This window comes from Bradyrhizobium sp. AZCC 1610 (assembly GCF_036924515.1).
Lineage (GTDB): Bacteria > Pseudomonadota > Alphaproteobacteria > Rhizobiales > Xanthobacteraceae > Bradyrhizobium.
The window spans coordinates 284,011-340,610 of record NZ_JAZHRR010000001.1 but is presented as its reverse complement, the minus strand read 5'-3'; the positions used below and the strand labels follow the sequence as shown (position 1 = coordinate 340,610).

Genomic DNA, 56,600 nt, shown 5'->3' with positions numbered 1-56,600 from the left:
TGAAGCCGCTGCCCCAAGCGCAATGATCGATCAACCTTCAACAGATCAACCTTCAAAATATGGGAGTTGAGAAATGGGTGCTCCGTCCCCCGAACTTTGCAATCTCTGGCTGGCACGCGCGTTCAATGCGCAGGACGTTGACGCCGCGGCGGCGATGTACCATCCCGACGCCTCGATCGTTCAGGTCGACGAAGTCCATGGCGGCAGCAGCATTGCGCGCGGCGCCGACGGCATCCGCCAGACGATGGCGGCCTATGTCGGATTGAAGCCGCACATGGATGTCGTGACCCATCACACGACGGTCTCCGGCGAGTTCGCAATGACGCGGTCGCAATGGCTGATCAAGGGCACCGGCGAAGACGGCAAGCCGACCGAGGTGCATCACCACGGCATGGAGGTTCACCGCCGGTTGCCCGACGGCACCTGGGTGTTTTTCATGGATCATCCCTTCGGTGCCGATCCGGAATGGGCGGTCAAAGCTCCGCCGCACACAGAATAGTCGGGCCTGTTATACTCAAGCCTGTGCAAGCCAGCCGGAGGATTCGACAATGCAAGAACTTGCAACGCTCGCCAGCATCGTCGCCGCGCTCAGCGTTGGGGTGATCAGCCCCGGGCCCAGCTTCGTGATGGTGGCCCGTGTGGCTGTCGCATCAAGCCGAATCCGGGCGCTTGCCACAGCGCTGGGTATGGGCGCTGGGGGCGCCATCTTCGGCGCGGCGGCACTCCTCGGGCTGCAGAGCGTCCTGCTGGCGGTGCCGGCGCTCTATGCAGGGCTCAGGGTTCTGGGAGGTCTGTATCTTTGCTACCTCGGTTTTCTCATATTTAGGTCTGCGCAGCGGCCTGTCGCTGTCGTCGCTGATGGCGGCAGGGGCAGCAGCGGGCCGCTGCGCGCATTCTGGCTGGGCCTCACAACACAGGTGAGCAATCCGAAGACTGCCATCGTCTATGCAAGCGTGTTCGCCGCTTTTCTCCCCGCGTCCTTCTCGCCGGGGTTCGCTGCGGCGCTGCTTGCCGCCGTGTTTCTCGTCGAGTCTGCCTGGTACGCATTGGTCGCCCTCCTCTTCTCGTCGTCAGGCCCGCAACGGGCCTATCTGTCGTACAAGTCCTGGATTGACCGAGCGGCCGGTGCGGTCATGTTCGCTCTCGGCCTGAAGCTCGTGACGAGCGCGACTAGGCCGTAGATGCCAGTGTGGCTGCTCATCACGATGGATTGACCGCGAATATCAGGCACCGGCGGGGCGAGGAACCGAGGCTTTTTCTCGGGGCACGGCGCCGAACCCGCGTTCCCTTTGCTGGATAAGGCCCGGAACGCTCTTCACAATCCCGTCACGCTGCCTGTAGTATGCAAGGCGCATGCTGCTTCGCAGCTAACATGGGGGTCAGGAGCGTTACTTGAACGCACACGTCTCGCAGGGCGGTTGGCCGGTACTGGTGCTGAACGCGGATTTCCGGCCGCTGAGTTATTACCCGCTGTCTCTCTGGTCGTGGCAGGACGCGATCAAGGCGGTGTTTCTCGATCGCGTCAACATCGTCGCGCATTACGACCGCGCGGTGCACAGCCCGAGCTTCGAGATCCAGCTTCCGAGCGTGGTCTCGCTGAAGTCGTTCGTCAAGCCGACCACGCATCCCGCCTTCACCCGGTTCAACGTCTTCCTGCGCGACCGCTTCGTCTGCCAGTACTGCCACGCGCATGACGACCTCACCTTCGATCACATCATCCCGCGCAGCAAGGGCGGCCAGACCACCTGGGAGAACGTGGTCGCGGCCTGCTCGCCGTGCAATCTGCGCAAGGGCAATCTGACACCGCAACAGGCGCGGATGTTTCCGAGACAACACCCGTTCGCGCCGACGGTGCATCAACTGCATCGGAACGGCCGATTGTTTCCGCCGAACTATCTGCACGATAGCTGGCTGGATTATTTATACTGGGACACCGAGCTCGATCCGTAGGATTCGCGCCACGGATTTATCGCGCCATCCATCGGTTGGCCTTCGGTTCAAGCCGGCAACGACGTCAACACAGATGCGTTCCGTCCCCGAAGGCACACGCGCCATAGTGAAATTGAATCTCCGGTGATTGGCGCGCCACTGCGGGCCCGCCAGTCACCTTGCGGTTTATTTAGATTTGATAGTCCATGTCGGCCATGCTCGCGCCCGGTGCTGTCGGCGGGGCCTTCTGCTTCTTCGGGAGTTCAGCAACCATTGCCTCCGTGGTAACCAGCAGGCCCGCCACCGAAGCGGCGTCCTCGAGGGCCGTGCGCACCACCTTGGTAGGATCAATAATGCCCTTTGACATGAGGTTACAGAACTCACCCGTCTGGGCATCAAATCCGAAGGCGTATGTATCCTTGTCCAGGATCTGCCCGACCACGAGCGAGCCATCCTCGCCCGCGTTGATCGCGATCTGGCGCGTCGGCCACGACAGCGCTTTCTTCACGATCTCGACGCCGTAGCGCTCATCCTCGTTGGCTGCTTTAAGCCTATCGAGGGCCTTGACGGCACGCAGCAGGGGAACGCCGCCGCCGGGCAAAATGCCTTCCTTGACTGCAGCGCGGGTGGCATGCAGCGCGTCGTCGACGCGATCCTTGCGCTCCCTCACCTCGACTTCGGTGGCCCCGCCGACGCGGATCACCGCGACACCGCCGGCGAGCTTGGCGAGCCGCTCCTGGAGCTCCTCACGATCATAGTCGGAGGTGGTCTCTTTGATCTCGGCCTTGATCTGGGCAATGCGAGCCTCGATATCGGTCTTCTTGCCGCCGCCGTTGACGATCGTGGTATTCTCCTTTTCGATCCTCACCCTCCTGGCGTGGCCCAGCATATTGGTGGTCACGCTCTCCAGCTTGATGCCGAGATCCTCCGAGATCATGGTGCCGCCGGTCAGGATGGCGATATCCTGAAGCATCGCCTTGCGGCGATCCCCGAAGCCGGGCGCTTTTACCGCCGCGACTTTCAGTCCGCCCCGCAGCCTGTTCACGACAAGGGTGGCAAGCGCCTCGCCCTCCACATCCTCGGCAATGACGAGCAGCGGCTTGCCTGACTGCACGATCGATTCGAGTAGCGGCAGCAACGGCTGCAGTCCCGACAGTTTCTTCTCATGGATCAGGATGTAGGGGTCTTCGAGTTCGACCCGCATCTTCTCGGCGTTGGTGACGAAGTAGGGCGAGATGTAGCCACGGTCGAACTGCATGCCCTCGACCACTTCGAGCTCGGTCTGCAGCGACTTGGCCTCCTCGACGGTGATGACGCCGTCGTTACCTACCTTCTTCATGGCGTCGGCCAGGAAGCGGCCGATCTCGGCATCGCCATTGGCCGAAATGGTTGCCACCTGAGCGATCTCGTCGTTCGACGTCACTTTCTTCGAGTTTTTCTCGATATCATCGATCAGCGTATCGATAGCACGGTCGACACCGCGCTTGAGGTCCATCGGATTCACGCCTGCGGCGACGGCCTTCGCACCCTCTTTCACGATCGCCTGGGCGAGCACGCTGGCAGTCGTGGTGCCGTCGCCAACGCGATCCGATGTCTTCGACGCCACCTCGCGCACCATCTGCGCGCCCATGTTCTCGAACTTGTCGTCGAGCTCGATCTCTTTCGCGACGGTCACGCCATCCTTGGTGATGCGTGGCGCACCGAACGACTTTTCGATGACGACGTTTCGTCCTTTCGGACCAAGCGTGACTTTCACCGTATTGGCGAGAATGTCGACGCCGCGCAGCATCTTCTCGCGGGCATCGACCGAAAACTTGACTTCCTTGGCAGCCATGGTCTTGCTCCCTACGATACTATTCCTCGGTTGCTCATTACATCGGGGGGCTTTCAAGCGGCCTTGCGACTTGCGCCGGACCACCCAGCACGCCCATGATGTCGTTTTCTTTCATGATCAAATATTCGGTGCCGTCGATCTTGACCTCGGTGCCCGACCATTGCCGAACAGCACGCGATCGCCCACCTGAAGATCGATCGGAACCTACAGCATGCGACTTAGGTGGGGCAGAGTTGCGCTGCAAGGGGCTTGCAAAAAATGACCGGCAGCTTCGGGCGACCGGCCGTTCCAGGAACAAACGGCTCCACGCGCCTGTTATGTTATTGCCTGCCGCACAGGACCGCCGCGCCATTGCGGGGCGCGCCTCCTGAGCAGGCTTGAAAGCAACCGACGGTTCGTGGAGGCGCAGCCGTGCTTACCGCGCCTGTACATCAATTGCGCCCGTCGCCGCACGTCGTCGTGGTCGGAAACGAGAAGGGCGGTTCGGGTAAAACCACAATCGCGATGCACGTCGCCGTTGCGCTGCTGAAGGCCGGCCAGCGCGTCGCAACCATCGATCTCGATGGCCGGCAACGGTCCCTCACCCACTGTATCGAGAACCGGCGCGGCTGGGCGCGGCGGAGCCAAGCCGATCTGGAGCTGCCGACGCATTTCTGCATCGCACGCGTCGAAGGCCCCATGGTGGAGGAAAACGAGGCTGCCGAATTCTCCGATTTCCAGCGAGCCGTTGCCGCTGCGCAGGATCGCCACGACTTTGTCGTGATCGATACGCCTCCGCATGACAGCTACCTGATGCGGCTCGCCCATTCGATCACAGACACCCTGGTGACGCCGCTGAACGACAGTTTTCTCGACCTCGACGTGCTGGCGACACTCGATCCGGTTACGTTGACGGTCACCGGGGTCGGCCATTACGGCGAGCTGGTGCGCGAGATACGCCGCCATCGCCGGCCGGTTGACGGCGCCCTCATCGATTGGGTCGTCGTGCGCAACCGCATTTCGGCGCAACGATCATCTACCGCCCCGGTTCTTTGCGGCTGCTTGCAGGAACTGGCCCTCAATGCAGGTTTCCGGGCCGCGACTGGCTTTCAGGAGCGCGCGATTTATCGCGATCTTTTTCCACGTGGGCTCACCGCGCTGGACCAGCTATGGGAGACAATGCCCGACACCGACGGGGAGGAGCCATCTCGTCTCCTAGCGCGCGGCGAGGTCCAGGGCCTGCTCGAGGCGTTGAAGCTGCCAATCAACGATGGTGGTCGCCGCCGCGCAGCGCTTCGCGCCGAATGGTTTGCTTCTCACGATAGCCCGCTGGACACCGATATCCTGGCCGGTCCGTAAACTGCGAAACTATCACGGTGGAACTTGCGGTCAAAAACCTCGTGAGCGCCGGGAACGACCGCGCGCGGTGTGGGTTCGGTTGTTCGGCTGCAAGCCGTAACAAGTGAAGGAGATTGCGGAACATGACAACGAGATCGCGCATTTGCTCGACGGCCGGCCTGGCGATCGCCGGTTTGTTGGCCTTCGGCGTCACCGGTGCATCGGCACAGGCAATCTATGTCGATAGATATGCCGACTATGTCGATAGATATGCCGACCCCTATCCGGTAGCAGTGGCTCCGAGGAGCGCTTACGTCGCACCCGCGCCAGTTATCGGGGCACCGCCGATTGTGCGGCCAAGCACCGTTGTGGTGAGCCGTCGGGCCTATGTGCCGGCCCCCGCATTTGGCGCGCCGGTGCCCATCGACTACGCACCCTACGGCAACATTGTCGTTTCTGACTGGTGAGCCGATCGCGTAGACGCCCGCGCAGGAAGGCCCCGCCGAGGCGGGGCCTTTTCTTTTCGCGGTCTGCCTCGCAGCGCGCTGATCCCTTGCGGTCGAACATCGCGCTGCTGTGCGTCGGAAATGGCAACCGCAGGAGCGGTGGGCCGAATTCGATCAGCGGACCACCAACGATCCATGTTCGGGCAAATGCGCTCCGACCCAGCACGCATGCTCCGGCCTCTCTTCACTCCGCCATCCAATTCTGTCACGATACTTCTGAGGCACTCGCCTCATCAGAACCACAAGAGCGGCATCAACGCCCCCAACGGAAACGCCCTATGCTCATTCCCATCGCCGACGTGCCACGCTGGTATGCCGAACGGAAACCGAAGGACACCATCGCGGTCAGTCACGGCGCCGATGCCATCACCTGGGAGCAGCTCGAGCGCAACGCCAACCGACGCGCACGTGCGTTCGCCGCCAAGGGCGTCAAGCCCGGCGATTTCGTCGCCATCGGGCTGCCCAACAGCAATGTGTTTTTCGAGACCACCTTTGCGGTGTGGAAATGCGGCGCGACGCCGACGTCGCTGACCTGGCGGCTGCCGCGCGGCGAGGCCGCCGCCGTGCTCGACATTCTCAAGCCGTCCTTGGTGGTCGGCGGCCAGCCGGACTGGAACGCGCCGAATTCGCTGCCGGCCGATTTCGTGCCGGACGGCTTTTCCGACGAACCAGTCGACAACCCGGTGGCGCGCTACTGGAAGGCGATGACCAGCGGCGGCTCGACCGGTCGGCCGAAAGTGATCCTCGATCACAAGCCTGCCGTGATCGATACCGCCGGACCGGCGGCGCTCGGCATGGCACTCGGCGCTTCCCTGCTCAACCCCGGCCCGCTCTACCACAACGCCCCCTTCATCGTTTCGCACACCGCGCTGTTCAACGGCGGACGCGTCACCGGCCTCGTCAAATTCGACGCCGAGGAATGCTTGCGCCTGATCGAGGCCAGCCGGGTACAGTGGGTCAATTTCGTGCCCACCATGATGCACCGGATCTGGGCGCTGCCCGACCAGGTGCGCAACCGTTACGACCTGTCGAGCCTGCAGATCGTGTTTCACATGGCCGCGCCGATGCCGCCATGGCTGAAGGAAAAATGGATCGAGTGGCTGGGGCCCGAACGCATCTACGAACTCTATGGCGGCACCGAAGCACAGGGCGCCACGATCATATCGGGCGTTGAATGGCTCGAACACCGCGGCTCGGTCGGTAAGATCGGCGAGACCGCGCGCCTGCGCATCATTGGCGAAGACGGCAACGAGGTCGCCACCGGCGAGACCGGCGAAATTTATTTCCTGCCCAATGACGGCGCCGGCTCCACCTATCACTATCTCGGCGCCGAGCCGAAGCGCCGCGCGGATGGTTGGGAATCGCTCGGCGATATCGGCCGGCTCGATGCGGAAGGCTATCTCTATCTCGGCGACCGCCTCGCCGACATGATCCTGCGCGGCGGCGCGAACATCTATCCGGCGGAAGTCGAGGCCGCGGTGACGGAACATCCCGAAGTGCGCTCCTGCGTCGTCGTCGGCCTGCCCGATCCGGAATTCGGGCAGCGCGTGCACGCCATCCTCGAACTCGACGGCAGCACGGACGCGCAGGCCGTGGCCGACGGCATGGCCGCGTTCCTGGCCGACCGCCTTAGCCGCTACAAGCATCCGGAAAGTTTCGAGGCCGTCACCGTCGGCCTGCGTGACGATTCCGGCAAGGTCCGCCGTACCTTGCTGCGCGACGAACGCGCTGGCTGGCTGAAGGACAACCGCGATTTCCGGGTCATGCCGTCGGGGGCAAGGGCGAAGGTGGGTTGACCCTCAATTGCCGCGGAACATTTGTGAATCTGCCCTCTTATGAGTCGCGTGACGGCCCATTTTAGGGGACACTTTCAAGACGGCCGTTTGCAGCATAGATTGTCATGAATTTCCCGCGCTTTCGCCTTGCCCCGAAGCGCGCCGGTTCGCCAGGAGACCATCCATGCCCTCTTTGACCGAATGGAGAGTGCCGCCCGCAAACCAGCCGCGCCCGGGCGACTACGCTTTCGACCTCGACAAAACCCTGTCGTCGGTGGTCGGGCTGCATTCGATCATCCCGTCTGACGCCTTCAGCGCGGAGACGCTCGGCACCGAACGCGCCGGCAATGGCGTAGTGATCGATAACGGGCTGGTGCTGACGATCGGGTATCTTATCACCGAGGCCGACGCGGTGTGGCTGCATCGGAGCGACGGCCGCGTGGTGGAAGGCCATGCGCTCGGCTTCGATTTCGAGTCCGGCTTTGGCCTGGTGCAGGCGCTCGGCGACCTCGATCTCGAGCCGCTGCCGCTCGGTTCTTCCGCCGCCGCCCAGATCGGCGATCGCGTGGTGGTCGGCGGCGCCGGCGGGCGCACCCGCTCGGTCGCCAGCCAGATCGCGGCCAAGCAGGAATTCGCCGGCTATTGGGAATACCTGCTGGATGAGGCGATCTTCACCCATCCCGCGCACCCCAATTGGGGCGGCACCGGGCTGATCTCGGGTCGCGGCGAACTGATCGGCATCGGCTCGCTGCAGCTCGAACGCGAGCGCGAGGGCAAGGCCGAGCACGTTAACATGATCGTGCCGATCGACCTGTTGAAACCGGTGCTCGACGACATCAGGAAATTCGGCCGCGTCAACAAGCCGGCGCGGCCGTGGCTCGGCATGTACACCACCGAAATCGACAACCGCGTCGTGGTGGTCGGCATCGCCAGCAAGGGACCGGCAGCGCGCGCCGAGCTCAAGACGGGCGACGTCATCCTCGCGGTCAACGGCGACAAGATCACCAGCCAGACCGGCTTCTACCGGAAGCTTTGGTCGCTCGGCGCCGCCGGCGTCGACGTGCCGCTCACGGTCTACCACGAGGGCGTCACCTTCGACGTGGTGCTGAGCTCGACCGATCGCGCCAAGCTGTTGAAGGCGCCGCAGCTGCATTAGGACAGGGAATGCGTAATGAGTGAGGCCGTGGTGGACGACATCGTGGCCGTGCTGCCGCCGCTGTTGCAATCGCTGGAAGCCCTGGGCTTCGTCGCGCGCTACCTCAATCCGCCGGACTTCGACCGCGTGATGGAAACGGCCGGCAAGCCGGACGTCGCGCTGCGCGCGATCCGGCCGCGGCTCGAGCAATGGCCCGCGGGTTTCGCTGACATCAAGACGCCGCTCGAAACAGCAAGCGATGCGGCGCTCGCTGCGTTCGAAGCCTTGCGCGTCGTGCAAAGCGGCCATGGCGATTTCGTCAGCCTGTTTCGCGCGCTGCGTTACGTCCCGCGCGCGCAGGAAGCGCTCTACGCGCTGTCGGCAAGATTGCCGCCGGTGAACCAGTTCTTTGTCGATCCTGCACTGCGCGACGACACCGATCTCGCGGCGCGGCTGGCGGCGCCGGCCAACCCAAACACCGGCGTCTTCCACAACCAGAACGAGCCCGGCAGCCGCGGCGGCTTCTCGCTCTACGTGCCGGAATATTACACGCCCGACCGCGCATGGCCGCTGGTGATGGCGCTGCACGGCGGCAGCGGCACTGGCCGCGGCTTCCTCTGGAGCTGGCTGCGTGACGCCCGCAGCCGCGGCGCGATCCTGGTCGCACCGACCGCCACCGGCAGCACCTGGGCATTGATGGGCGACGATACCGATACGCCGAACCTCATGCGCATCCTGGAAGCCGTGCGGGCGCGCTGGAACATTGATTCAGAGAGAATGCTGCTGACCGGGATGAGCGACGGCGGCACGTTCTGCTACGTGACGGGGTTCGATGGCGCCTCGCCTTTCACCCATCTCGCGCCGGTGTCGGCGACATTTCATCCGCTGATGGCGGAAATGGCCGATGCCGACAGGTTGCGCGGCCTGCCCGTTCATATCGTGCACGGCCGGCTCGATTGGATGTTCCCGGTGCAGGTGGCGCGGCAGACCAGCCAGGCGCTGTCGGCCGCGGGTGCCAAGGTCACCTATCGCGAGCTCGACGATCTCAGCCATACCTATCCGCGCGAGATGAACGCGGAAATCCTGCAGTGGCTGGGCGGCGAAGGCTAACCGCCTGAAGGCGCTGCCGACACAATCTCGTCGGAATTTCTCTCTATTCGTTGAAACACTCAGCAACAGCGTGGGGGCGTTGATCAGAACGGTTCATTGAACCGCGACAGGATACGTCATGCCCACGAACACCGGCCTCACCGCTCCGGCGGCCACGGCGCGAGCCTCCAATTCGCTGCTTCTCTCGAAGGGCGTCGCGCGCCTCGAAATCACGCTGAAACTGACCACCGCGATCCTGGCGCTTGCGGCTGGGGTCTACACCTATCTCGGTGTCCGCGAGCTGCTCAACGGCAGCCCGACCACGGTGTTCTTCGCCGCCGTGATCTATTCGGTGGCGGTCTCGGTCGGCATCTACGCCTTCTGGATTTTCCTCATGCAGTTCATGCCGCATGTAGTGGATCGTACCGGGCGCGCGCTGATGTTCGGCTGCATGCTGCTCGGGTCATTGATGATCGTGGCGATGTCGTCCTGGCTCAACGCCTCGGCGCTCGCGGGCGCGGCCGCGATCCAGCAGCATCTCGCCATCACGGTCCAGAACTACACCCGCGACCTCGATACCGCCAACAGCAACGCCATCGCGGCGCAAGGCTTGCTGCCAGATATCCAGTTGGCCTCATCGCGGTTTTCCAGGCTAGCCGACGCCGAGCGCGCCGGCTCGCTCACGGGCACCGCGGGCTCCGGCACTGTCGTGCAGCTTCTGACGCAAATGTCCGGGCAACTCGACAGTCTCGGTCAGGAGGTCCAGGCGTCAGGCAAACGCGTCTCGGCATTGTTCGAACAGGGCGGCAAGCATCTGACGAAGATGCGCGAACTGATTTCCGACCGCGGTCCGATTTCGACGCGCAGCGACGCTTTCGCCACCGAGTCGCTGGCGCTCAGCGGCGTGATCACCAACCTGCAGCAGACCTCGGTGGCACCCGCCGTCAAGCGTGCGGCGACGTCCCTGTCATCCGGCTTCATCGCGCCAGCCGCCGGCGGCCGTACCACCGACCTCGCGGACCGGCAGACCGCCGTGGTCGGCAAGGTCGAGAGCTCGATCGCCGCGCAGGCGACATCACTCGCTGAGGCAGCCGACAAGATACTGGCATTGCCGCGCGTCGAGCCGGTTCGGTTCCAGACCATGTCGCCCGCCGAAGCCGTGCTTCGCTACGCCGGCGATTTCATTCCGAGCTGGGCGGGCGCGATCTCGATCGACCTGATGCCGGCCGTGCTGGTGCTGATCCTGTGCGTCGTGCACGCCGCGATCCGGCGCGAGGGGTTGCCGGCCTTCAGTGCCTCCGGCATGACGGCGGGCGAACTGGTCGCGGCGTTGCAGATGGCGCGCCAGGTCGAGGAAGCGCGGCGCGTGGCGCAGCCCGATGTTGTTGAATCCGCTGGCGACGAGCCTGCGCCTGATGCTGCGACGGCAGCCGAGGAAAACGTCACCCCGCTATCGTCGGCACGGCATACCAAATAGGTGTCGTCATGCAGCCATCCGCGACGTTTCAACAGCGCATTCATGCTTTCCTTGCAGCCAATCCCGACGAGGCGATCCTGCGCTTTATCTTTCGCAGCGTCGTCACCGTCACGATTCTCGTGCTCGCGGCCGATCTTGCCGGCATGAACGGTTGGATCGGCACGCCCGATTCGGCCGCCGAGGTAAGCCACGATACGCCCTCGCCTGGCCTCCCCGACATCGTGCCGTCAATCCTGGCGCCGCTCACGCCCGACGGCGGCAAACGCCTGACGCCGCGGCCGCAGGCAGATGGCGTGATGGCCAAGCCGATGACGTTCGAATTGGCGGGCGGCGGCAAGCTGATGGCGACCGGCACCATCACGCCGGGGATTTCCGAAGCATTCGCCGCCGAAGTCTCCAGGCGTGGCGACTACATCAAGACCGTGGTGCTGAACTCGCCGGGCGGCTCGGTCGCCGACGCACTGGCGATGGGGCGGCTCATTCGCGACAAAAATTTCGCGACCGAGATCGAGCCCGGGAAATACTGCGCGTCATCCTGCCCGCTGGTGTTCGCGGGCGGCGTGGAGCGCCGCGTCGGCGACAAGGCGATCATCGGCGTGCATCAGGTGGCGGCGATCGGTTCAGCAGGCGGTCTGCCACGCGACGAGATGAACGTGGCGCAGAATATTTCCGCGCGCTGCCAGCGCTATCTCGGCGACATGGGCGTCAACTTGCAGGTCTGGGTGCACGCGATGGAAACGCCGCATGACAAGCTCTTCGTGTTCAAGCCGGATGAATTGAAGTCGCTCAATCTGGCGACGGCAGCGGCGGCGGTCCCTTCCGCCACCGCCCCCCGTCCCGCGCCTGCCAAGGTGCGTTCGTAGGCCGCGGAACCTTCCTCCGGGCACTGCGTTATCAGCCGGTCACGGAGGAATTGCCATGCGGACGTTTGTCGGGATGATTTTGGGTGCGCTGCTGCTGGTTCTCGGCGTCTATGTCTACGATTCCATGCGGACATCGAGCGTCGCCAGCGGCCAGGTCGCGCAGGCCAACCGCACCCTCGTCAACTGGGATGTCGCAGCAGAGGACTGGAAGGCGCTGAAAACGCGCGCCCATGAGGACTGGGTCAAGATTTCGTCGCGATAGTTTCCTGCGGGATCATCACAACATTCAAACGCCGTCGTCTCGGGCGACGGCGTTTTGATGCGCGCTAGTTGCTCTTCTTCGCCTTGCGCGCGTCGGCAATCACCATCTCGAATTCCGCCATGTTCAGGATGCCCGGCACGCGGAACTTGCCGACGATAAAGGACGGCGTTCCCTTGAATCCGAAGGCCACCGCCTGATCGTGGTTGCGGGCGAGGATGGTGTCGATCGCCTTGGCGTTGGTGGTGGCGTCGCGGTTGAGCCGATCCATGTCGATGCCGGCGCCGGCCAGCAACTCGCGGATGCGCGGTTCGGTCAGCCGCGAACTGACGCCGATCATCGCCTCGTGCGCGGCCATGTACTTGCCCTGATACTTCGCCGCCAGCGCCATCCGCGCCCCGAACTTCGAGACCTCGCCAAGGATCGGCCAATCTTTCAGCACCAGGCGAACCTTGCCGTCGTCCTGCACCACCTGCTGGATTTCGGGCGCGATCTTGCGGCAATACGGGCAATTGTAGTCGAACCATTCGACGATGTTGATGTCGCCGTCGGGATTGCCGGCCGCGGGCACATCGGGGTCGCGCAGCACCAGCGCTTCCGTCAGCACGTCGTCGCCGCCTTGCGCGAACGCCGATCGCGACGCCGCGCCGGCGCCGAGCAGCGCAGCACCGCCGCCAAGCAGGCCGAGCGCCTTACGACGTGTGCATCCCGGGTTGGCCCCGGCCGGATTGTTCGATCGCTTCATATGGGTCTCGCGAAGGGCTGCCATTTCCCGTCTACGGCTGAGATAGGGATATGTTACGCGCCAGCATATAGAGCGCCACCGCAATAATGACCACGGCGAACACGATATTGAGCGCGCCGCGGCGCTCGGCGAGGTGCCGCGCCGCACGCGTGCCGGCCAATCCGCCGGCGATGCCGCCCGCCACGAACAGTCCTGCCAGTGCCCACGAGACCAGGCCCGACCAGGCATAGCTGGCGGCCGTGGTCAGGCCGAACGCGGTGACCGCGACCAGCGAGGAGGAGACCGCGTTCATGATCGGCATGCCGGTCGCCAGCATCAGGGCCGGCACGATCAGGAAGCCGCCGCCGATGCCGAAGAATCCCGATATCGTCCCGGTCGCGAGGCCCAGGCCGACGATGGCCGGCATGTTCGACATCGAGACCTTGACGTCAGGCAGGCCGATCCGCGAACGCGTCTTCAGCATCAACAGCGCGATCACGATCATGACCAGCGCGAACAGCGCCAGCAGCTTCTGGCCGTCGACCATCTTGCCAAGGATCGACCCGCCGAAGGCGCCGGCCATGCCGGCCACGGCGAAGATCAGCGCGCAGGACCAGATCACGGTGCCGCCGCGCGCATGGTTGGACAGGTTAATCGCGGCGTTCGCAGCCACCGCGATCGCGCTGGTGCCGATCGCGACATGGGGCTCCGCCACGCCGACCACATAGACCATCAGCGGCACGGCGAGGATCGAGCCGCCGCCGCCGACCAGGCCGAGCGAGAATCCGACCAGCATCCCCGACGCCAGTCCCAGCACGCCTTGCGCGGCAGAGATGATCAAGTTGACAGACTCAATTGCACGGCGGGACCATAGAAGGATTTTTCACGCCCCGCCATGCCGATAGCATAAATATGCACCGCAGCAGGGTCAGGCCGGCATGTGCGCCCTGTCCGTCGCGGCGTCCTCACGGGGAGCCAGTGCCATCAGCGTGCCGCTCATGGTCGCGATCAAGGTCTCGGCCCCGTCATGCGCCGCATAGGCGCGGGCCTCGCACACCGTCAGCGTGCGGCCGGGCTTGACGACGGTGGCGCGGAAGGCGAACCGCTCGCCGCGCGCGGGCGCCAGCAGGTTGGTCTTGAATTCCACCGTGAGAATTCCCGCGCCCGCCGGCATCAGCGTAAACGCCGCGATGCCGCAGGCATTGTCGAGACCTGCGGTGATGATCCCGGCATGGATGAAGCCGTGCTGCTGGGTGAGGTCGGACCGATAATCCATCGCGAGATCGACCTCTCCTGGCTCCACTCGGGTAATCGAAATGCCGAGCGTCTTCATCGCCCGCTGCTGCTCGAACGTGTGAAACGCGATCGCGCGGTAATCCGGGTTCTTCGGCTGGAAGCGCGACATGCGGTTCACGCCATCGCCGGTTCGAGATGCTTTTCAGCCGCGTTACGGATCGCGGGCGCGAAGGGCGTCGACTTCCGCGCCTGCCGGTCCATGTGGACGCCGTCCGTCTCCATCGTTCGCTCCCGCCTTTTAATATTGATACGGTAGCGTATCAGACCTCGTCCGGGTTAGCAATACGGTACCGTATCAACAGTCGGTGAGGCCGGACCATGAGCGACGCCAAGGGAGAAGCGCGAACCGGAGAGGCGCGAACCGGCGAGGTGCGCAGCGAGAGCTGGATCGAGGCCGGTTTCGAGGAAATCGCCAGGTCCGGCGTCGAGGGGGTGCGGGTCGAGGTGCTGGCCAAGAAACTCGGCGTCACCAAGGGCGGCTTCTACCGCCGCTTCCGCGACCGCGCGGCCCTGCTCGAGGCCATGCTGCAGCACTGGAGCGCGGGCCGCATCGCCGCGATCGAAAAGCAGACCAGCCTCGACGGCGCAACCGCGCGCGAGCGGCTGAAGGCGCTGATCGCGCTCTATTCCGAGCGCATGAATACCGAAGGCATGGCGGTTGAGCTCGCGATCCGGCAATGGGCCCGGTCCGACGAGCTTGCCGCCAACGCGGCGGCAAGCGTCGATGCCGCGCGGCTGAAGAATGTCGGGCATCTCTATCGCGCCACCGGCCTGCCGGCGGAGGAAGCCGACGCGCAGGCGTTCCTGTTCTATTGCTTCGTGTTCGGCCAGAGCCTGCTGTTTCTCGAACGGGGCCCGCGCAAGCGCGCGCAACTGGTGGCGAAATCGGCCGAAACATTGCTCCGCGAATGGTAGGCGCGGCCGAAATTTCCGGCCGCGCCCGCTTCCGTTGCTGGCTAGGCCGCGCCCTTCAGCTTCTTGGTGCATTCGCTGTAGTAGCCGCCGCCCTTCTGGATCCACTTCATGCCGCCATTGGCGTTGGTGGCCTTGTTGGCATTGTACTGATCCACGCAGGTGTGCATGCGGGCCTTGCCGGCGGTCTCCTTGGAATATTTCGGATCGACGGCGCTCGGATAGACCGCAGGTCCTGCCGGAGCAGCAGGCGCCGCAGCTTGCTTTGCAGCTTCCTTGGCTTCCTTCCTGGATTCTTTCTTGGCGGCTTCCTTGGGCTCGGCGGCGGGGGCCGCGACCGCCGGTGCGGCCGTAGCGTCGGCGCCGCACTGGGCTTTCCGGAAGTCGTTCCACTTCTGGCCGCCGAGCGTGCCGGCTGATTTGGCGGCCTGGTATTTGGCGCTGCATTCCTGCGCGGTCAGGGCACTCGCCTGCGACGTCATCGCCAGCGCAGCCAAACCCGACATCGCAATCGCGCCCAGTATTCTTGCTTGAATAGTCATCCCTGGTCTCCTTGGAGAAGTCATCTGCGAGCGCCATCCTAGCGCAACCTCAGCTTGCGGCAACGTGCAGAACGATCCTCCGGTAAAATTTTTGTGGCGACCCGTTCAGCTTCATTCACCTGTGGTTCAGTATCGCAGCGCGACGGTTGCGCCCTGGTTTTCAATCCGAGGTGCCCCATGACGAAGATCTCCTCCCTTGCCGCCGCGACCGCCGTGGCTTCCCTTCTGTTGATGGGCGCCGCGTCCGCACAGACCACGGCTCCGGCCAAGACCGAGACGACCAAGACCGAGGCGACCAAGACCGAAACCAAGGCGCCGGCGGAAAAGAAGGCCGGGAAGCCGCGCACTGCCGCCTCGCTCGAATGTTCGAAGGAAGCCGATGCCAAGGGGCTTCACGGCAAGGAACGCAGGAAATTCCGCTCCGAGTGCAAGAAGGCCGCCGCCGAAAAGGCGAAGTAACCGCCCGCCCTCCTGCGTGAGGACCGTAGCGGGACCTTCCGCATTTTTTATGACGCCGACGGGCCATCGCCGCCGCCGCCGCGCATTGCTGCAATCGCGTGGCGCATTTGTACGTCGATGGCGGATTTGCCATAAGGCGGCGTGAGCCTGATCCCCGCTTCGTTTTCCTCCGCCGTTGCCGACCGCGCCAAAATTTTCGGCACGCTCGAGACGCTCGTCATCGGCGCCGCCGGCGGCCTGCTGTTTCAGTGGCTTAACCTGCCGGGCGGGCTGATCTCCGGCGCGATGGCCGCCGTCGGCATCGCCGCACTGGCGGGGCGACCGGTCACCATGCCGCCGATCCTGACGCAGACCGTGCTGGTGCTGCTCGGCATCACGCTGGGCTCGCTGGTGTCGCGGCAACTGATCCAGCACATGAGCGCCTATCCGCTGACCATCGGCCTCTTGGCGCTGGCGACATTCTGCTCGACCTTCGGCTCGAGCTTCTATCTGCAGCGCGTGCACGGCTGGGACCAGACCTCGGCGCTGCTCGCCGGCAGCCCCGGCGCGCTGTCGCAGATCACCATGCTCGCCGCCGAGAAGGGCGCCGATGTCGCCGCGATCGCCGTGGTGCAGACCATGCGCGTGATCATCCTGACCGCCGCGCTGCCGCTGGTGCTGGCGTTTACCGGGATTGCGCCGACGGCGCCGGTAGAGGTGGCCAGCCTTATCGCCTCGCCGCTCGAACTCGCTGTGCTGGCCGCCGCGGCCATCGCCGTCGCGCTGCTGCTGCGGCTGGCCAAATTTCCGGCGAGCTGGATGTTCGGCGCGATGATCGCCTCCGCCGTGCTGCACGGCACCGGCCTGATCGAGGGCGGCCTGCCGCCCTGGATGCGCGGCGTGGCGCTGGTCGGCATCGGCGCCGTGATCGGCACGCGGTTCGCGCGGATCAGCAAGTCGACGCTGCTCAGCCACATCAATGCCGGGCTCGGCTCGTTCGCCGTCGCGATTCTCATCTCCGCCATTTTCGTCACCGTGATTCTGCTGGCCACCAACGTGCGCTTCGCCGACGTCGTGGTCGCCTTTGCACCGGGCGCGATGGACGCCATGCTGGCTCTGGCGCTCACGCTGCATATCGATCCGATTTTCGTCGGCGCCCATCATCTGTCGCGCTTCGTGTTCGTCTCGATTACCACGCCGGGGATCATTCATCTGTTCGGCCGTCCGCAGGAGGATGTGGACGATTAGGGTGGCCGGCATTGCAAGCGGATTTCGTAGGATATGACTTCGCGATCTCGCGGCGCGTTGCGCCCGAGGTTTGCTATCAACTTCCCGCCCTCTTGATCAGAGGGCGCAGGGAAGACCGGGTGCTTGCTGCACCCGCGGTCCCGTGTGCGATTTGCGCAAACAAAAGTGCACACGAGCATACAGGGCAGCGGGAGCATTCCGGCCTTCCCTGCGCAATGGCTTTACGGCTTACTTCGTGCTCTTCCCGGAGAACGGCTCTTTTGCCTCCGTCGCCGGCGGGACACTTCCCGCCAACTTAGCGCCAGCACCGCGGCGCCCGAACCACACGACTTCGCCGTACGCTTAAGGCGCGTACGTCTAGCGCGCCATCTGCGTCCACCGCATCTCACCGCACGTTCGTGACGATCGCGAAGCGCCCCTCATCTGCCGTGAGACGGGCGGAGTTATGCCGATGATTTGGGTGAGAACGAAAGCGGAATATTTTTGTGCGAGGGGCTGGACAGGTTTTGACTGATTTGCCTGTCGTGCCAGTTTGTCGCAGCCACCGTCTCAACATCGTCATTGCGAGCGCAGCGAAGCAATCCATAGCGCAACTTGCGGAGACGTGGATTGCTTCGCTGCGCTCGCAATGACGGCTGGAAGCGCCCGGCCTACGCGGCCCGCTTGGCCGACACGATGCCCCACACGGCGATCGCCGCCATCGCCAGCGAGATCAGCGCGTTGTAGCCGGCAAGCGAGAGGCCGAGGAAGCGCCATTGCACCTCGTCGCAGCGGATCACCTTGACGCTGTCGAGCCGCTGCAGCAGCGTGCCGGCGCTGCCGAGATCGGCGATGGGGCCGGAGCAATCGGTCGGGCCCTGCCAGAACTGCCACTCGACGCCGGCGTGATAGCCGCCGAGCCAGGCATTGGCTAACGCTGCGAGCAACAGCACCGCAAACCCGGCCAGCAGCATCGGCCGCGGCGCCCCGCGCGAAGCGGCAAACGCCACCACCAGGGCGAGCGGCAGGGCCAGATAATAGGCGTAGCGCTGTTCGAGGCAGAGCGGACAGGGACGGATATCCAGCACGAGCTCGAAGAACCAGGCGCCCGCCAGCGTCGCGGCCGCGACAGCCGCAATCGCCAGCGCCGCGACGGCCGCCGGATCGGCGGCATGGCGCACTGGCCGGGATTGGGCGGCTTCAGATGTCACGGACGTTCTCCGGAGCATAGGTCCATGCTCAAATTAGGCATCAGCCTCCTATCCCGCCACCGCCGAGGTGTCGAGACGCACCACAATCACTTCAGCGCGGGTTGACCCGGAAGCGCCGCCCGCTATATTCCGCCGGCTTCGCCGCACCGGCCTCCCGGCCCGCGACCGAAGGCCCCTGTGGCGGAACTGGTAGACGCGCTCGACTCAAAATCGAGTTCCGCAAGGAGTGCTGGTTCGATTCCGGCCAGGGGCACCAACAAGGCTGTTCAAGCCCGTTCTAAAGCGTCCGCAACCGTTCGCGCAGTGCTCGGAAACCCTTGAAAAATAGGCACTTCCGCGTACATCGGTGTTCGTCACCGTTTGTTCTCATGCGATCCCAGCCGTCCGATTTGTTGGCATTTTTGTTGGTATCGTGTTGGTATCGGGAGAACAAACGTTCACGGCGACTTTCGCTATTCCGAACGAAGGAATTGAGCAGATGGCCCGCAAGAACGACGGCGCGTGCGCCAACCCCAAGCAGATCAGGACTGACGTCGACTGCCGCGCCGCCCGACCGAAATTCGACAACGGCGCGTGGAGCCCCACCAAGATTTCGGATGTGACTGGCGGCGGTCTCTATCTCTTCGTCACGCCGGACAAGAGCAGACCAGGTAACGCGGCCTCCAAGCTGTGGCGGATGAGCTACCGCTTCCATAGCCGTCAGAAAACCTACTCCATCGGCCCTTACGGCAACGGCAAGGATGGCACATTCTCGCTCGCCGACGCGCGGCGCGACCGCGACAAGGCGAAAGACCTGCTCAAGGAAGGCAAAGACCCGAGCACCGAGAAGCAGCTCGACAAGCACAGGCAGGCGGCAGCCCGGCCTTTCGAGCAATGGGCCGACGAGTGGCTCGCGAAGAAGAAAGTGGAGAAAGTCAAACGCGGCAGGATCGTCGCGGTGCGCGACCCCAAGACCATCGAGGTGCTCGAGCTGCGCGTCGGCTACGTCAAGGCTCGTTTCGGCAAGCTGTGCAGGCAGGACATCAAGCGTCCGGACGTGCTCGCGTTCATGCGTTCATACGAAGCCGAGGGAAAGCTGGAAACCCGCGACCGCGTGCGCAGCATCGGTGAGCAAATCTGCGACTATGCCGATGTCGAAGGCGACGGCTACAATCCATTCCGCAACCTGAATGGGCAGATGATTGCCAACATTTCGACGCCGCGTCCCGGCGTCACCGAACCACGCGACGTGACGCGCGTGTTCAAGCTCATCAGCGCACCGTGGACGAGAGCGAGGTTTAGTGACGTTGTTGGCCTTGCCTTGCGCTTCGATGCGCTGACCATTCCCCGCCCCGGCATGGTCAATGAAATGGAGTGGAGCGAGGTCGATTGGGATGCCGAACGCTGGACTATTCCAGCCGCCAAAATGAAAACCGGTTGGGACCATGTCGTGCCTTTGTCACGGCAGGCAGTAGCAATCCTGCGCAGCGTTCAGAATCTGACCGGGCATCGCCGGTACGCGTTTTCCTGCTCGAAGGACGCGCCGCTATCAAACAACACGCTCAACAAACGCTTGCGGCTGCTTGGCATTGACACCAAGACTGACCATTGTGCCCACGGATTCCGGACCACGTTCTCGACCCTGTCTCACCACGAAGAGATCAAGGACGCTAAGGCATGGGATGGCGATGTCATCGAGCTGCAGCTCGCGCATCTCGATAACTCTACTGTGGAAGGTCTCTACAAGAAGCACGGACCGCTCGCGCTGATCGGCTCGCGCACGAAGCTGATGCAGCATTGGGCTGATCGAATCGACCACTGGCTCGATCCCAAGAAGGTGATGCCGATCAAGGGAAGAGCGGAGGCTTGAGTCGCCTATCATCAGGCTGGTGGTGCGGATGTGCTTGGGGCCGAGGCGCCTGCAGGCCTTCTGGAAAGCAAAGGATTTGTAGCACGAGCCGTTATCGGTCATGACGCGCTCGACCGTCAGGCCCGAGCTTCGCGCCGAAGGCGCCCGCCTGTAGCATACGCGTCGACCTCATCCGTGTTGCGCGGAGCTGGGTCGTCGCCGCGCCCGTGGGGTATCAGCTCCGCCATCAGCGAACGGCCGTCTAGGAGACTTTGGTCGCTGCAATTTTTTGAAAACACGCTCAATAGCTTACTGAAATAGCGTCAGTGCGGTTGTCCATTCACAGCCTTGCTACTCATCACAAGTACTTGGGGCCGTCGATTGCCTCGTTCGTCGGCAGAAGGCGACCTTGCGCATTTATTGAGCGCGACTTTACAGCGCGTAAAACGCGCACCGAACGCTCAAACGAAATGCTTCTCAACGGCGAGACAGGTCTATGAGCTGCAATCCAATCCTTGCCTTCGCGGCGGCCTTCAGGAAAATGACCGGCGAGACCCCGAGCGATTGGCGGCGCCGCATGCGCTAGCGGCAGTAAGCGAAATGTCTCTCGGAAATGTCTCTCAATGCGAGGACAGGTCCATGAGTTACAAGCCAGTGACGCGCGATCTTCCGCAGAAGAATGAGCCGGACATTTCCGAGACGCCCCAGCGCGGCCTGACGATCACCGAGCGAGGTCCTGCCGATGCGGAGATGACCAGGGTGCTCAAGACGAGACCCTTAAGCATGGCGTCGGACTCGTCCAGCGGCGCGATCACCTTCTGGAGGCATGATCCCCTGCACGACGTCGTCCGGCCGATGGCCGATCACGTCATCATGGCTTTCCCTGCCGAGCCGGTGCGGTTCGAGCGCCGCGACGGGAAAACGTTTGTGAATGGAATGACGCGTCCCGCAACCGTGACGGTCATTCCGGCCGGCTCAAGCTCACGATGGGACATTTACCAACCCTTGAGTGTCGTTCAGCTTTACCTTCCGCTGACAACGCTCAAGCGCATTGCCCACGAAGCTGGCACAAGCACTCCCGGCGATCTTGTGGAGCGAACGGCGCATCCCGACCCCATTACATCCCGATTGCTGCTGAGCGCGGCCGACGCCCTCGAAGGCAGCGCGGCGTTGGACGCGCTGTTCAGGCACCAACTGACGGATCTTCTGGCCACGCGCCTCCTCGCGGCGCACACCGGCTCACCTGCAACGTTCCGGCCGATCATGGGCGGGCTATCGCCCAGAGTGCTGGGCCGCGCCATCGAACGGCTGCGTTCGGACAGCGATGCGGACGTCTCACTCGCGGCGCTGGCGTCCGATGCCGGTCTGTCGCGCTTCCACTTCTGCCGTGCATTCAAGGAAAGCACCGGGCTCTCACCGCATGCCTGGCTGCGCCAGCACCGGCTCGAGCAGGCCATGAACATGCTGCGCGACACCGATGTGTCAGTCGTCTCGGTCGCAACCGCGCTTGGCTATTCCTCCCAGACCGCTTTTGCCGCGGCGTTCCGAAAGCTGACCGGTGAAACCCCGAGCGATTGGCGAAGACGCATGCGGTGAACATCTTCTTCGCCCGTGGCGAGAAGCGATGTTTCCCGGCAACGGGCGGATGATTTCGGCAAAGATGCCATAACCGATCTCAAGTGCAGCATCGAAAGGAAACAGGAGATGAAGACATTTCTCAGCATCGGAACGGGCCCGGGGATCGGTTTCGCGACCGCCGAACGCTTTGCCAAGGAAGGTTTCCAGGTGGTTTTGGCCGCTCGGAGCATCGCCAAGACGCAAGAGCTGGCTGAAAAGATGGTAAAAAAGGGCTACAGGGCAAACGCTCGCAAAGTGGACTCGATCGATCCGAAGGGCGTCGCGGAACTGGTCGCGGAAGTTCAGAAGCAGCACGGCTCAATCGACGTGTTGCACTACAACGCCGCATCCGCGCGCAAGGCGACCCTCTCTGAGCAGCCGCGCGACAGCTTCAATGATGATCTCGCCGTGAACATCGGAGGGGCGCTTGTCGCCGCTCAGGCTGTCGCTCCGAAGATGGAAGAGCAAAAGTCCGGTGCGATCCTGCTGACGGGAGGTGGCTTCGCACTGGCACCCAGCCCGGACTATCTTTCGATCAGCATCGGCAAGGCGGGTATTCGCGCTTTGGCTCACGGACTTTTCGAGCCGTTCCGGGAAAAGGGAATTCACGTCGCAACAGTGACTGTCTGCACCTTTGTTTCCCCGGAATCGAAGGAGGCCTCATCAGTGGCCGAACACTTCTGGTGTCTGTACAGCCAACCGAAGGATTCCTGGACCGCCGAAACGAACTACGCCCCCGCGAGCGCATGACACCAGAGAAGCGATGAACGTGCTACCGACGAATCCATCGTTTCGATTGCGGCCGCGCTTGGCCATTCGTCGCAGACCGCTTTCGCTGCGGCGCTCGGAAAGCTGACCGGGCAAAGCGAGCGATTGGCGGAGCGCAGGCGTTAACAGCAATCGCTCTACAGGTACGGCAATCGCTCTGGCGCAGCCGCAGCTCCTATCCGCTAGATCATCACAGTTCCCACATCCAACCGGATGGAGAAAAAGATGATCTGGAAAAGCATCGTCAGCCCCTCTGCGATCGCGCCGGCCTCTGCGCGCTGGTCCGCGATGTCTGGTTTTGCCAGCAAGACGGCCGAGACAGTCTCCGACTTCGCCGGCGTCGTTCACAACCTGGTTATGGATATACGCGACAGCTACCGGCCCGAACTGCACTACATGCGTGGCCCCGGTCCGAAATGGCGCGCCAAGCATCAGCCTTGGCCAAGATTCGATTCTGCCCCAAGCGATTGGCGTGAGCGCATGCGTTAGCAGCAATAGCTCGCTAGGTACGGCAATCGCTCTGGCGCAGTTGCAGGCCTGATCGGCTAGATCATTACCATGTCACACCAGCAATCGACGGAGACAGACAATGGCCTGGGACAACTTCGTCAACCGAGATGCAATCATATTACGACGGAAATGCCTCGCGACCGCCCTCGTCTACGGACTTTCGTTGGCGGTTCGCTTCACTTCAGCCGCAGGCGAGGAAGTGGAAATTCCACAACCCGCGCAAAGGGCTCATTCCGTGATTTCCATCATGGCCGGGAACGGCGCCCAGCTCCCCTACCAGGACTGGCGACTGAGCTCTGCCCGGCCGATTGTTTTTCGCCACGGCTGGCCGCCGGGTTCGTCAACGCCCGGCTGCACCGCTCCGTAAGAGCTGGCGCTTTCGTTTCACGTAATCGCGTCGTCGACCGCACGAGGCTTGCCGCGACTTGAGCAGCGGCGGCGGTGACGCGCCTGTGCCCGAGAAGATCAAACCAGAGGAGAAAATCACATGCGACTAGTCATCATCGGCGCCGGCTTCGCCGGCATGTACGCCGCCCTTTCCGCTGCGCGCCTGCGCGACATCCAGGGCGCATTGCCCGAGGAGTTCGAGATCGCGCTGGTTGCACCAGAGCCGACGCTGGTGGTCCGTCCGCGGCTTTACGAACCGAACCCCGAAACCCTCACCGCGCCGCTGCTCGATGTCCTCAAGGCCATCGACGTCGTCTACGTGCAAGGCAGCGCCGAGACGATCGACACCAAGTCGCGCATGGTGCAGATCGCAACGGCGAAGGGCACGCGAAAGACGCTCTCCTACGACCGCCTCGTGGTGGCCACCGGCAGCCGGCTGTTCCGTCCGAACATCCCCGGCCTTGCCGAACACGGTTTTAGCGTCGACAACTTCGATGACGCAGTTGCGCTCGACAAACACCTGCAACGCCTGGCCGATCGGCCGGCAATGAACGGACGCGACACGGTCGTCGTTGCCGGCGGCGGTTTCACCGGCATTGAAGCGGCCACCGAAATGCCGACGCGGCTTCGCGAGATCCTCGGCAAGAATGCCAAGCCGCGCGTCATCATCGTCGAACGCAACCCGGCGATCGCCCCCGATATGGGCGAAGGCCCCCGCCCCGTCATCGAGGAAGCCCTGCAGAAGGTGGGCGTGGAAACCCGGCTCGGCGCCGGCGTCGCCTCGCTGGACAAGTCCGGCGTCACGCTTTCAAACGGCGAGCACATCGAGACGGAGACCGTGATCTGGGCGGCCGGCATTCGCGCTGCCCCGTTGACCCAGCAAATCCCGGCCGAACGTGACAATTTCGGCCGCCTGCTGGTCGATCGCTGTTTGCGCGTGCCGGGCGTCCAGGGCGTCTTCGCCACCGGCGATGCGGCCCGTGCCGCCTGCGACGACGACGGCAACTATGCGCTGATGTCGTGCCAGCACGCCACGCGGATGGGCGCCTTTGCCGGCAACAACGCCGCAGCCGAGCTCCTCGGCGTTCCGACCCGGCCCTACCACCAGAAGACCTACGTCACCTGTCTCGATCTCGGCGAAGCCGGCGCGCTATTCACGCGGGGCTGGGAGCGAAAGGTGGAGTTGGTGGGCGACGTCGCCAAGAAGACCAAGCAGGAGATCAACACCGTCTGGATCTATCCGCCGAAAGCCGAGCGCGCCGCTGCGCTCGCCTCGGCCGATCCGGAGCGGGTCACCGATCTCTGAATACCACACTAAGCATCGGCTGCGCTTCCCACGCGTGAAGCGCGACCCACCCAGAAATCCAGCACCAAGATCGAACGTCACATAGAGCACAGGAGTCCTAAAATGAATCAGATGATCCGGAACACTCAGCAGGAGAGAAACATGAGCCTGGATAACATCGCACACACCGGTAGACCGGTGCCCAACGAGCTGGTTCCGTCGCGCTATGCGCTGCGGGTCGGTGAGATTGACGTGCTGGTGATCAGCGATGGGGTGCTCACTCCGCCATCCGAGTCCATGGCGACCAACGCCGACCCGGCCGTCCGGGGGGCCTGGCTGGACAACATGTTCCTGTCGCGGGACGCGTTCGATTGGGCGCTGAACGAGGTCGTGGTGCGTAGTGGCGGCCAGACCATCCTCATCGACAGCGGGCTAGGGGCGGAGTACCCGGACTTTCCGCGGGCGGGGCAGTTGGGCCTGCGACTGGAGGCCGCCGGCATCGATCTTGGGTCGGTGACCGACGTGGTGCTGACCCACATGCACTTTGACCACGTTGGAGGACTGCTCGTCGACGGGGTGAAGGACCGGCTTCGGCCGGATCTGCGGATCCACGTGTCTGCCGCGGAGGTCAAGTTCTGGGCGTCACCCGATTTCTCCCGCACCGCCATGCCGCCGGCGCTTGCGGACGTGGCTCGGTCGGCCGCCACGCGGTTCTTGAACGAGTACCGCAGCCAGTTGCGGCCGTTCGAGGAGGAGTACGAGGTGGCGCCGGGCGTTGTCGTCAGTCGCACAGGCGGCCACACCCCCGGGCACAGCGTGGTCCGCCTGGCGTCCGGCGGCGACCGGCTGATGTTCGCTGGCGACGCCTTATTCCCGGTCTCGTTCGACCACCCCGACTGGCACAACGGCTTCGAACACGACCCCGAGGAGGCGATCCGCGTCCGACTCCGTCTTTTGCGGGAGCTGGCGGCGACCGGCGGGCTACTGGCGGCGACTCACATGCCGTTCCCATCCATCGGCCGGGTGGCGGCCGCCGGCGACGTCTTTCGTTGGGTACCGGCCTGGTGGGACTACTGACCGCTTGTAAGGTCGGGGCCGCAAGCGTGGCCCCGCTCCCATCAAAAACGATCAGGAGTTACGCCAATGAAACACGAGACTTGCGTGCGCGAGCGCGTTCGCCATGCCGCTGACGAATCCAGCTTTCCCGTCTGGGCCATATCGGTTCTTCAACCGCGAATACTGTCGATGCGGAGATCCCGCTTCAGGATGCGCTCATCCGGCAGGCGGAGGCCCAGAAGCGTTCGAGCGTGGGCAGCCGCGCCAGCAGACTTCGTCGGGTTCGCCGCGGCGGCTTCGGCGCCGGCCGCGGCAGGGGTTTTCGAGCGAACATCTCAACGGTGTTTTGCATACGAGCCTCCCTTCGGCTTCTTGATCGGATGACGGACTGGTGGCTTTACCTCGCGAGTTGGCTCGTTCGGTCGAGCGCGGCGCCGAAACCGTTCAACGACACGTTGAAGGTGACGGCGTCCCCGCTGGACAGATTGAGAGATGCGACGACGAGCTTTCCTGCCTTGCGAATCGCGTCAGTCGCCACGGTCGGGAAGCTCACGGGCAGCAGGCAACCCTGGGGTACGCAAGTCGAGAAACGCAGCCCTTTGCCGAGGTCCCTGTCGTCGAGCTTGAGGATCGCGCCGCTGTCGAGATTGAGCCCGAACGGCATCAGGATCGTGCCTTCGGTCTTGCCGTCCGCAGGCGGATGCAGCTCGATCGCGAAGATGCGCTGGCCGGATTGATTGTTGCCCTGGGCTTGCGACAGAAGACATTGCTTCTGGCCGTCGGCGATCCGGCAATCGACCGTCCAGTCGCCGTAAGTCTCGTTGATCGAAGATGCGCCGTTCGGCAGCGTCGCAGCGGGCGCAGCCGGCTGTTGCACGGTCGGGGCCTGGCCTCGGCCGAGACGCGGTGTGGGTGTCGCCTGCTGCGCCAAGGCCGCGTTTATCACCACGGTTAGCACGACGGCGACAAGGGAGAGAGCCGTCAACGAGATGGGTTTGCGGGACATTATCGGTTGAACCTGATCGGAACGGCGAGCGTGACGGAGCCGCCGCCGACATTGGGCGGTGGCGCGGGCACCGGGCTCGCGCGGCGCGGCAGCGCGACGGCTTCGGCATCGAGGGCGGCATCGCCGGAGCCGCGAACGAGGCGCGCGCTGAGCACACGGCCCGAACGGTCGATCATGAAGGCGACAGTGACGGTGCCGGTGCCGGCGGCGCCCGGCGGGAAGCGCTTGTGACGGTTGAGATGCGCCATCAGGGAGCCACGCCAGGACGCCGGCGACATCGAGGGATCGAGCGAGGCATTGGCGTTGGGCGCGGCCGCGCGATCGGCGCGCTGGGCCTGCGAGGTCGGCGGCGCCGTGGTCTGCGGTGCGCGCGTCTTCTTCGGGTCGATCGGCTTTTTCTTCTCGACCGCCTTGGGCGGTGGCTTCTTGACCGGATCGGGTTGCGGCGGCTGCGGTGTAGGGCTGAGCACCGCGTCCGCATTGGGTTTCTCAGGCAGCTTCTCGATCGGCTTCTCGAGCTCTTGTACGACGGCGTCCGGCTTCTCCTCGGGGTCTTCGACTGGTTTCTTCGGTTCCTCGGGCTTGAGCTCGGTTTGCGCCTCCGTCATCTGCGGACCGGGTGCGACGTCCTGCGGCGGCGCTTCCGGCGCGACGGCCAGCGGAGCAAGCTCGATCATCACGGCGGGTGGCGGCTCTCCTGCCGCCTCCGCCGGTTTCCAATTCAGCGCCATCCACGCCGCCCCGCCGTGCACGGCAAGCACAAGCGTCGCAGCCGTGGTCCAGCGCAGCACGGAGAGCGCCGTGATCTTCCGCTCGGGCCGCCCATCGGGATCACGCCAGTCGATCATGGCTGCGGCGGCCCTGCCGCTCGAGAGGGCGCCGCGGGCAGCGTGCCGGGCCCGATCACCTGCCCGACATCTTCGAGACCGACCAATGCGATCTTCAAGTACCCCGCCTGTCTCAACAAATTCATGACGTTCATGAGCTCGCGATAGGCTACGGCACCGTCAGAGCGGACGAAGATGCGCTGCTCGCGGTCGTTGTTGGTCTGCTGGTCGAGTGTGGCCCGCAACCCACTACGCGGGATGTCCTCATTGCCGAGCGCCAGCGTCAGGTCGGACTTGACCGTCAGGAACACCGGCTTGTCCGGCCGCGGCTGCTGCTGGGCGTTGGAGACGGGTAAATCCACGGCGACATCGACCGTGGACAGCGGCGCGGCGACCATAAAGATGATGAGCAGGACGAGCATCACGTCGATGAACGGTGTGACATTGATGTCGCTGACCTCGGTGAGGTCGCCGTCCTGCGGGTCCTTGAGCGTGACGGCCATAGCTTACTCCCCCGAACGGCGCGCCGTCGCAGCGCGGGGCAGCTGATCGACAGGAACCGCGCGCTCATCGACGGAAGGACGCGAATGCGTCGCTGCGGCATGACCTGCAGCGTCGACCCTGGCGTGCCTTTCCAGATCGCGCGAGAGGTGCTGCAGGACTTCGCCCGAGGCATCGGACAGAAGCGCGCGGTAGCCAGCGATAGCGCGTGCGAACACGTTGTAGATGATGACGGCTGGGATCGCGGCGACGAGGCCGATTGCGGTCGCCAGCAATGCCTCGGCAATGCCAGGCGCGACGACCGCGAGGTTTGTGGTCTTGCTCAAGCTGATGCCGATGAACGAGTTCATGATGCCCCAGACCGTCCCAAACAGGCCGACGAACGGTGCCGTCGCACCGATCGTCGCCAGCAGGCCCGTGCCGCGCGTCATGCTGCGGCCAGCGCTCGCCTCGATCCGTGACAAGGCGATCGCAAGCCGCTCTTTCACGCCCTCGGCCGACAGGTCGGGCGAGCGCTTCAACTCGCGGGCAGCCGCATGAACAAGATCGGCCACAGGTCCCGACCGGGTCCAGCCCGCATCGATCTCGCGCGTCGCCTCGGTGAGACTATCGGCGCGTTGCAGCTTGCGGGTTGCACTCCTTGCCTTGCGCTTGGCACCGGCCAGTTCGAGGCCTTTGCCGAGCCAGACCGTCCAGGTCACGAGCGAGGCGAAGGCGAGCCCCACCATCACCGCCTTCACGACGATGTCGGCCTGCATGAACATGCCCCACGGCGACAGGTCGTGCGGCAGTGTTGCGCGGCGCCGTCGTCGCCGGCGGTGTGGCGGCCGGCGGTTCTGTCAACGGATCGGCCGCAGACACTCCAGCGAGAGGTCCGCCCGGTGCGGCCGATGCAGGCGGAGCGGGTGCTGGATCAGCGGTCGGCGCAGGTGGCGCAGATACCGCCGGTGGCTGAGGCGCCGCAGCCGGTTGCTGTTGCGGTTGTTGCTCCTGCGCGCGCAGGGGGCCGGACACGCTTGCAAACATAAGCAGCGACGCGAGCACGACGCGCGCAATCTTTCGGATCGGCATTCTTCCTAATGCTGCTTCAGAGGCACGCTTCATTCCTGGCTCTTTCTGTTGGGGAAGCATCCGCTGGCTGGCTTGCTCTGGAGGTCCGGAGCTGGCTGGCTTGCGGCGCACCTCCCGGTCGGGAAGCTTGTTGACATGCCTTTTCAGTTTCGGCGCGCAGGCCCTGGCTGTGGGCCCGTGCATGGTCATTCCGCCGGGATCACGGCAGCCTCTTGCGACACCGTGCGGCCATTGGCCTTGCGGATGGACCAGATGCTGTCGGCGGGACCGCTCCTGATCCGGCGTGTGGTGGCGATCGCCATCCGGGCGAAGCAGAACGCGCCGATAACAGCGACAACATCGACGCCAATGGTTGCCGCACTGCTATGCGCCCACATGCCCAGCGCCGGGAACAGCAGCGCCAGTGCAGTCGTCAGCGGGATCGACATCGTCGCGGCAGCGCACAGCCACAGCAGATGCACGGCCGAGCGCGCCGCACCCCATGCGAAGGCCCATGCGACCGAACCGAGGAACACGGCGTAGTAGATATATGCGTGCCACGCATTGAGATCGGCGACGCGGCCGTGCAGCCATTTGGCCGCGACGATGGTGAGCGAGATGCCTGCGACGCAGCCGAGGCAGACGCCTACGGTCGCGCTGCCGAGCAGTCGGGTCGAGCGCGATTGCTCGACCTCGCCGCCCTTGCGAGCGTTCTTCCGCCGCGTCTCTATCCACAGCAGATTGCCCGAATAGAACAGCCATGCCCCGGAAAATCCGAGGAAGAAATAGGCCCATGTGATCGTGATCCCGCCATACTCCCCTGTATGGAGGGCGAAGATTGTTGTCGACGCTCGCCGGTCCGGGTCTTGGCGCGATGCACGATTATCCTTGATGAGATTGCCGGTCACGGCGCTGAGCATGACGCCTCCGAAGCTTGTATGCCCAACATAGCCGCGCTCGGCTCCTACGAATCTCACGGCAGCGGCTTTATCTCCGAAATTCTTGAAGACCATGACCTTAGGCTCAAAATCGGGCACCTGAGCGTGCAAGCGTTGAAGCAATTGCCCGGGCGCCATCATTACATCCGCTTCCCCGGTGGGGTTAGGCGCGGTCCACCGCTCGAAATCGCGTTTCATCACGACCTTTTGCCTGCCACCGAAGATCACGCTCTCTTGCGCGGACCAGAGCGGGCCGCCGAAGCCCCATGCCGTTGCGGTCACCGCCATCACAAGGTGAAACGGGAGTGCTGTAACTCCGACGACGTTGTGCGCGTCCAGCCACATGCGCTTGAGGTTATGGCCGACACGCAGAGCCAGAAAATCTTTGGTGAGTGACGGCAGCAGCACGATCATGCCGGCGATCAGCGCCACACCGTAGAGGAGCGAGACCACCCCCATGAAATACGATCCCCACGGCTCTGGAATCCCGACGCGCATGTGGATTGCATTGATGAACTCCGCCAGTTCGGACGGCTCCTCCTGCTTCGACAGCAGCGTGCCATCAGGTTTTAGCGTCGCCCACCAATGGACGTGCTCGTGCGGCTGGCCTTCTTGATGCGCCGCGTCTTCTTCCCAAGTTACCCGCGCGGGTTCGTTCTCATGTCCCCGCAAATGCAGCGTGATGCCTTCCTTGCGCGCTTCAGGATGGGCGGCGACGACCAATTCGAGGAGACGGCCCGCGTCGTCCAAAGGAACCGCAGCGACACCTGCGGCAGGCGGCGATGCCCAGCGTGCTATCGGCTCCTGAAACATGGTGAGCGCGCCCGCATAAAAGGCGATGAACAGAGCTAAGCCGCAACTGATGCCGGTCCATGTGTGGACTGTCTTATAGTGCTTGACGATATCGGCGCGGATCATGTTGCCCTCACGCGAAGAAATAGAAGCGGCAGGCAAACAGCGCCGCGAAGGCGATCAGGTTCGCCGCGCCGAGCCATGTCCAAGCCGCGCGACCGCTGCGAAACAGGAAGCAGAAGCCGAACACCGCGATCCAGACGAACGCTTCCAGGTGGCGCATCAGCGAGTAGCGTCCAGTCGGAGCGTCTATGCCGCCCGGGCCCAGGTAGGCATACAAACCGACCAGCGAGAGCGCCAAACCGAAACCGAGGATTGCGCCAGCGCTCGCCTTACCCCACCAATCGGGGTGGATTTCGCTGGCCATGTCAGTTCGCCCGCTCGACGCCGCAGAGCGCGGCGACATAAGGGAAGGCGAACAGGCAAACCATCGTGACATGCAGGGTCACGAACAGGCCGCGACAGCGGACGAAATGCCGCGATCCATGCGATGAGGCCGGCCACCAACAGCAGGCAACCGGCCGCCAGCAACGGCCGTCGCGGTGAAACCCGCGACAGCCATTTCTGATTTGGGCTGGCAAGGTAGAGGCACGCACAGCCTAGAACGGTCAAAGTCAATGCTAGCACCACGATCATGGTTCAGAAATTGAACGTGGTTGAGAGGCGATAGGTGCGCGGCTGACCTCGGTACACGAAGCCAGACGCATAAGTACCGGCCCAGTAGTCTTTGTCGAAGACATTATCGACATTGAAGCGGACAGTGACCGGCTTCTCGTTCCACGGAGAATTGAAGGTATAGCGTGCGCCAAGGTCTAGTGTGGTCCATGATGGAATAGTGACGCCGGAGGAGGTTGACACAACCGCATCACCGGTATGGGTTAGCCGGCCGGTGAGCGTCAGCCCTTCCATGAAGGGCGTGTCCCATTCCGCTCCAATCACCGTGCGGAATTTCGGAGCGGTATCGTTCCTCTTGCCGTCGAGAGTACCGCCTTCGGTCTTGGTCAGGCGGGCGTCGAGCAGGGTGAGCCCGCCCAACAGGCGAACGCCGGGCATGAGTTCGCCATAGGCGTTCAGTTCGATGCCGCGATTGCGCTCTTCTCCGTTCTGCTCCAATGTTGGTTTCCCGCCCGCGGGATCGTCTATCGAAATTGAAGCGGCCTTGGCGATCTGGAATACAGCCAACGTCGTCGTCACCTGACCCCAGTCGACTTTGACACCGGCCTCGTACTGCTTGCTGACGTACGGCGGGAATACCTCGCCAACATTCGCGTACGTCGTGCCGACGATGGTTCCTGCTCTCAGATCCTCGATATAGTTGGCATAGAGCGAAACGTTTTCCCACGGCTTAACGACCAGCCCAAACGCAGGAGTCCAGGCATTGGCCTCGTATTTCGAGGATAGCAGTCCTGTTGTCCTATTGAAGTCTTTGATACCCACTTCCTGATAGCGAATTCCGGCCAAAAACTGCATACGCTCATCGAATATAGATAAGGTGTCTGCAAAGCCAATGCTGGACGCCGTCGTCTGGGAGCTCTTCTTGGGATCGCCGGGATCAGCAACAGAGGACAGGAACGGAAATACAGGATTATACATCGACTCTATTATCGAAGCGGATCCTTCGGACTCTGCGCGTTTGTACGTAAGCTCTGACCGAGACAGGTTAAGGCTCAAAGCGTGATCCACTGGGCCAGTATTCGCTTTGGCCCGAATGCCGCCTTGCATAGATAGGATGTCCCGCGAATAGTGTTGTATCTCTCGCGCGATACTGTATCGGCCGGTGCCGTCGAGCAGCCGGACCTTTTCGTAGCCATTCAAGTCGGCTTCTGAAATCTGCTTACCTATGGCGGCATAGGCTGTGACGTTCTCAAGTATATCGACTTCGCCTCGTATCATGCCCACGGTTGATTTGGTTTTATATTCCGACCCGGGAGGAACGAGGCTCACTGTCGAGCTTGGTGCGCGGGGAAAGGATGATAGCGAGCCGGCGACAGACCGGGCCTGGATATATACCCCATTCGGATCCAGCTTTTGGGATTGATGTGCAAAGTCTGCCGACAGTCGGACACGTTCGCCGGAATAGTCGAGGTTGAGCGCCGCGGTACCGAGTTTCGAGTGTTGTGTATCGATTGGCGTATGACCGCCGTCGATAGATCCGTTGAATCGGATACCGAACTCGTTGCTAGCTCCGAAACGACGGCCGGCGTCAAGATGTGTACCAATTTGGGAGTTCGACACATAGCGCGTAGTCAGCTGCGTGATCGGTTCATCCGTTGCGCGCTTCGTGACTAGATTGACCGAGCCACCAATAGCGCCGGTGACCGCTGCGGACGCAAGCGTCATACCGTTCAGGAGTGCGCTTGGGCCTTTTAGAATCTCCACGCGTTCAATGTAGTCGGACGACGGGAAAAACAGGGGTGCCATACCCGCCAAACCATTGAGGGTGCGGGTTCCGTCGATTCCGTAACCCCCAAATCCCCGGATGACTTGATAATCGTGGGGGGTACCGCTCGAAGAGCTCGCTACAACAGAGGGATCATTGTTCAATACATCCTGAACAGTCCGCGCCTGCTGATCCTTGATGAGCTTGCTCGTGTAACTGGTGAGGCTGAAGGGGGTGTTCATCACACTGCGGTTGCCGAGCATGCCGACCTGCCCGCCGGTCGCCACCTGCCCTCCCGCATAGGGCGCCATCGGCGTCATCGTTGAATTGGGGTTTGCGCCTTGCACATCGATCGTGTCGAGCGGAATCGCGCCGGCCGGCAGCGCGCCAGCGCTACCAGCCGCACTCGGCTGCGAGATCGTGACCGTTGTCGGGTTCGTAAAACTGTAGGTGAGCCCAGTGCCTTGCAGGATTCGCGCGAGCGCCTGCTCGCGCGACAGCGGGCCGGACACACCGGGCGAGCTCATGCCGGCCGCGATGCTCGCGAGATAGGTGACTTGCAAGCCAGCCTGTCGGCCGAAGGTCGTCAGCGCGCGATTGAGCGGGCCCGCCGGAACGCTAAACGATGGCTGCGCTGCGCTCTGCGCGAAGGCGGCGCCCGTGACTGCGACGACACTGCCGACGATCGCCGTCGTCATCATCAGCGCCGCGATTAGCGGCCTGCTTCTTCTGGTCCTGTCAGCGAACATTCGAGCCCCGCGCCCCATGTTAAAGCCACTCCAAGTTTCTCGTTGGGGGGCCTGCGGTGCCTGAACATGTTGGTCGGGCCAGCCCTTATGGCTGATACAATTGGGGCTTCGGAATTTTCACTTTTTGGCGAAACTTTTTTAGAGAGGGGATATGATGGTCTTAGAGAGGGGAAATGACGGTAAGGAAGGTGGAGACTTGGCGGACGCGTGCACCTGCTGGATGAACAACAGCTTCCAGCGCGCGTTTAGGATCGTTCAAATCAAAGATGCCGCTCACCCGCTGTGCACCGATGAACGGGTCAGCCATCACGATGCGGCCCGGAATCCAGCGGCCGATACGGGCAACCAGCGCCGACACCGCCTCCTTCTCGGCGATGATGAAATTGTCGCGCCATGAAGCGATCTGGCTCGCCTCGCGCGAGCCACGCTCGACAGCATGTGTCGAACGATCGAACGTCACCCATTCGCCGGCCTGAAGCCTCGCCCCTGTCGCGAGCGGCGAACTGGGCGCTCGCGTCTCGACAACGCCGTGATCCACCACGACGCTGAGCATGCCGGCATCGTTGGAAACGTCGAAAGCCGTTCCCAACGCCGTCGCCGTCAGCTCGGCCATCTGCACGGAGAACGGGCGCTGTGGCTCTGACGCAACGTCGAAGAAGGACATGCCTGCCAGTAACTCAATGCGGCGACGCTGTGCCGCAAAATCGACCGCGATCGCGCTGTCCGGTCCGAGCGTCGCCACGCTTCCGTCAGGGAGGGAGACGCGGCGGATCTCGCCCTTGCCGGTGATGTGATCCGCGCGGCTGCGGATCAGGATATCCGGAAGGAGCGAATAGCCGGTGCCGATCGCACCGAGGCCGATCGCGCCGCCTATCACAAAGTTTCGCCGCGTCAGCCCCAGGCTTTCGCGGCGTTTGGCCCTGCGACGGTCCGTTAGGATTTTGCCGGCGGCGCCGTGGACTTTCGCGACACGCGCCCAGATGCGTTCGTGCTCGGGGCCGCGTGCCCGCCAAGCCCGCACCATCTCGATCGCGACCAGGTTTTCGGGGTCATTCTGCAGCCGAATGACGAGATCGATAGCCTCGTCCGTCAGCCGATCCTGGTCTGGCCTCGCCTCGCTCATTCGTATTCCTTCGACAGGCCGCAACCATAGGTCGGAGAATCGCGCCTGCCCTTCTAATACAGGCGAGCAGCGGCGAATTTCACACCAGAGCTGAAAAAAAGCTCAGAGATCGTCGACCCGCGTCAAGAGATGCCGGTAGGCCTCCCGGATCAGCCCCCAGGTCCGTCCGGTCGACAGGTTCAACTCCCCCGCCACTTCCTGGATGGTGCGCTCACCGAGCCGGTGCATCTCGAAGGCCATGCGCGTGCGCTCGGGCAACTCGGCAAGTGCCTGCCGTGTCTGCGCCAGGCACTGACGCGAATAGACGACGCTCTCGGCCGACGGCGCCGGATCGGCGACCTTGGCGGCGTCATCAAGGTCGGTGGTCTGGATCAGGCTTTCACGGCGGTGGTGGTTGACGCTGAGATTGCGCGAGACTTGATACAGATAGGCCTTGGGATTGTGGTTGGAGCAAACCTCGGCCGGCGGCGACGCCAGTACCCGCAGGAAGGTGTCCTGGGTGATGTCGGCGGCCGTCTCGGCGCTATGACCGCGCCGCCGCAGGAAGCGTTTCAGCTCCTGGCTATGCCGCCGAAACAGGTCTTGGACATCGAACGCCACGGAACACGCCCTCGGCCGCAAGGATGCGTTGGAGCGCCTTCCTGCTTGCAACCGCAGAGTCACTCTATATGGGAGCGATAATTCCCTTGCAATCTCAGATATTTAGACCGCTTCTAAGTTGGAGTCATTTGGCAATTGAATCCGATCGACGCTGGACGACCTCCCTTCTTATAGCGCTGGAATCCTGAGACATTTTGTGAGCGTTGCATTTTTGCGACGCGATTCCCTATGCTTTGCGGCACTCGAGCATCGTGCGCGGTCTCCGAAAGGGCTTGCCCATCCAACAGGTCGCCAAACTGCACAACACCTCAGTCAAAATGATCGAGCAGCACTACGCGAAATACATTGCGACCGCCTTGGAAGACCTCGCAAGGGCGGCAGTCGTGTCCCTGGTGCTGCGGAGTGATGGAAACGTGGTGCCGATGGGAAAACGCGCGTAAGGGATCATCCTGCGGTCTTGATCGAATTCATTCGTCTGATGGCGCCGGTAATCACGCTGACGAGATCCGCACCAAACTTGCCGCCTGATCTTTCCAAGAGCGTTACCGGAAGCCGTTGCGATGATGCGGCGGCTTTTCACACGGGAGAGGTCCAAGGTTCGATCCCTTGTGCGTCCACCATCAAGCCTTCATAATCAACGACTTAGAGAATCGATTCCCTGGAGGTGTGCCCCAAAAGAGCCGGGGCATAATAGGGGCACTTCGCTTTGGCACGGTTGACGAAAATCGCTCCGCCGTGGCCTACCCTCACCCGCTGCCGCCGCGATCCCGACGCCGATCAAGAGTTACTGGAGCGACTCGAACCCCCGAGCCTACTCGGGTAGCTACTGTTACTGGATCTCGCGCGGCATCGACGGACGCCCAGTTAGAGCTCACCGAATTCGGAAGTTCGTCGGCGCCGAGAACACCTTCTCACAGGACTTGGCGGACTACGAGGCTCTGGCAGCGGAACTACAGCCGCTCATCCATAAAGTTTGGCGCCACTGCGAGGCCAAGGGCGCGCGAGGCCGACGCTCAAGGTAAGGTTCTCCGATTTCGAATTGATCACCCGCAACAGGTCGGGCGCTGTCATCGCCACTGCGAGCGATCTTTCGAGCCTTGCCCTCGACCTGCCGAAGCATCTGATGCCCCCAAAGAAGACGATGCGATTGCTCGGAATCTCCGTTTCCGGATTCAGGGCCCGAGCCGGAGACGAGGATCGGTTGTCTCTCATTTCAGTTGAATAGCAGCGCCGCGATTACTCATCCAGAAGGTCGAGGAACTCTTCGACCGTCCTAAGCGATCCCTCGCGTCCTTGGCTGATGTAGACAACCCGATCGCCATCGCGTTGCAGGGATCGCGCCCTGGATTTCCGAAGTCGTCCCGGCAGGAATGTCGCGGCCACGGCATCCGGGCCGACATCAAGTCTTATGATCCCCCTTCGCCTGCAGTCGATCCTGAGCCTTGCTGCGGCAAAGAAATCGCGGGCCGACGAAGGCAATCTGCCGAAGCGACGAGAGGTCTCCTCCTCGATATCGTCCAGTTCATCTTCGCTTCGGCATCTGGCGACGCGGCCGTAGATTTCCAGCCGCACCGCCTCCGATTGCACGTAGCCTGCGGGCAACATGTCCCCTACCGGCAGATTCAGGTCAGGCACCCACAGGTCGGCTGTTCTGTCGTCGGCTTTCTCCGAGGCCAATTTCAGAAGGTGGCTGTAGAGCACCGGCCCGAACACCTGCACATGGCCCGACTGCCGCTCTGAAAGCACATCCCCCGCTCCCCTGAGGTCCAGATCCCGCGCACTGATCGCGAAACCCGCGCCGGGTCTGTTAAACTCCTCCAAAACGGCCAACCGTTTCTCAGATCGCTCCGAGCCCGAATCGGTCAGCAAATGCGCAAACGCCCGTATCCCGCTGCGGCCCACCCTTCCTCTGAGCTGATGAAGTTGCGCAAGACCGAACTTTTCGGGCCAACAGACCACGATCGTGTTTGCACGTGGGATATCGAGGCCGCTCTCCACGATGTTGGTCGCCAGCAGCACGTCCGCCGCGCCTTCGACGAAGCTCATCATTCGGTCATCTATGTCGTCGGCGGGCAACTTGCCATGCAGACAGACGATGCGGAGATCCGGGGCCACCGATTGAACGCGCGCCAGCATCGGATCAAGGTCCTGAATTCGCGGACAGATCAAGAAGCTTTGCCCGTGCCGCCTTTGTTCGCGCAGCAATGCGGAGGCAATAGCAGCATCCGAAAGAGGAGCGACCTTTGTGACGACCGGGAGCCGATGAATGGGCGGAGAGGCGATGACGCTAAGATCCCTGAAGCCAGCAAGACCGCCCGCGAGAGTCCGCGGAATCGGCGTGGCGCTCATCCAAAGGGCATGAATACTCTTGGCCAGCCCGGAAAGTCTCGCCTTCTCCGTCGCCCCAAAATGCTGTTCCTCATCGATGACGACAAGGCCGAGGCCGGCGAACTTCAAGTCCTTCGAGGTGAGGGCCTGCGTTCCGACTACGACCTTCAGTTTGCCGCTCCTCAGCCCCTCCTTCACCTCTCTTGTCTCTGCGCCCGAACCGGTTCGCGACAAACTCCCCACTTCGATGCCAAACGGAGCGAAGCGTTTGCGGAAAGTCGCGACATGCTGTCTTGCCAGGACGGTCGTCGGCACCGCTATCGCCACCTGCTTCCCTGACAATACGACGGCGGCCGTGGCTCGCAACGCCACCTCGGTTTTGCCGAATCCGACGTCGCCGCAAATGATCCTGTCCATGGGGTGGCCCGACGCAAGATCATCCAAAACGTCCCCAACGGCCCTCGCTTGGTCGACTGTCGTGAAATACGGAAAACGCGCGACGAACCTCTCATAGATGGGACCAGGAGGTACAAGCTTCGGAGCCCGCCGGCGGCGCCGCTGGCTGATGTGTTTGGCGAGCTGCTTGCCGGCGATTTGAATTTCGCGCTCCGCCTCAGTACGCCGGCTCCACCATGTACTTCCATCCGCTTTGTCGAGGGTGAGTTCGCCGCGCTCCGACGCGTATGGCCAGATCAAGGCAAGGTCGGCGGGCGGAACGAGAACAGCATCGTCTCCCGCAAATACGAGCCTGATCAATTCGCGCGACGACCCGCCCCCCGTTGCCACGGTCTGCAAGCCGTCGAGCAAGGCCAGCCCTCGCTGCAAATGAACAACCGCTGTCCCTTGCTCCGGCACATCTGCGTGATCGAAAGCCGCACTCCAGCTTCTAGCCAGGGGCTGCGGATGATGAGCCCTGCTGCCGAGCACATCGGAAGCCGTCACAACGACGAGAGGTTTCCGGCCAGGCACGACAAAACCCCTATCGAAGTCGGCCAGAAGCGCCGCCTCACGGTTGCGTCCGGCAGTCGCCTCGTTCCAATCCGTAAAGTGCTCCGCCTTCACGCCGCTCATCCGTTCCAGCACGCGCAGGTCGTCCTCATGCGCTGCGACGAAAACCAGTCGCGAACCGGCGCGCCGCGTATCGTCGACGAACGCACGAAGCGCCTTCCTGGGCGATGCAACCTGCGAAAAGTCCGGTGTGGAAGCGAAAGGAGCCTTTTGCGACAGCACGTTCATACGCCTGGTCGCCTGCTTCCATTCGCGTCTCCCGAGGTATTCTCGGTCCCTGTCCGTGCGACCCGCCGCCTCCTCGATCGTGCTGAGCCAGCTATCAGCGTGCGCTGAAACGCCGGCATCCGCGATCCACTTGGCTTGACCACAATAGTCGAATAGGTTCGAGCGCTTTCCGCGTATGTTCCCGAACGCCAGCCGCTCCGACATCGGGTCGATGAGAAGTTCTTTCGTCTCAAAAACGATGTCATGTTCTATCGGGTCGAACGCCACGATCCGACGTATCACCCCGCCGGAATGCTCTACTCTGAACGGACCGAGCGCGCCGGCGGGAAAAATCTCGAATGTCTTCCCGTGAAACAGCGCGCCGCCGGGATAGTCCGCCTCGTCATCAAGGTCATATCCGAGGGCCTCAAGCCGCGCCCGGAGATATTGTTCCGAGAACGTGGCACCGACTTTCAAACGGAGGATGACCCGGGACCAACTCGCCGCTGTGGGAAGGCGCTCCATCACGGCCTCTGCCGTGGATACGAGCAGGATCGGCTTCTCAGGCTTGGCAAGGCGCCTCAAGACCGAGCTTCGTCTACCCGCGATTTCGTGCGACGGCTCCAGCTGATCGAACGGCAGCGTATTCAGTCTTGGAAAAACAAGCACATCGCACGAAGGCGCGAGGGCATGAATGACGGCACCCAGCCGCTCGGCCCTATTCTCGTTTTCAGCAAGAAAGACGACGCCTTTGCGACCCGACTTCCTCCACTGTGCGAGCAGATGGAGGGCCACCATGCCTAGCGGCGATGAAGAAGAGATCGCAGTCCGCGATGAAGAAGCCTTTCGCTTCGTTGCCTTGCTGGCAACGCGCGCTTTGTTAGAACGGCCCACATTGAACCCGTTGTTGATTCGCGACCAGCTCAGGCTGATGGCGAGAGTTGTTTCGATTAGGCCCGCTCTGATGTGGGAGCTACGCCTAGGGCTGCGTACATATGCGAATTTGGTCGCAGACGCACGTTTCCAATCTAATCGTCCCGTGAAACATCGCTTGGGAGCGGAGGCGTCTCGATCGTCCGCCCTTCTCCGACCGACAGATCGCGGTCCTCAGCACCGGCATCGGTGCGTTTCGGTTCGCGTTTCCGATCCTGCTGCTGAGACTCTCTGAGTTCGCGTGGCCTCTTTGGCAACATAACGAACCTCCGCATAGATAAGATGCCAGGTCCGAGATCGTTCACCGCGGCGCAAACCTGTTCGCGCAATTCTGCGACGCAACGGCCATCATGCCTAGGACCGAAGCTATGGTTGCGGCTGGCCAGTGTCGCCAAGTGGCGTAGCCGGGCCGTTCGAGGGCTTAACCGCTATCGCGAAGGACGAGTTCAAATCCGAGATCGATATGACGCGGCCCTTCCCGCGCCAGGATCAATTTTGCAGCAGTGCGCCCGATCGCATCGCCGTTCACGCGGATGGTGGAGAGACTTGGCGCGATCAGACGGCCCATTTCGAGATCGCCGAGGCCGATGACCGCGACCGGTTGCTCCGCCGCCGGGCCGTTACACAAGAGGCCCGCCTTTCGCAGACCGGACATGAAGCCGATGGCATGCGCATCGTTCGCTGCAAACACGGCGTCGACACCGGGCAGCTCTGCAAGCGCGACGACACTGCCGGAGGCGTTGCGGTCCAGGACCAGCCGCCGCGGCGCTTTGGCGCCAAGCGCCCGCGCCGTGTCGTTGAATCCATTCCAGCGCCGGGTGGCGCGCGGATCGTCGCCGCCGATGAAGGCGAGACTGTTGCGGCCTTGCTCGAGGAGATGTCGTGCCACCGCGACGCCGGTTTCGTAATTGTTGAAACCGGCGACAGCGTCGATCGGTGCCGCCGGAAGATCCCATGTCTCCGCGACGGGAATTCCCGCGCGCCGCAGCAACCGCGCTCCGTCTTCCGTAGCGGGAGAGCCCACCATGATGATCGCCTCGGGGCGCCGCGACAGCAACGCCGAGAGCATATGATCTTCACGCGCGTCGTCGTAGCGCGACTGTGCCAGGATCACGGCGTAGCCGAGCGGCTCCAATTCGTCGGACAGGCCCTGCACCGTATCGGCGAAGATCGAATTGGCGATCGTCGGCACCAGCACACCGATCGAACGGGTGCGGGCCCTGGCCAGCGCGACGGCGAGCTGGTTCGGCACATAGCCGAGTTCCCGCATCGCGGCTTCGACCCGGCCCCTTGTTTCCGGCGCCACCAGAGCTGGCAGGCGCACCACGCGGCTCACGGTAATCGACGATACGCCGGCCAGTTTGGCCACGGCCGACAGGGTCGGGGCGGAATGGGGCTCTTCGGGGCTGGCGATGCTCATCTCGGCGCACATTAGCGAATGCAGGTCAGGAATGCACGATTCGGCTTGAATACGGCAAATGACAACGTTAACATTTGATATGACAACGTAAACATAGAGGAATGAAGCCAGATGATCTCAGAGAAAGATGTGCAGGCCTATCAACGCGATGGCGTGATCGTGGTGCCTGAGGTTCTGGGGGCGGCCACGCTTTCCCAGGTGCGTTCGGTGATCGCGGAGCTGGTCGCGGGATCGGCCAAAACCCTCGAACACACCGACGTCTACGATCTGGAACCGGGCCACACCGCGGAAAACCCGCGGGTCCGCCGTATCAAGACGCCGCACAAGGTGCACAAACTGTTCGACGAGATCGTGCGCAGCGAACCCGTGCTCGATATCCTGAAAAAGCTGCTCGGTCCGGGCCTGCGGCTGCACGGCTCAAAACTCAACATGAAGTCGGCGCAATACGGCTCGCCGGTCGAGTGGCATCAGGACTGGGCCTTCTATCCGCACACCAATGACGACGTGCTCGCGATCGGCGTGCTGCTGGACGATTGCGACCTCGCCAACGGGCCGATGCTGGTCACGCCGGGCACGCATAACCGCGAGGTCTGGAGTCATCACGGCGAGGACGGTTGCTTCGCCGGCCTGATCGACCCCGATACCATCAAGGAAGAAATCGAACGCGCAGTACCCTGCATGGGCAAGGCCGGCAGCATGTCGTTTCACCACGTTCGGGCGTTGCATGGATCGGCCATGAACACCTCGGACCGGCCGCGCAATCTGCTGCTGTACGAAGTCGCCGCCAGCGACGCCTGGCCGCTGATGGGTGTGAAGGACTTCGACGAATTCAACAGCCGGCTGCTGTCAGGCGATCCCGTCATTGCGCCGCGGATGATCGACGCTCCCGTGCGGCTGCCGCTGCCACCAGCCAAGCGGCAGGGATCGATCTACGAAACCCAGTCGGCCGCGAAGAAATCCTACTTCACTCGCGCCGCCTGATTTTTGCGAATGCGCCCGTGCGATGCACGGGCGCGAACGACCCACAGCCAAAGCGAACACCACAAATCCAGATCAATGACAAAAAATCAAAACGGGGAAAACGATGACGGAGATGACAGCCGATAGCGCCAGCCGTTCGCGTTTGCGCGTGATCCTAGCGGCCAGCATTGGGTCCGCGCTCGAATGGTATGACTTCTTCCTGTATGGCACCGCCGCGGCGCTGGTGTTCGGGGAACTGTTCTTTCCCAAAAGCGACCCGGTGGTCGGCACGCTGCTGGCGTTCCTGACCTTCGGGGTCGGCTTTGTGGTGCGGCCGCTCGGCGGCATCCTGTTCGGCATCATGGGCGACCGTTACGGGCGTAAACCCGTTTTGGTGGCGACGCTGCTCATGATCGGCGTCGGCACCACATTGATCGGCCTGCTCCCGACCTATGCCCAGATCGGTTTTTGGGCGCCGACGCTGCTGGTCGCGATGCGCGTCGTACAGGGATTGGGCGCCGGCGCCGAATACGGAGGCGCGGTGATCTTCCTGGTGGAAAACGCGCCCCCGAAGCACCGCGGTTTCTGGGGTAGCTTTGCGCCGCTCGGCGTCTCCGTCGGCAATCTGCTGGCGGCCGGCGCGTTCGCGCTGGTGACCCTCTTGCCGCGCGAAGACCTGATGTCGTGGGGATGGCGTATTCCGTTCCTGGCGAGCTTCCTGCTGATCATGGTCGGCATCTACGTTCGCCTCCGCATCACGGAAACGCCTGTCTTTACCGAAGCGGTGGTGGCGCGCGGCAAGGTCGAGCGCAACCCGGCGATGGAAGCATTGAAGCGGCATCCGCGAAATTTCTTTGTCGTGCTTGGAGCGCGGCTGGCCGAAAACGGTCTCGGCTATCTGTTCCCGGTGTTTGGTCTCAGCTATGTCATTACCACGCTCGGCGTGCCCAGATCCGATGCGCTGAGCGCCTTGATGCTGGCCTTCGTCGTCGAGCTCTTCACCATTGTCGGCTTCGCCTCGCTTTCCGATCGTATTGGGCGGCGTCCGGTCTATTTGTTCGGCGCGCTCGCCGGTATCGCGTGGGCGTTCCCCTTCTTCTGGCTGGTCGGCACCAAGGAGTGGATCTGGATCGCGGTCGCCTTCATCGGCGCACGCGCGGTAGTGACGGCGGCGATGTTCGGTCCGCAGGCGGCGTACTTCGCCGAACTGTTCCCGCCGCAGCGGCGTTTTGCCGGATTCGCCTTCGCCCGCGAACTGGGCTCGCTATTGGCCGGCGGACCGGCGCCGTTCGTTGCCGCGGCGCTGGTGGCGTGGTCCGGAAGCTGGTGGCCGGTCGCATGTTACGCAGCACTTCTGGCCGGCCTCACCGCACTCGCGATCTGGAGCGGTCCCGAAACCTACGAGGAGAGCATCACCGTCGACAATACCTCGGACGGCCGGATGCACGCGACGGCCGCCGTCCCGCAGCACGCCACGTAGCCGATGGCGCAGCAACTCCGGATCCTGCAGTCGCTCTGGGCGATGGAGCGGCGGCGGGCGGATAAAGCGGAGTGGCCGCTGCAAACCCAGCTCGCGATGATCCGCGACGCCGGCTTCGACGGCGCCGGCGTCCGGTTCATCGATCCGGTGTTTGCGCAGGAAGTCACTGACTTCCTGCGCGCGCACGGGATGATCTGGCAGGCCCAGTGCTACCCGACCTGCGTCGACGACCTGAAACCGGCGCTGGACCTAGTCGCGCGACTCGGCGCCGACCATGTCAACCTGCAGCCGGACGTGCGGCCGCAGCGGCTGGAAGCCTGTATTCCCCTGCTCGAGGGGTGGCGGCGGCTGGGTGATGAAGCCGGTGTGGCGGTGCATGTGGAAACCCATCGCGACCGCATGACGACGGACCTGTTTTTCACGCTGCAACTGCTCGATTGCTTTCCCGACCTGCGGCTGACCGCTGACGTCTCGCATTATCTGGTGGGGCGCGAATTCGCCTGGCCGGTGGCCGAGGTCAACCACGCGATGATCCATCGCATTCTCGATCATAGTTGGGGCGTCCACGGACGGATCGCCAGCCGCGAGCAGGTGCAGATCTCTCTGGGTTTTCCGCAGCATCAGGGTTGGGTCGATCTGTTCATGGGCTGGTGGGAATACGCCATCCGCTCCTGGCGCAAACGCGCGGGCCCCGATGCGGTGCTGACCTTCCTGTGCGAACTCGGCCCGCCGCCCTATGCCATCACTGGACCAGACGGCGCGGAATTATCGGATCGCTGGCAAGACGCGCTGCGAATGAAGGATATGATCAGAGCGCTGTGGCAACGGATTGCGGAAGAGGATGCGCGTCCACGATAACAGCCGGGACGAATCTGGTCGCGAAACGCGCCTGATGCTTGAACACTTCGGCGAATCCGATATATCCGTTGAACTCGTCGGGAGTAGTGAACAGCCTGCGCATCGGGAAGCTAACTCAAGTTGGCGTCAGGATCGCAGGCCGGTCGGCGAAGGCATACCTCGATACGGCGCCCTGAAGGGCCAAGTTTGCTGCGCGCAAGAGGATCAACCTCCCCTCATCCGATCGTGAGCATGATATCTCGCAGCGCCGGCAACGTATTCTCAGATGCAATCTGGTGCTTTGATGCTTTCGCAACCAAGGAAGGCACAAATGACTTTTATGTATCGGTGAAATCGCACTCACCGATGAGCATCGGAGAGCATTCCGGCAGCGGAAGCACGCTTGGGCCTCCAAGTCTTCCAAGCGCTCGCGCGCCCGCGCGCAACTCCAGGGCGCCGAACGGCCCTTACCCCGAAAGGCATCTACGTGCCGCGAGAGCGTACGACGTGCACTTCTGGACACGATGAGATAGGCGAAAATTGCTCGATCAGCGGAACGGCCGCGCGCCCTGCGCGGCGAACGAGCAGGAACATCATCCATCGACTTCGCGGCAGAGCAGCTGCGTCCCGAACGCAGTGCGCACCTTCTAAGTTATTGATCTTTCTTGATCTGGCGATCGTTCCGTCCCGTTTTGTTCACGGTCGTTTCACCCAATTCGTTGCGATTTCGTTGCGGCACTCTCAACGAGAACAGTTCTCGCAGCGGTGACGGTTTGGTTCAAAAAGCAGGTACCTTTGAGTTCGACCGCACCGTTCGCTGGTTCCAAACCCGGATTTGTTATCGCGCCTACCGCGAACCGAAGGTTGGAGAATTTAGCTTTGGTTCGCAGTTGTAGCCTCGCTGGCGCGGCACTCAGAGCAAGACTGCGAAAGCTTCTGTGATTGAGATTGAGATTGCGATCCAATCACTTCCGTCATCCAGATGAGATTCTGCTTCGTTACAAGCCGCTCTCGGCTGTCACCCTCTGAACGACGCTGGTAAACTCTTCCACCAGGCGTGAAGCCGGCCGCTTTGTGCCCTTCAGCAGGCGCGCGACGCTTTGCAGGCTCGGTGTGAATGGACGCGTGACGAGATCATGGGCTCGCGCACTGAGCAAGCCGAGGCCGTCCAGGATCGCGATCCCGGCGCCGGCACGCACCAATTCGCAGGCGATATTCGACTGCGAGGCCTCAACGGCGATGCGCAGGCGAAAATTGGCCTCGGCAAAGGCAATCACAATCGCGGCTCCGATCGACAAATGCGGGCCCGGACAGATCACCGGCTCGTCCGCCAGATCGAGCGCGCTCAGGGCAGCCTTGACCGCAAGCCGGTGACCGGCTGGCAGCACGCAGCCGAGTTCGGTCGTGCAGAGAATGGTGCTGTCGAGGGACGGATGCCCGATCGGGCCGACGGTCAGGCCAAGATCGGCGCGCCCCTGGGCGACACGGGTGACGACCTCCGGCCCCGTCAGCGTTTGAATAACAACAGAGACGTCCGGCCGCTCGGCGCGGAAGCGCTGGACCGCTTGCGGCACAATGGTGTGACCGAACCCGGTCACGGTCGCGACCGTCAGGAGCCCCGCCTGGCCGTCGCGAAGCTCGACCGCCAGCCGCTGGGTGTGCTCGATCGCCGCGAACACGTTCACGACTTCCGCGAAAAGCGTATGCGCCTCGGACGTCGGCTTCAGCCGTTTCTTCTCGCGCTCGAACAACCTGAAACCGAGACGTTCCTCCGCCTGCTGCAGCATGCGGCTGACCGCCGGTTGGGAAATGTTCAAGGCGACGGCCGCGTTCGTCACAGAGCCCGATTGCATCACGCATCGGAACACATCCATCTCCCGCACGCTGATCGCCATATATAACCTCAGAGCATGAAATATGACCAAATCGGCATTTGAAACTATGTTGCGGGCGACGGCAATATCCCGGTGATCCGAATGATGGTTGCCCATGCATTTCCTCGACCGACGCCGACCCCGTCCCGTCACCGACACGCTGCGCGCAACGGTGCTCGAGGATCTCCCGGAGCTTGCGCAGATTCGTGACGACGAACTGCGCCGCAAGGCGATCGAAGCCTGGGCCTATGCGCTGGCGGAAACGGATTTTCCGCGCATCACTGCCATTCCGGGAGAGGCGACGCCCGGCGTCTTCGCGCTGAAGCGCGGCAGCCAGGCGGTACATCTGCGCAGCGTAGCCCGGATCGCGATGGCGATCGCAGACGAGTTTGCGCAGGAATTCCCCGAAGCCACTGTTGACCGCGACATCGTGCTGGCGGGCGCGTTGCTGCACGATGTCGGCAAGGCCTGGGAGTTCGATCCCGCCAACCGCAAGCGATGGGAAGCGGACAGATCGCAGGCCGGCTCGCCCGCGCTCCGCCATCCGGTCTACGGTGCCCACGTCTGCATCGCGGTGGGTTTGCCCGAGGAGATCGCGCACATCGCGCTCGGCCATTCCTACGAAGGCGACCTGATGCAGCGCAGCCTTGAATGCCTGATCGTCCATCGCGCCGACCACATGTGGTGGTCGATTGCGGGCGGTTTCGGCCTGCTAAGGGCGGAAACGGCGGGCATGCTCGAAAGCCGAAAAATAACGCCGCGCGGCTTGCGAACGGCGAAGAACCGGGAGGGACAGGATGACAACGGCGAAAGGGCTGACGCGGCGAGCTAGCCTTGGCCTGCTCGGCGCACTCGCGACCCCGTGGCTGGCCCGCGCACAGAGCGATTACCCCAACCGCATCATCAAGCTGATCGTGCCCTATGCAGCCGGCGGGAGCAGCGACGTTGTCGCGCGCTTCATCGCGGAGCGCATGCGCGACCGGCTAGGGCAGCCGATCGTCATCGAGAACCGGCCGGGCGCGGGCGCGATTGTTGGATCGCAATTCGTCGCGAAGTCAGCATCCGACGGCTACACGCTGCTGCTCGGCGGCGTATCCACCCATGCGGTGAACCCGCATCTGCGCAAGCTCGCGCCCTATGACGGAACCAACGACTTCACTTCGCTGGGGCTGATCGGCACCGGACCTCTGGTGGTCTCGGTCAATCCGGGCGTGCCCGCCAACAACCTGCAGGAACTCATCGCCTACGGCAAGGCGAACCCGACCAAGCTCGCTTACGGTTCCGCGACCGGCGTCATTCTCCATCTCGCCGGCGAGCTGCTAAAGAACATGGCAGGGTTCGAGATGCTGCACGTTCCCTATAGCGGCAATGGACCGGCGCTGACTGACGTGCTCGGCGGACGGCTGCAGGTGATGGTCGACGCCGTCAGCAACTCGGCGCCCTACATCGCCGATGGGAAATTGCGGCCGCTGGTTGTCCCGTCGCGGCACCGTACGCCGCTACTGCCGGACGTGCCGAGTTCGGCGGAGGCAGGCTTGCCCAACTATCAGGTCGAGACATGGTTCGCGCTCTATGGGCCGGCAGCCATGCCGGACGGCGTCGTCGCCAAGATCAACAGCGCACTTAATGCCGTGCTGCAGGAGCCCGACGCGGTCGGCCAGTTCGCCAAGGTCGGTCTCGACCCGCGGGCGACGAGCCCGGCTCAAGCCGCTGCGCTGCTCAAGACGGAATCGGACAAGTGGGGAGATGTCGTCCGCCGGATCGGACTACAGGTGGAATAGCTCCCAATCGACAGTGTGACAGGGTTGGCGCCGCAGCGAGCAACGCGACGACGCACAAAAGGAGTGCAGCCTCACGAGCTGCGCCAAAAGGAGGAAGCAGGCAATGAAAACACTCGCAAGGATCGGCGTCATGGCACTCGCTCTCTGCGCCTCGCCTCATCCGGGCGCATCGTACGCCGCAGCCAACTCACTGCCCCAGGGGCCCAGCGTTGGTGACCAGGACTTGTCGCCGTTCTACCGCTGGACCGGCGCCTTGCCCGAGAAGCCAGGCCTCATGCTGCGCGAAGAGGGGATACAAGATCAGCCCGAGATCGTTGCGGCCGCCACAGCCAGAAGAATCCTCTACACGTCGACAGATGCAAGATGGCGGTCCGGCATCATTGCGGTCAGCGGCACGCTCTATCTTCCGAAGCGAACCGCGCCGCAAGGCGGATGGCCGCTTGTCGCGTGGGCGCACGGCACGCTCGGCGTCTCGGACAGGTGCGCCCCATCCTGGGGCAGGCATCGGCCCCGCGACGGCGCCTACATCAACAACTGGCTTGAACAAGGCTTTGCTGTCGTCGCGACCGACTATCAGGGTCTCGGCGGCCCCGGTCCGCATCCCTATCTCAATTGGGAAGCAGAAGGACGTTCTGTGCTCGATGCGGCAAGAGCGGCGCTCGATCATTCGAAAGGGCAGATCGCCAATGCCGTCATCATCACCGGTCAGTCGCAGGGCTCCGGCGCCTCGCTCGGCGCAACACGTCTCGCGCCTTCCTATGCTCCCGACCTCAATATCAAGGCATCGATCGCGACCGGCATCGTTTCCCGGTTTCCCGACGCGACCAAGAAGGCTTCAAGCGAACAGACTTTGGCGCGTTCATCTCCGCCGCAATACACCATTCTCATGATGGTCGCAGGTGCTCTCGGCGACGACACCATAAAACCGGACGACCTCGTCACTGAAATGGGGAAGCCGTTGCTGCAGGCGGCCCGAGAGGGATGTACTGCAGAGCTTGGACAAATCGTTCGCAGCAACGGTCTGACCATAGCGAACAGCCTGAAAGATCCAGAGATCGCAGATCGTCTAGGCGCTGTCATAGAAATGAGTCCGGTTCGCATGCCGGTGCCGGTCTTTCTCGCTACAGGTCTGGCCGACAAGCTGATACCGCCGCAACGCCAATATGCTGCGGTTGCAGCACTCTGCGCCGCCAACAGCAATGTGGTTTGGAAGACCTATGCCGGCGTGACCCACAACGGAACGGTCCATGCAGCCTACTCCGACGAACTTGCATTCGTTCAGGCCGCCCTGGCTGGAAGCCCGATCCAGTCCAATTGCGATTCGATTTCCGATCCGGGATCGCCGGGAGAGCCCTCACCCGGTTTCAAGTTCAACGATTGATGCCCGGCCACGGAGAAGAACAATGCGCTCATTGACGCGAAGAAACATTGTCGGCTCGGGACTGGCGGCTGCGCTTTCTGTTTCGCCGTTGCTGCGGCGAGCCGAAGCGCAGACTTACCCGCAACGACCTGTAAAGATCATCGTTCCGTATGCCGCGGGTGGCGCCTCCGACATCATTGCGCGGCTGATTGCACCGGAATTGGAGCGTGCGCTGGGCCAGCCCTTCATCGTCGATAATCGCGGCGGCGGCGCTAGCATGGTCGGTACGCAGGCAATCGCGGCCGCCTCTGCTGAAGGCGAGACCATCGGCGTTGTCGATAGCGCGTTTGTCATCAATCCCGGCCTCTTTCGCACGAAGCTTCCTTACAATACCAAGAAGGACTTTGCGCCGATATCGCTCCTGGCAACCTCGCCTCTCGTTCTTGTCGTGCATCCTTCTGTAGCCGCCAATAGCCTGCAGGAATTTGTCGCCCTCGCCAAAGCTCAGCCCGGCAAGATCAACTTCGCCTCGGCCGGGCTCGGAACCGCGATTCATCTGGCCGGAGAACAACTACGACAAGCCGCGGAGATCGACATTCTTCATGTGCCGTATCGCGGAGGCGGGCCGGCCATCACCGATCTGATTGGCGGCCAGGTACAAATGACGTTCGGCACTGTCGCAGCGATTGCACAGCAGGTACGTCAGGGCCTGGTTCGCGCGCTGGCAGTGACGGGAGGCGACCGCGTCGCACAGTTGCCCGACGTACCCACAATGGCAGAGGCCGGTTTGCCGGCCGTCGACGCCATACCGATCTTTGGCATGGTCGGCCCGGCGGCGCTGCCGCCTCCCATCATCCACAAGCTTGGCGACGTCGCCGGCAAGGCATTCAGGAGCGAGCCACTCCGGTCCAAAGTGACGGAGCTTGGTTTTGTTTCTGTTGGCAGTCCGCCGTCGGAGTTTGCGGCGCGCATCGATGACGAAGTCGCAAAATGGACCCGCATCGTCGAGAAGGGGAATATTCAGCCGGGCTGACCTCCGCCCCTCACCTGCACCCAGTGAGCTGTCATGAAAATTACCGAAATCCGTGGCTTCAATCTTAGCTTCCCGCTAGCCGAGCCGATGGGAAACGCAATCGGCCTGTTCCGGAAGCGGGATGCGTTGCTTGTCCAGATATGCACGGATAGCGGCCTCTCCGGCTGGGGCGAGGCAGGCAATTCCCCGCACGCCGCCGGCGCCTTTATCCGCGCCCGGTTGGCCGGCCTCGTCCTGGGCATGTCGCCCGCCGAGTATGGCCGCCACTTTCAATCGATGTGCGCTTCCGTCGGGTATGATCGGCGCGGTGCAGCAATGATGGCGATATCGGCCATCGACATCGCCTTGCATGACCTTGCCGCGCAAATGCATGGAATCAGCGTAGCGGCGCTGTTGGGCGGGGCGCTGCGCAACGAGGTGTTTGCTTACGCAAGTGGACCGTTCGTGCGAATGCAGCCCGATCCCTACAGGGAATATCAGCGCGAGGTCGACCATTATCTTACTTTGAACTTCAAAGCCATCAAACCCCGGGGCGGTGTCGAACCGAGAGCCGATGGCATCATGGCAAACGCGCTTCGCAGGCAGGTCGGTCCTAACATCGGCATCATGGTCGACATCAACCAGGGCTATACGGCAGCCGCCGCCATCCGCGCGGCAAAATTCATGGAAGATGCCGACCTACTCTGGATTGAAGAGCCGGTTCAGCCGGAGGACATCCCGGGCTATCAATCATTTGCGCGCGCCACCAGGGTCGCAACGGCGGGCGGAGAGGCACTCGGAAGCGTGCGCGCCTTTCGTGATTTTCTTGCCGCAGGTACCTTCGATATTCTTCAACCCGACCTTTCGATATGCGGAGGTTACAGCGGCTTCCGCCAAATTTGGGCGCTCGCGCAAGCGTATGATCTGCCCATCATGCCCCACGTGTTTGGCACTGCCGTGAACTTCCAGGCCTCGCTTCAAATGTCGGCTGTGCTTGAACGACGCCGGGGCGGAGCCTGCGCCGCGTATCCATTTGTGGAGTACGACATGATGGACAACCCGCTGCTGCGCCTCAGCGGCACGCCATCCGTTGATCGACACGGCATGCTCGCCGTACCGGACGGTCCCGGGACGGGGCTGGACCTTCGGCCCGAACAGTTTGAGCCGTGGATCACGGGCTGTTGGTCAGAGCATCTTTAGGAGGTGCGCGACCTCGCAGAATTTCGTAGCTTTTGGCGCTCTCTAGGGGCACCATCCTTCGCAGCTGCGGCTTGAATTCTACCGCTCCAACTCGACACGTATTCTCCATTCCACCTTGCCCAGCGCAAGGCTGCGTTCTATTGCGTGGCCCCACTCTCAGGTGGAGCAACATTGGCAGATTTACGGTTGAAAGATTGGACGCATTCTTCCGTTGTTTGCCCGACAATGACTTTGGTATGCGGCCCGCCGAACTGTGCGAATAGCCGGATAGTGCACGTGACTAGCAAAATGCCGCCGACCGTTGTCACGTCATATCGGATTTCATGAAGGGTGTTTTTAGGTTCAAGGGGTCCCTCGGCGCCGCCGACGACATAAGAAAGAGCGGCATCTGCACCCAAAATGTAAGGCGGCAACCAAGGCGTAAACCAATCTAAACCGAACGTTCCGGCACAAGTTGCATGAGCGATCTTCGCCATCATCCGTGCGAGAGAATCTAAATCAAAGCCCTGCTCGACTGAAAAATCAGGTGCAGAGTAGTCCTGCCATAGTTGTATATTTCGTGGTGAACCGGTCTGAACTCCCAGCGTGGCGCCTGTCCAATTCGTTTCCTTGATGAGAGGATCTTTGAAGTAACCGGGCGGTCGGAACTGCACTGTCGGTATGGTGGTGATAACGCCCTGAAGGGGCATCTCCACGATCTGACCAGTTGATGAACGCATAGGCAAAGTTTTCGGACGCTTCGTCGGTCTTCGGGTTTGTATATTTTGCGTGACGCGCAAGGAGCGATACATTGCGTGGGCACAACGCCCCTCGAAGGCGGAGGTAATATCGGCGCAGTCTTTGCAGCTGGATTTGGGCAAGACGGCCTGGCCTTGTAAAGCGAAGGGAACGATGTGTTCATCGCCAAGTTCGTTTGCACTGCCATCACGGCCACAATAGATGCAACGGCCGACCGGCGCGTATCTAACGATACCGCTGCTTGACGTACCAATTACCGCCATCTCTGATCTGCCTCGATATCCCGGAAGTTGGCTGGTTCACCCCGGACCCAAAGATTAGTCCGGCAACTCTTGCCTGCAGTCAATCGGGAAGACTACCACTCCACAAAACAGAGAAACCGCCCGCCAGGGGGCCGCAGCTCTCTAACCGCTTCACCCCCTCGTGACAGCAATCCCGCCGACGTCGATAATCTCCAAAGCCGCGCGGTCCTTGGGTTCGTTCCACAACAGCATGTTGCTTGGGCTTGATTGACTAGCCAATGCTTCAGCCGGAAGAAGTTGCTGGAACGGTGATCGGTTAATTTGATCCATCCTGGGTAAGATCGACGGGTCGAAAGTTACGCTCCGCGCGACGACCGAAACCTTGAACCAATTATCAATATTGGTTTCAAACACCGGCTGCCCAATCTCCAGAAACAAACGTACTGGAATATCTTCACCGCTGTTCGAGAGAAAAATCAGTATCTGGAGAGCACAGTTCGGTCCGATACCGAACACAATTACCTTTTTCTGCGAAACGTATGGATGAGCCTCGCGTGCCATAAACTGAGAGGGCACTGTGAGCGACGCGATCTGGATGGCTTCGCCGGTGTTGGACCTCGGCAGCTCCCATTCAAACATCGTCTTTGATGACAGTTGCAATCTTCCTTCAGCCTGCTTTCGCCGGAAATAGTTACGATCGAAGCCGACGTAGCCTCGGTGGTTATTGGCGTGCAGACTAACCTTAAGACTGCTGATTACGCTTCTTGGTCCAAAATAGAAGCCGTCCGTCCGCCCCAAAAAACTCCAGATACTGGAAAATGGCCTGATGCGTTCTCGCCAACGATTCGAACAGAATCCTTGAATGTCTTTTCGAGGTAAGCTTTCAGCTCTAGGGACGTCACAGCCGCTTGCCTCTACCAGCCAACCGTCACCGTAATGCTGCGAATTAAGTACACTTCACCGTAATTCTGTAGAGTAGAACGGGAGATCGCTACGGCAACCGTCTTTTCAAGCTACCGAATATATTTCATAGTTTTCGAACCCGAAGGCGCCAGCAAGATCAACACTAACCTCCGCGCATCGTTCGAGCCATTGAACGTGAACGCGCTCATAAAGCTCCCGCCCAATCAAAAACTGCCCTGCCTTTGCCTTGCCCTGAATTTTTGCGCACCGATTGAGGCCATCACTTTTCATCACCTTCTCGGAGAAGCCAGTGGATGGCACGCTCAGTTCGGACACGACGGCAACGCCGTGATCTGCTCCCACTCGGATCGAGAGGCTAGGCAATCCCTCGGCTTCGAGTGCAGGGTTCACCGCACCTTCAAGCACGGCTAGGAATGTAAGGCCCATATCAAGGGCGTTGTCGGACTGAACATTTACCGATTGCGAATCAATATAAGCGATAAATCCATCTCCCGTAGAAGTCAGGATCGTGCCATGAAACTGGCCAACCACTGCCCCCAACTCTTGAAAGAAAACCGCATGGGCACGGTCATAGGTACTTGCACCCCTTGCCCTCAGTTTTGTCGAGCCACAAATGTCGACCGAGACAAAGGTCATATCCTTGTTCGATTCTTGCGCCGCGAGTTGGCGGTGCCGATCCGGCTTTGAGTTGGGTGCGACGAAAATGCCGGACTGCAACTGTGTTTCAATCGCCGTCCGACGATCCTCCGTGTAATTTATGGCGCTCTCTATTGTGGGCGGGTCAGAATACATCGGTAAGCCGGCCGCGCCCGCCATGGACTCCTCTAAGCACTTTTCTGAAATGAAAAAATCGAGATACTTATCCCTGTAGTACAGCCCATCATCTTTGCGAATGGTTTCATATCGGCGAGGATCGAGCTTCGCGATAGCGCGAACCGTGCGGGTTGCTTCGTCCAGAGAAACGATATCCCACACGAAGTCCATTCGGACATAGCTCAGTATCCTCGCGTCAGGTGGCTGACCACTTTGCATCGTCTCTCTCACTCGCCGCGAGTCTGGACATTTACGGCGCGATTCGCGACTAGCAAATATAGACCATTTGAGTTCGTCACACCGCGTGACGTCGGTCACAGAAGTTGGCGATTACCCCTGTTTGGAGGTTGTCGGCCAACAGCGTCTGCTCCGACCGCAGCGACGGAAGCGCGTAACCGCTAGAGTTGGACGCCTGCGGAGGACCGCTTCAGGGCGCTTCTTATTCCTTTACTCGCTGCTATTTGAAAGCTCAGAAAGCCCGGTCTCACGCCTCCCGATACCAGCTCGCGAGCTGCCACAGATCGTTGTCCCAGCCCGAGATATGCGCGGTCAGCTTGTTGCCGAGCGCCGCGACCCGGGTCCGCGAGACGATGGGCTGGATGTAATTGTCTGTCACGACGAGGTCGTTGAGCTTGATGAACAGCGCCGCGCGCTTCACCGCGTCGAGCTCCCGTTCGGCCTGCTTGTAGGTCTCGTCATATTCCTTGCTTTGCCAGCGCGAGACATTGCGCCCCTGCCACTTGTTTTCCTTGTTCGCCACCTGCCACGACACATACTGGTTCATGAAGAACTGCGGATCGGCCTGCGGCATGGTGGTGTTGTACATCTGCGCGTCGCAATAGAAATGCGTGTAGGTGTCGGGATTGGCGATATCGGAGGAGAAGAACACCGATCCCACCACCGACTTCAGTTCGACGTCGATGCCCGCCTTCTGGCACGCCTGCTTGACGATGGCCTGGGTCTTCTGCCTCGGCGCATTGATCGAGGTCTGGAACACGAACTTCAGCGGCTTGCCGTCCTTGGCGCGAATGCCGTCGCCGCCCTTTTTCCAACCGGCGGCCTCGAGGATCTGGTTGGCCTTCTCGATGTTGAATTCGAATTTGGTGTTCTTCGACCGGAAGCGTTCCGGGTTGTTGAGGAAGTTCGCGGTGGCCCGCGCCGTGCGGCCATAGATGAATTTCTCGATCGACGCGCGATCGATCAGAAGATTGATGGCCTGGCGCACGGCCGGATCGCTGAACAGCGGATGTTTGGTCTTTATGCTGGCGCGCTCGCCGTCGACCTCGACCGCGGGATCGGTCGAGTTGAGCGACATGAATTCGACATTGCCTGACGGCGTAATGTTGACCCTGCCCTTTCCGGCGGCTTCCAGCTTCAGCAGGATGTCCTCTTCGATCAGCATGTTCCAGGCATAGTCGTATTCGCCGGACTGCAGCACCGCGCGCGCCGCCGACACGGCGTCGCCGCCGCCC

General features: G+C 62.4%; 51 protein-coding genes, 1 tRNA gene and 6 pseudogenes (1 of these 58 running past the window's edge). 33 read left to right on the top strand and 25 right to left on the bottom strand.

The window, feature by feature from the left end:
* The first annotated feature begins 73 nt into the window (after positions 1-73).
* The 3 genes from V1279_RS01690 (at position 74) to V1279_RS01680 (ending at position 1,950) form a co-directional block, all read left to right on the top strand.
* A complete protein-coding gene (locus tag V1279_RS01690; protein WP_334431846.1) occupies positions 74-499 on the top strand; it encodes a YybH family protein in 426 nt (141 codons plus the stop codon).
* Positions 500-548: 49 nt separating this feature from the next.
* Positions 549-1,181 carry a LysE family translocator gene (locus V1279_RS01685; protein WP_334431845.1) on the top strand — a complete coding sequence of 211 codons (633 nt, stop codon included), beginning with the start codon at positions 549-551 and terminating at the stop codon, positions 1,179-1,181.
* 211 nt (positions 1,182-1,392) lie between these two features.
* Positions 1,393-1,950 (top strand): HNH endonuclease, encoded by a 558-nt coding sequence (locus V1279_RS01680; protein ID WP_334431844.1) that lies wholly within the window; start codon positions 1,393-1,395, stop codon positions 1,948-1,950.
* A 169-nt stretch (positions 1,951-2,119) separates the two neighbouring features.
* Here the strand turns inward: V1279_RS01680 and groL are convergent, their stop codons facing one another.
* Positions 2,120-3,763: a chaperonin GroEL gene (groL, locus tag V1279_RS01675; RefSeq protein ID WP_334431843.1), complete on the bottom strand. Its 1,644-nt coding sequence runs from the start codon at positions 3,761-3,763 to the stop codon at positions 2,120-2,122.
* Between the two features lie 37 nt (positions 3,764-3,800).
* Positions 3,801-3,949, bottom strand: a pseudogene (locus V1279_RS01670) (hypothetical protein); the annotation flags it as partial.
* 225 nt (positions 3,950-4,174) lie between these two features.
* Between V1279_RS01670 and V1279_RS01665 the strand changes: the two are divergent.
* The 8 genes from V1279_RS01665 to V1279_RS01630 all read left to right on the top strand — a co-directional run bounded on the left by V1279_RS01665 (position 4,175) and on the right by V1279_RS01630 (position 12,187).
* Complete coding sequence (locus V1279_RS01665) at positions 4,175-5,101, top strand: division plane positioning ATPase MipZ (RefSeq protein WP_334431842.1); 927 nt, start codon at positions 4,175-4,177, stop codon at positions 5,099-5,101.
* A 122-nt stretch (positions 5,102-5,223) separates the two neighbouring features.
* On the top strand, positions 5,224-5,547 hold the full coding sequence (locus tag V1279_RS01660; RefSeq protein WP_334431841.1) for a hypothetical protein: 324 nt from the start codon (positions 5,224-5,226) through the stop codon (positions 5,545-5,547).
* 317 nt (positions 5,548-5,864) lie between these two features.
* Positions 5,865-7,382, top strand: coding sequence for an AMP-binding protein (locus V1279_RS01655; RefSeq protein ID WP_334431840.1), 1,518 nt, complete (start codon positions 5,865-5,867; stop codon positions 7,380-7,382).
* Positions 7,383-7,545: 163 nt separating this feature from the next.
* Positions 7,546-8,517: a S1C family serine protease gene (locus V1279_RS01650; protein ID WP_334431839.1), complete on the top strand. Its 972-nt coding sequence runs from the start codon at positions 7,546-7,548 to the stop codon at positions 8,515-8,517.
* Between the two features lie 15 nt (positions 8,518-8,532).
* Positions 8,533-9,606 (top strand): phospholipase, encoded by a 1,074-nt coding sequence (locus tag V1279_RS01645; protein WP_334431838.1) that lies wholly within the window; start codon positions 8,533-8,535, stop codon positions 9,604-9,606.
* A gap of 118 nt (positions 9,607-9,724) precedes the next feature.
* Positions 9,725-11,062, top strand: a complete 1,338-nt coding sequence (locus V1279_RS01640) for a hypothetical protein (RefSeq protein WP_334431837.1) — start codon at positions 9,725-9,727, stop codon at positions 11,060-11,062.
* An 8-nt stretch (positions 11,063-11,070) separates the two neighbouring features.
* Positions 11,071-11,925, top strand: a complete 855-nt coding sequence (locus V1279_RS01635) for a hypothetical protein (RefSeq protein ID WP_334431836.1) — start codon at positions 11,071-11,073, stop codon at positions 11,923-11,925.
* Positions 11,926-11,980: 55 nt separating this feature from the next.
* Complete coding sequence (locus V1279_RS01630) at positions 11,981-12,187, top strand: hypothetical protein (RefSeq protein WP_057854639.1); 207 nt, start codon at positions 11,981-11,983, stop codon at positions 12,185-12,187.
* Between the two features lie 64 nt (positions 12,188-12,251).
* On the opposite strand, the gene V1279_RS01625 is transcribed toward V1279_RS01630, so the two are convergent.
* From V1279_RS01625 to V1279_RS01615, 3 genes are all read right to left on the bottom strand, one after another.
* Positions 12,252-12,929 (bottom strand): DsbA family protein, encoded by a 678-nt coding sequence (locus V1279_RS01625; protein ID WP_334431835.1) that lies wholly within the window; start codon positions 12,927-12,929, stop codon positions 12,252-12,254.
* Between the two features lie 31 nt (positions 12,930-12,960).
* On the bottom strand, positions 12,961-13,746 hold the full coding sequence (locus V1279_RS01620; RefSeq protein ID WP_334446151.1) for a sulfite exporter TauE/SafE family protein: 786 nt from the start codon (positions 13,744-13,746) through the stop codon (positions 12,961-12,963).
* A gap of 90 nt (positions 13,747-13,836) precedes the next feature.
* The gene (locus V1279_RS01615) at positions 13,837-14,313 is read right to left on the bottom strand and encodes a PaaI family thioesterase (RefSeq protein ID WP_334431834.1); all 477 of its coding nucleotides are present in this window, start codon (positions 14,311-14,313) and stop codon (positions 13,837-13,839) included.
* 209 nt (positions 14,314-14,522) lie between these two features.
* Here V1279_RS01615 and V1279_RS01610 point away from each other — a divergent pair, with 209 nt between their 5' ends.
* The gene (locus V1279_RS01610) at positions 14,523-15,119 is read left to right on the top strand and encodes a TetR/AcrR family transcriptional regulator (protein WP_334431833.1); all 597 of its coding nucleotides are present in this window, start codon (positions 14,523-14,525) and stop codon (positions 15,117-15,119) included.
* A 41-nt stretch (positions 15,120-15,160) separates the two neighbouring features.
* Here the strand turns inward: V1279_RS01610 and V1279_RS01605 are convergent, their stop codons facing one another.
* Positions 15,161-15,658: a hypothetical protein gene (locus V1279_RS01605; protein WP_334431832.1), complete on the bottom strand. Its 498-nt coding sequence runs from the start codon at positions 15,656-15,658 to the stop codon at positions 15,161-15,163.
* 177 nt (positions 15,659-15,835) lie between these two features.
* Between V1279_RS01605 and V1279_RS01600 the strand changes: the two genes are divergently transcribed.
* Together V1279_RS01600 and V1279_RS01595 are read left to right on the top strand one after the other, a co-directional pair.
* On the top strand, positions 15,836-16,117 hold the full coding sequence (locus tag V1279_RS01600; RefSeq protein WP_334431831.1) for a PsiF family protein: 282 nt from the start codon (positions 15,836-15,838) through the stop codon (positions 16,115-16,117).
* A 141-nt stretch (positions 16,118-16,258) separates the two neighbouring features.
* Positions 16,259-17,344, top strand: a complete 1,086-nt coding sequence (locus V1279_RS01595; protein WP_442894720.1) for an AbrB family transcriptional regulator — start codon at positions 16,259-16,261, stop codon at positions 17,342-17,344.
* A 650-nt stretch (positions 17,345-17,994) separates the two neighbouring features.
* Here the strand turns inward: V1279_RS01595 and V1279_RS01590 are convergent.
* Entirely contained in the window at positions 17,995-18,534 is a 540-nt protein-coding gene (locus V1279_RS01590) for a disulfide bond formation protein B (RefSeq protein WP_334431830.1), read from the bottom strand.
* Positions 18,535-18,705: 171 nt separating this feature from the next.
* On the opposite strand from V1279_RS01590, the gene V1279_RS01585 reads away from it, so the two are divergent.
* Positions 18,706-18,790 (top strand) — tRNA-Leu (locus V1279_RS01585).
* A gap of 90 nt (positions 18,791-18,880) precedes the next feature.
* Entirely contained in the window at positions 18,881-20,383 is a 1,503-nt protein-coding gene (locus V1279_RS01580; protein ID WP_334431829.1) for a tyrosine-type recombinase/integrase, read from the top strand.
* Between the two features lie 21 nt (positions 20,384-20,404).
* Here the strand turns inward: V1279_RS01580 and V1279_RS01575 are convergent.
* Positions 20,405-20,512 (bottom strand): annotated as a pseudogene (locus V1279_RS01575) (IS481 family transposase); the annotation flags it as partial.
* Positions 20,513-21,001: 489 nt separating this feature from the next.
* Between V1279_RS01575 and V1279_RS01570 the strand changes: the two are divergent.
* The 7 genes and pseudogenes from V1279_RS01570 (at position 21,002) to V1279_RS01540 (ending at position 26,006) form a co-directional block, all read left to right on the top strand.
* Positions 21,002-21,958, top strand: a complete 957-nt coding sequence (locus V1279_RS01570) for a helix-turn-helix transcriptional regulator (RefSeq protein ID WP_334446147.1) — start codon at positions 21,002-21,004, stop codon at positions 21,956-21,958.
* A gap of 108 nt (positions 21,959-22,066) precedes the next feature.
* Entirely contained in the window at positions 22,067-22,729 is a 663-nt protein-coding gene (locus V1279_RS01565; RefSeq protein ID WP_334431828.1) for an SDR family NAD(P)-dependent oxidoreductase, read from the top strand.
* A gap of 18 nt (positions 22,730-22,747) precedes the next feature.
* Positions 22,748-22,859, top strand: a pseudogene (locus V1279_RS01560) (AraC family transcriptional regulator); the annotation flags it as partial.
* A gap of 113 nt (positions 22,860-22,972) precedes the next feature.
* Positions 22,973-23,236, top strand: a complete 264-nt coding sequence (locus tag V1279_RS01555; protein WP_334431827.1) for a hypothetical protein — start codon at positions 22,973-22,975, stop codon at positions 23,234-23,236.
* A 100-nt stretch (positions 23,237-23,336) separates the two neighbouring features.
* Entirely contained in the window at positions 23,337-23,624 is a 288-nt protein-coding gene (locus V1279_RS01550; protein WP_334431826.1) for a hypothetical protein, read from the top strand.
* 120 nt (positions 23,625-23,744) lie between these two features.
* Positions 23,745-24,950, top strand: a complete 1,206-nt coding sequence (locus tag V1279_RS01545) for an NAD(P)/FAD-dependent oxidoreductase (protein ID WP_334431825.1) — start codon at positions 23,745-23,747, stop codon at positions 24,948-24,950.
* A 102-nt stretch (positions 24,951-25,052) separates the two neighbouring features.
* Entirely contained in the window at positions 25,053-26,006 is a 954-nt protein-coding gene (locus V1279_RS01540) for an MBL fold metallo-hydrolase (RefSeq protein ID WP_334431824.1), read from the top strand.
* 184 nt (positions 26,007-26,190) lie between these two features.
* Here the strand turns inward: V1279_RS01540 and V1279_RS01535 are convergent, their stop codons facing one another.
* The 10 genes from V1279_RS01535 to V1279_RS01490 all read right to left on the bottom strand — a co-directional run bounded on the left by V1279_RS01535 (position 26,191) and on the right by V1279_RS01490 (position 36,011).
* Positions 26,191-26,337 (bottom strand): hypothetical protein, encoded by a 147-nt coding sequence (locus V1279_RS01535; RefSeq protein ID WP_334446756.1) that lies wholly within the window; start codon positions 26,335-26,337, stop codon positions 26,191-26,193.
* 45 nt (positions 26,338-26,382) lie between these two features.
* Complete coding sequence (locus tag V1279_RS01530; RefSeq protein WP_334431823.1) at positions 26,383-26,991, bottom strand: invasion associated locus B family protein; 609 nt, start codon at positions 26,989-26,991, stop codon at positions 26,383-26,385.
* Positions 26,991-27,839, bottom strand: a complete 849-nt coding sequence (locus V1279_RS01525; RefSeq protein ID WP_334431822.1) for an energy transducer TonB family protein — start codon at positions 27,837-27,839, stop codon at positions 26,991-26,993. The genes V1279_RS01530 and V1279_RS01525 overlap by 1 nt, the downstream gene beginning before the upstream one ends.
* The gene (gene exbD / locus V1279_RS01520; RefSeq protein WP_334431821.1) at positions 27,836-28,321 is read right to left on the bottom strand and encodes a TonB system transport protein ExbD; all 486 of its coding nucleotides are present in this window, start codon (positions 28,319-28,321) and stop codon (positions 27,836-27,838) included. Before exbD ends, V1279_RS01525 begins: the two co-directional genes overlap by 4 nt.
* A 3-nt stretch (positions 28,322-28,324) precedes the next feature.
* The gene (exbB, locus tag V1279_RS01515) at positions 28,325-29,077 is read right to left on the bottom strand and encodes a tonB-system energizer ExbB (protein ID WP_442894719.1); all 753 of its coding nucleotides are present in this window, start codon (positions 29,075-29,077) and stop codon (positions 28,325-28,327) included.
* A gap of 498 nt (positions 29,078-29,575) precedes the next feature.
* Entirely contained in the window at positions 29,576-31,225 is a 1,650-nt protein-coding gene (locus V1279_RS01510; protein ID WP_334431820.1) for a PepSY-associated TM helix domain-containing protein, read from the bottom strand.
* A gap of 7 nt (positions 31,226-31,232) precedes the next feature.
* Complete coding sequence (locus tag V1279_RS01505) at positions 31,233-31,526, bottom strand: hypothetical protein (protein ID WP_334431819.1); 294 nt, start codon at positions 31,524-31,526, stop codon at positions 31,233-31,235.
* A gap of 272 nt (positions 31,527-31,798) precedes the next feature.
* Positions 31,799-34,237, bottom strand: a complete 2,439-nt coding sequence (locus V1279_RS01500) for a TonB-dependent receptor (RefSeq protein WP_334431818.1) — start codon at positions 34,235-34,237, stop codon at positions 31,799-31,801.
* A 211-nt stretch (positions 34,238-34,448) separates the two neighbouring features.
* Positions 34,449-35,411: a FecR family protein gene (locus tag V1279_RS01495; RefSeq protein WP_334431817.1), complete on the bottom strand. Its 963-nt coding sequence runs from the start codon at positions 35,409-35,411 to the stop codon at positions 34,449-34,451.
* 102 nt (positions 35,412-35,513) lie between these two features.
* The gene (locus tag V1279_RS01490; protein WP_334431816.1) at positions 35,514-36,011 is read right to left on the bottom strand and encodes an RNA polymerase sigma factor; all 498 of its coding nucleotides are present in this window, start codon (positions 36,009-36,011) and stop codon (positions 35,514-35,516) included.
* Between the two features lie 215 nt (positions 36,012-36,226).
* Here V1279_RS01490 and V1279_RS01485 point away from each other — a divergent pair.
* Both V1279_RS01485 and V1279_RS01480 read left to right on the top strand, forming a co-directional pair.
* Positions 36,227-36,451, top strand: a pseudogene (locus V1279_RS01485) (tyrosine-type recombinase/integrase); the annotation flags it as partial.
* Positions 36,452-36,775: 324 nt separating this feature from the next.
* Positions 36,776-37,236, top strand: a pseudogene (locus V1279_RS01480) (DinB/UmuC family translesion DNA polymerase).
* An 11-nt stretch (positions 37,237-37,247) separates the two neighbouring features.
* Here V1279_RS01480 and V1279_RS01475 read toward each other — a convergent pair.
* Positions 37,248-40,352 (bottom strand): helicase-related protein, encoded by a 3,105-nt coding sequence (locus V1279_RS01475; protein ID WP_334431815.1) that lies wholly within the window; start codon positions 40,350-40,352, stop codon positions 37,248-37,250.
* Positions 40,353-40,908: 556 nt separating this feature from the next.
* On the bottom strand, positions 40,909-41,907 hold the full coding sequence (locus tag V1279_RS01470; RefSeq protein ID WP_334431814.1) for a LacI family DNA-binding transcriptional regulator: 999 nt from the start codon (positions 41,905-41,907) through the stop codon (positions 40,909-40,911).
* 111 nt (positions 41,908-42,018) lie between these two features.
* On the opposite strand from V1279_RS01470, the gene V1279_RS01465 reads away from it, so the two are divergent.
* From V1279_RS01465 to V1279_RS01455, 3 genes are all read left to right on the top strand, one after another.
* Positions 42,019-42,888 (top strand): phytanoyl-CoA dioxygenase family protein, encoded by an 870-nt coding sequence (locus V1279_RS01465; protein WP_334431813.1) that lies wholly within the window; start codon positions 42,019-42,021, stop codon positions 42,886-42,888.
* A gap of 103 nt (positions 42,889-42,991) precedes the next feature.
* Entirely contained in the window at positions 42,992-44,347 is a 1,356-nt protein-coding gene (locus tag V1279_RS01460) for an MFS transporter (protein ID WP_334431811.1), read from the top strand.
* Between the two features lie 3 nt (positions 44,348-44,350).
* On the top strand, positions 44,351-45,205 hold the full coding sequence (locus tag V1279_RS01455) for a sugar phosphate isomerase/epimerase family protein (RefSeq protein ID WP_334431810.1): 855 nt from the start codon (positions 44,351-44,353) through the stop codon (positions 45,203-45,205).
* Between the two features lie 977 nt (positions 45,206-46,182).
* On the opposite strand, the gene V1279_RS01450 is transcribed toward V1279_RS01455, so the two are convergent.
* A complete protein-coding gene (locus V1279_RS01450; RefSeq protein WP_334431808.1) occupies positions 46,183-47,079 on the bottom strand; it encodes a LysR substrate-binding domain-containing protein in 897 nt (298 codons plus the stop codon).
* A gap of 94 nt (positions 47,080-47,173) precedes the next feature.
* Between V1279_RS01450 and V1279_RS01445 the strand changes: the two genes are divergently transcribed.
* The 5 genes and pseudogenes from V1279_RS01445 to V1279_RS01425 all read left to right on the top strand — a co-directional run bounded on the left by V1279_RS01445 (position 47,174) and on the right by V1279_RS01425 (position 52,411).
* Complete coding sequence (locus V1279_RS01445; protein ID WP_334431806.1) at positions 47,174-47,890, top strand: HD domain-containing protein; 717 nt, start codon at positions 47,174-47,176, stop codon at positions 47,888-47,890.
* Complete coding sequence (locus V1279_RS01440; RefSeq protein ID WP_334431805.1) at positions 47,856-48,839, top strand: Bug family tripartite tricarboxylate transporter substrate binding protein; 984 nt, start codon at positions 47,856-47,858, stop codon at positions 48,837-48,839. Before V1279_RS01445 ends, V1279_RS01440 begins: the two co-directional genes overlap by 35 nt.
* 103 nt (positions 48,840-48,942) lie before the next feature.
* Positions 48,943-50,085: pseudogene (locus V1279_RS01435) on the top strand (lipase family protein); the annotation flags it as partial.
* Between the two features lies 1 nt (position 50,086).
* Positions 50,087-51,232 carry a Bug family tripartite tricarboxylate transporter substrate binding protein gene (locus V1279_RS01430; protein WP_334431803.1) on the top strand — a complete coding sequence of 382 codons (1,146 nt, stop codon included), beginning with the start codon at positions 50,087-50,089 and terminating at the stop codon, positions 51,230-51,232.
* Between the two features lie 33 nt (positions 51,233-51,265).
* On the top strand, positions 51,266-52,411 hold the full coding sequence (locus V1279_RS01425) for a mandelate racemase/muconate lactonizing enzyme family protein (protein ID WP_334431802.1): 1,146 nt from the start codon (positions 51,266-51,268) through the stop codon (positions 52,409-52,411).
* Positions 52,412-52,548: 137 nt separating this feature from the next.
* On the opposite strand, the gene V1279_RS01420 is transcribed toward V1279_RS01425, so the two are convergent.
* The 4 genes from V1279_RS01420 to V1279_RS01405 all read right to left on the bottom strand — a co-directional run.
* Positions 52,549-53,412 carry a hypothetical protein gene (locus V1279_RS01420; protein ID WP_334431801.1) on the bottom strand — a complete coding sequence of 288 codons (864 nt, stop codon included), beginning with the start codon at positions 53,410-53,412 and terminating at the stop codon, positions 52,549-52,551.
* A 150-nt stretch (positions 53,413-53,562) separates the two neighbouring features.
* The gene (locus tag V1279_RS01415; RefSeq protein ID WP_334431800.1) at positions 53,563-54,051 is read right to left on the bottom strand and encodes a hypothetical protein; all 489 of its coding nucleotides are present in this window, start codon (positions 54,049-54,051) and stop codon (positions 53,563-53,565) included.
* 348 nt (positions 54,052-54,399) lie between these two features.
* Positions 54,400-55,299, bottom strand: a complete 900-nt coding sequence (locus V1279_RS01410; protein ID WP_334431799.1) for an adenylate/guanylate cyclase domain-containing protein — start codon at positions 55,297-55,299, stop codon at positions 54,400-54,402.
* 313 nt (positions 55,300-55,612) lie between these two features.
* Positions 55,613-56,600 carry the 3' portion of a peptide ABC transporter substrate-binding protein gene (locus tag V1279_RS01405; protein ID WP_334431798.1) on the bottom strand. 803 nt of this gene lie beyond the right edge of the window, so only the last 988 of its 1,791 coding nucleotides appear in the window; the start codon falls outside the window, past its right edge; it ends in the stop codon at positions 55,613-55,615.

Coding starts and splice junctions, on each gene's coding strand:
- V1279_RS01440 (WP_334431805.1), top strand. CDS start 47,856: ATGACAACGGCGAAAGGGCTGACGCGGCGAGCTAGCCTTGGCCTGCTC.
- groL (WP_334431843.1), bottom strand. CDS start 3,763: ATGGCTGCCAAGGAAGTCAAGTTTTCGGTCGATGCCCGCGAGAAGATG.
- exbD (WP_334431821.1), bottom strand. CDS start 28,321: ATGGCCGTCACGCTCAAGGACCCGCAGGACGGCGACCTCACCGAGGTC.
- V1279_RS01530 (WP_334431823.1), bottom strand. CDS start 26,991: ATGTCCCGCAAACCCATCTCGTTGACGGCTCTCTCCCTTGTCGCCGTC.
- V1279_RS01570 (WP_334446147.1), top strand. CDS start 21,002: ATGAGTTACAAGCCAGTGACGCGCGATCTTCCGCAGAAGAATGAGCCG.
- V1279_RS01445 (WP_334431806.1), top strand. CDS start 47,174: ATGCATTTCCTCGACCGACGCCGACCCCGTCCCGTCACCGACACGCTG.
- V1279_RS01410 (WP_334431799.1), bottom strand. CDS start 55,299: ATGGACTTCGTGTGGGATATCGTTTCTCTGGACGAAGCAACCCGCACG.
- V1279_RS01505 (WP_334431819.1), bottom strand. CDS start 31,526: ATGGCCAGCGAAATCCACCCCGATTGGTGGGGTAAGGCGAGCGCTGGC.
- V1279_RS01615 (WP_334431834.1), bottom strand. CDS start 14,313: ATGTCGCGCTTCCAGCCGAAGAACCCGGATTACCGCGCGATCGCGTTT.
- V1279_RS01550 (WP_334431826.1), top strand. CDS start 23,337: ATGGCCTGGGACAACTTCGTCAACCGAGATGCAATCATATTACGACGG.
- V1279_RS01655 (WP_334431840.1), top strand. CDS start 5,865: ATGCTCATTCCCATCGCCGACGTGCCACGCTGGTATGCCGAACGGAAA.
- V1279_RS01625 (WP_334431835.1), bottom strand. CDS start 12,929: ATGAAGCGATCGAACAATCCGGCCGGGGCCAACCCGGGATGCACACGT.
- V1279_RS01685 (WP_334431845.1), top strand. CDS start 549: ATGCAAGAACTTGCAACGCTCGCCAGCATCGTCGCCGCGCTCAGCGTT.
- V1279_RS01495 (WP_334431817.1), bottom strand. CDS start 35,411: ATGAGCGAGGCGAGGCCAGACCAGGATCGGCTGACGGACGAGGCTATC.
- V1279_RS01630 (WP_057854639.1), top strand. CDS start 11,981: ATGCGGACGTTTGTCGGGATGATTTTGGGTGCGCTGCTGCTGGTTCTC.
- V1279_RS01660 (WP_334431841.1), top strand. CDS start 5,224: ATGACAACGAGATCGCGCATTTGCTCGACGGCCGGCCTGGCGATCGCC.
- V1279_RS01555 (WP_334431827.1), top strand. CDS start 22,973: ATGATCTGGAAAAGCATCGTCAGCCCCTCTGCGATCGCGCCGGCCTCT.
- V1279_RS01465 (WP_334431813.1), top strand. CDS start 42,019: ATGATCTCAGAGAAAGATGTGCAGGCCTATCAACGCGATGGCGTGATC.
- V1279_RS01565 (WP_334431828.1), top strand. CDS start 22,067: ATGAAGACATTTCTCAGCATCGGAACGGGCCCGGGGATCGGTTTCGCG.
- V1279_RS01640 (WP_334431837.1), top strand. CDS start 9,725: ATGCCCACGAACACCGGCCTCACCGCTCCGGCGGCCACGGCGCGAGCC.
- V1279_RS01460 (WP_334431811.1), top strand. CDS start 42,992: ATGACGGAGATGACAGCCGATAGCGCCAGCCGTTCGCGTTTGCGCGTG.
- V1279_RS01645 (WP_334431838.1), top strand. CDS start 8,533: ATGAGTGAGGCCGTGGTGGACGACATCGTGGCCGTGCTGCCGCCGCTG.
- V1279_RS01420 (WP_334431801.1), bottom strand. CDS start 53,412: ATGGCGGTAATTGGTACGTCAAGCAGCGGTATCGTTAGATACGCGCCG.
- V1279_RS01430 (WP_334431803.1), top strand. CDS start 50,087: ATGCAGCCTACTCCGACGAACTTGCATTCGTTCAGGCCGCCCTGGCTG.
- V1279_RS01425 (WP_334431802.1), top strand. CDS start 51,266: ATGAAAATTACCGAAATCCGTGGCTTCAATCTTAGCTTCCCGCTAGCC.
- V1279_RS01475 (WP_334431815.1), bottom strand. CDS start 40,352: ATGGTGGCCCTCCATCTGCTCGCACAGTGGAGGAAGTCGGGTCGCAAA.
- V1279_RS01510 (WP_334431820.1), bottom strand. CDS start 31,225: ATGATCCGCGCCGATATCGTCAAGCACTATAAGACAGTCCACACATGG.
- V1279_RS01455 (WP_334431810.1), top strand. CDS start 44,351: ATGGCGCAGCAACTCCGGATCCTGCAGTCGCTCTGGGCGATGGAGCGG.
- V1279_RS01540 (WP_334431824.1), top strand. CDS start 25,053: ATGAATCAGATGATCCGGAACACTCAGCAGGAGAGAAACATGAGCCTG.
- V1279_RS01600 (WP_334431831.1), top strand. CDS start 15,836: ATGACGAAGATCTCCTCCCTTGCCGCCGCGACCGCCGTGGCTTCCCTT.
- exbB (WP_442894719.1), bottom strand. CDS start 29,077: ATGCAGGCCGACATCGTCGTGAAGGCGGTGATGGTGGGGCTCGCCTTC.
- V1279_RS01635 (WP_334431836.1), top strand. CDS start 11,071: ATGCAGCCATCCGCGACGTTTCAACAGCGCATTCATGCTTTCCTTGCA.
- V1279_RS01525 (WP_334431822.1), bottom strand. CDS start 27,839: ATGATCGACTGGCGTGATCCCGATGGGCGGCCCGAGCGGAAGATCACG.
- V1279_RS01610 (WP_334431833.1), top strand. CDS start 14,523: ATGAGCGACGCCAAGGGAGAAGCGCGAACCGGAGAGGCGCGAACCGGC.
- V1279_RS01545 (WP_334431825.1), top strand. CDS start 23,745: ATGCGACTAGTCATCATCGGCGCCGGCTTCGCCGGCATGTACGCCGCC.
- V1279_RS01535 (WP_334446756.1), bottom strand. CDS start 26,337: ATGCAAAACACCGTTGAGATGTTCGCTCGAAAACCCCTGCCGCGGCCG.
- V1279_RS01650 (WP_334431839.1), top strand. CDS start 7,546: ATGCCCTCTTTGACCGAATGGAGAGTGCCGCCCGCAAACCAGCCGCGC.
- V1279_RS01500 (WP_334431818.1), bottom strand. CDS start 34,237: ATGACGACGGCGATCGTCGGCAGTGTCGTCGCAGTCACGGGCGCCGCC.
- V1279_RS01605 (WP_334431832.1), bottom strand. CDS start 15,658: ATGACTATTCAAGCAAGAATACTGGGCGCGATTGCGATGTCGGGTTTG.
- V1279_RS01690 (WP_334431846.1), top strand. CDS start 74: ATGGGTGCTCCGTCCCCCGAACTTTGCAATCTCTGGCTGGCACGCGCG.
- V1279_RS01470 (WP_334431814.1), bottom strand. CDS start 41,907: ATGAGCATCGCCAGCCCCGAAGAGCCCCATTCCGCCCCGACCCTGTCG.
- V1279_RS01450 (WP_334431808.1), bottom strand. CDS start 47,079: ATGGCGATCAGCGTGCGGGAGATGGATGTGTTCCGATGCGTGATGCAA.